We start from the raw sequence: 57,671 nt of genomic DNA on the forward strand, positions 1-57,671 counted from the left end.
AAATCAAAAAGGGCAAGGACCTAGTCACACTGCTTACCTGTACACCCTATATGGTCAATTCCCATCGTTTGATCGTGACAGGCGAAAGGACCGCCTTCTCTGAAGACAAACGTCAGCAGCTGACTGCGCTGAAGCAAAGACAAAAACGGTTGATTTGGATCGCTGCTCTTTGCGGCGTTGGCTTGCTTTTTGGGATCGTATATGTTTTTTGGAAAAGAATAAAAAAACACATTATTTTTAATCGCTATTACCGCATTTTCATTCCTGAAATCGGAGATGGTCCTTATATTTTGTATACCAAGAAGAAAAAAGCAGTCCTGGCAGATCAAAAGAATGCTATAGAAATCCACGCAGATAAAGAAGGGAATCTGGTATACCAGCCTTTAAGAGGAGGGCGCTATTATTTGAAGAATCAGGCAGGAAAACAATATTATTTGTGGGTAAAGAAAATTTATAATGATTGTTTCTCATATAAAACAGTCAATTATTAAAATAAAAAAACATGAACCCTGTATTTTTGTGTATACTATTCTTGTAGGAGCAGGGGAGGTTTTTCTATCAAAATCAAAGTGGATATTATTGATCAAGGCGAGGAAGAACTGATCTTAAAAGTCCGGTCCTTGGATGAAGAAATGATACGTTTGATCAATTCCTTGCGGGTAAAAGATGATTCATTATGGGTGAACAAAGAGGGACAATTACATAAAGTAAATTTATGTGACGTGTATTATTTTGAAGCAGTAGAAAAAAAGGTCTTTTTGTATACCAAAGATCAAGTGTTTGAGGTCAAAGAAAAGCTGTATCAGTTAGAGGAAAAGTATCAAGGCACCCACTACATCCGCGTGTCTAAATCTGTCATTTTGAACATCGAAAAAATCGAGCTGATCACCCCTACCTTTAATGGCCGATTAATTGTAAAATTGAAAAATAGCGAAAAGATATCGATTTCTCGCAACTATGTACGCAATTTGAAGATTCAGTTAGGGGTGGATGATTAATGATGAGATATGTGACGATTGTACGTGAACTGCTTGTTATCTTTTCTTTTGTTTTCACCTGGAGCGTCCTTGCTGCTTTGGTAACAGGCGCGCACCTGACGAATGAGACTGTCTTTTCTATACTGATCTTTACCTTGGTTTCGGTGAGCGGTTGTCTGCTTTTTTACTTAGATCGATTGGTGGACTTTCTGGGCCCGATGGTTGTTCAGCTGGTTTACATCGCTTATCTGTGTGTATGTTTTCTAGTCTGCAACTACCTATTTTCCTGGAATACACCTCTGCTGGTGATGGGGATCCTGTTGGGTTTCATCCTGCTGGGCTACCTGATCGGCAAATGGATCCTATTTAGCATCAGTGTACAAATGACAAATAAAATGAATGAACAGCTGAAGAAAAAATTTCAATCAAGATCAGACAAAGAGTAACAATCAAAACACCAAAAAAGAAGGTGAAGAAATGGTATCTGTATTGCTGTTGACGAAAAATATTTTGGTTGAACAAAAGCTGCAAGCCAGACTCCAAAAACTGAATTACGAAGTTTTCTGTTCTTCAGGCGTTTTTGAGCTGTTGAACAGGGGAGCTGAAGCGCTGCAAATACCAAGCTACTTTCAATATATCATTCTTAGTGAAACGATTTCTGAGCGAGAGTTGACCGCCGTTTTGCCGACGCTGCAACAAGATACGTCGGTGATTCTAAGAAAGGTCGAAAAACTTCCAATCGCCGAAGAGCAAAAGAAAGAAGGTGTCTCACAAGGGATTCACGACTGGATCAGTGATGAGCAGACTACAGAAGAAGTGCGAGAAAAACTCTTTCAACTGACGAAGCATTTAAAGCTGAAGAGTCCTTCTGTTTCTTGGACAAGTGGAAAATATGTGATGGAAAAGAAACGGTTGCTGGGGGCCCTCTCCTTGTCAAAACTTGAGCGGAGAACGCTGGACAAGCTTTACGATGCTCGAGGAGAAATCACCTCCAGAGAAGAGTTGTGCAACTATCTTTGGAACGAAGCGACGACGAAATCGCATTTGGTTCAATTATCGATGGTCATGAAAAGAATTCGCGAAGCCTTCAAAAAGGATGGGCTGGCAGAAGAAGCGATCCAAACCTCATGGGGCGAAGGGTATACGTTAACAGATGCGGTATATCGAAATTATGCCTATGAAAATAGAAAGGTAGAGCAGCTGACGATCTAAAAAACGATCTGCGGAACAAGACCGCAGATCGTTTTTTCGTGGTTAAGATGTTTTCTTTTTGTTCAAGAAAAGAGCTGAGAAGAGCAGCAGGCAAAGACTGCCCACGACCGCTAAAGCAGAAGAGGACTGCTCGTTTGTTTGCGGCAGGCTCGTTTGGGTCGTCGGAAGCGCTGCGGTGTTGATGATGTTTACTTCCTCTTTTTTAACAGGAGCAGCTAAATTCACTACCTTGCTTTCCTGTTTTGGCTGCGGCACTTCGATCGGTTCCGCGATTACTTCATTTGGCTGCGGCTCTTCGATTGGTTCCTCCGGATCAATGGACGGCGGTGTCTCTTCAATCACTACGGGAGCCTGGTACGTATAGTTAAAAACAGCACCTGTTTCATAATCTTGATTGTAACGAATATCAAAGTTTGAAATATTTTTATAGGTATAGGTCAGCCAATTTTCAATATCTCTATCTGTAGAATGGCGACCGCTAATATCGCCAATTTTGATATACCCTGCATAGGTCTTGTAGTAAAGGATGTTTCCTTCTGCTACAAAAAAGTTCTGCACGTTATTGTTGTCAAAAACATCAATGCTTTGTTTCAAATCAATATCCGTAAAATTGAAGAATCCCGAAACAGTCGCTGCATTGCCTGTCAAGTTATCTAGAAAGGAATAACCTAACTGCACATCCTTGATTCCAGACATCGTGATACCGTTGCTTTTATGGATAGAAAGGGATTGACCATAAAGACTTCCACTTGAAAAAGGAGTCCAATTTTTAACTGTAATTTTCATGTCAATGACTTTCCCTTTGTATGAACCGACATTTTTAAAGGTCACTGTGATTTCATTTGGATTCGCAGTACGCAAGTCAAATTTGAAGGCTCTTGAATCCTCGGTAAATGTAGCGGATCCAGCATTTACTACAAAATCATCATCATCCAAATCATCAAATTTTGGCATGAAATTATAGTCAGAGGAAATGGTCGCATCCTCATCGGTGATTGCTTTGTCGTGATCAGCAATCTTTCCGTCATGGTCATCTGTCAGGGTGGTTGGTGCAGGTGCGGCTAAGGGTGCGGCAACCGTCATTTGGTTCTCTGTGTCAGTCAGTGCCTGCTCGCTTTGTACGGTTTCTTCCTCAGGAACCTGCGCTTCGACAACTGTTGGTTCTGCAGTTTCTGGTGCTGAGTCTGCAAAAGGTACACTCTCATTCTCGACTGCAGAAGGGACATTCTCACTCTCGGCTACAGAAACTTGGGTGTTGTCAGAACTTTCAACAAATTCTGTAGTAACTACGGGCGCTGGAGTTTCCAGCGCTTCATCCGCAAAGGCAGACAAGGGAGAAAGAGACAGCCCCAACAATGCTGCCGAAAACAAATAAACACTTTTCTTAAACATTCAAAAACCTCCATTTTTTATAAAATTTTCTATTTTATTGTATCATAAAATAATTGTTATGTGGAGATTTATATAGAATGATGAGATTTTTAAACAGATGGAAATTATGTATACAAACCTTTATTTTGGAGTGTTTTATAGGAAGTGAAAATCAAAATTAAGGAGAATTAAACATAATTTTAAATGATTTAAAAATAACGAATATTTGATGTGGGAAAGGCAGTGGAATAAATGATACATTTGATATGCTTCCAAAGCGAAACCTATTTTTCGTTCTGACAAAAAAACTGGAAAGCGGTCAGCTTTCCAGCATTTCTTCGTCTTGTTTCAGTCTAAAGTCTTCGTAAATGGCTTGAATCTGGGTTCGTTTCTTGATATCCAATTTGATAAAAATATTGTGGACATGGGTTTTGACCGTACCGACAGACAAGAAAAGCTCATCAGCGATTTCTTGGTTGGGTTTGTGCTCCAATAATAATTGAAATATTTCCATTTCCCGCTGAGTAAACTGATGTACCTGACAAAATTGCAGGAAATAAAGCTCTCGATTTTCCTCCTCTGTTTGCAAGAGCTGTTCTTCACGGACAGCATGATCGCGTAAAAAGTAATAGATCACCATCAAACTGACTAAAATGGAAAAAATATCTTCACAAATGTTTCGATTGTAGATTTTGATAGTCAAGGAGGTGTACTGGTCAATATTGAAAATCACGAAGGTATCCTCTAAGATGATCGCGATACTAAAGATAAGTGCAATAATGGATGCCCATTTTAAATATTTGCGGGTTGTCTCTGATATTTTAGTGTTTTTACGAAATTGACGCCAGGCGTAACAGCCAAGATAAAATAAAAAGAGTTGATTCGGCAGATAATACAGCCAAACCTTGAATGCTGAATTCGGCAGGAGCGGCGTTGACAGCATCCAAACCGCCAGCAAAATGAGCATGCCTGTTTGGAAGGGCCGAATCTTGTCCTTGGACAACGCTACGACGATCCACAAGGAACAAAAGGCATTGACAATGAAGATGATGGTCTTCACTGCGGGAACACTCATGAAGGCTTGGTTGTAATTACTAGCGAAGCTGTTGAAAAATTCAGTCATGTAAATAATGACATTGTCTAAAATGAAAAAGGCCAAATAGAAAGTTATCGCTAGGAAAATTTTTCGTTTTTCCTTCGCGTAATAGGTTAGGGCGATAGACATGGTGATCGTGTATAAAACGATCAAAAGGATATTATAGATGAAAATAGCCACCATATAGGTAACCCCTTTCAGGTGTTTTATTTTTATTTGTGAAATAAACCTTTTAATAAAACCTATTATACCATTAAAAGCTAATGAAACGCTTAAACTTTTAGCTAAACCTTTCTAAACTTGCATAAAATCAAGGGTTTAGATGGCCAAATAAATCTTATGAAATCAAGGGTTTATCCATTGTAAGCGTTTACTACTATAAGATTATCGTAAACCCTTACATTTTTTTGCTATGGTGTGAATGCAAAAGCAAATAAGAAAATTTATTAGGAGGAATCAACATGGCAAAACGCGATTTTATTACTACGGAAAATTATACGAAGGAGGAAATTTTATACATCGTTGATTTATCATTAAAAATTAAAAAAGCAATTAAAAATGGATTTTATCCACCTCTATTGAAAGACAAAACCTTGGGAATGATCTTCCAACAATCTTCTACTAGAACACGCGTATCCTTTGAAACAGCGATGACTCAATTAGGCGGACATGCTCAATATCTGGCACCAGGACAAATTCAGTTGGGCGGACACGAAACAATTGAAGACACAAGTCGAGTATTGTCTCGCTTAGTAGATATCTTGATGGCACGGGTAGAACGTCATCATAGTGTAAACGATTTAGCTACCCACGCAACGATTCCAGTAATTAACGGAATGTCTGACTACAACCACCCAACGCAAGAAGTTGGCGATTTGACGACAATGGTCGAACATTTACCAGAAGGTAAGAAATTAGAAGACTGCAAAGTAGCCTTCATCGGTGATGCAACCCAAGTATGTTTCTCATTAGGATTAGTAACAACTAAGATCGGTATGGACTTCGTACAATTCGGCCCAGAAGGCTTCCAGTTAAACGATGACCACAAAGCAAAATTAGAAGCCAACTGCAAAGTGTCAGGCGGAACTTATACCGTAACGGATGATATTGAAGCAATCGTTGGTGCTGATTTCGTTTACACAGATGTATGGTATGGCTTATATGAAGCAGAATTATCAGAAGAAGAACGAATGAATGTCTTCTATCCTAAATACCAAGTAAATGAAGAGTTAATGAACAAAGCCGGCAAGAACGCGAAATTCATGCACTGTCTGCCAGCTACTCGCGGTGAAGAAGTAACCGATGAAGTCATGGACGGACCAAACTCCATCTGTTTCGATGAAGCTGAAAACCGGTTGACTTCGATTCGTGGACTATTGGTTTACTTAATGAACGATTACGCAGAAAAGAATCCAATTGATGAAGCTGTCACAGCCGAAGCAAAAGCAGACCTAGAAGTTTTCTTAAAAAAACCACTGTAAAAACAGCGTAGGAATGGAAATAACTCTGCTTTTCGCTAAGGACTTATTTCCATCAGATGGTTGAGGCTGAGGCCTCAACCATTCCTTCCATAATAGAGAGGAAGAGAAAAATGGAACAAAAGAAAAAATTTAGCTTGATGAGTGCCATTCTTTCCGTTATCTGCGTGGTATTCGTAGCGGAAGCTGCAGCGCCGGTTGCCGCAATCGGAAATTCCCAATTTTTCTGGTGGATTTTCCTATTGGTAGCATTCTTACTACCTTATGGTCTGATTTCATCTGAATTAGGAACCACCTATATTGGCGACGGCGGAATTTACGATTGGGTAACCAAAGCCTTTGGTCATCGCTGGGGTTCACGGGTTTCTTGGTATTATTGGATCAATTTCCCCTTATGGTTAGCTTCACTGGCCGTTATGTGTCCGGAACTGTTAACGACCATCACGGGGATTGAATTTCCGACGATTCCTTCCATCATTATCCAGTTGGCCTTTACTTGGATCATTGTTTGGATCAGTTTTTACCCAGTCAGCGACAGTGTATGGATCTTAAACGGTGCAGCAGTCATTAAAATGATTTTGGCCGTATTAATCGGTGGTTTAGGTCTATATGTAGCCTTTACTAGAGGGATGGCAAACGAGTTTACGGTTCAATCCATGCTGCCATCTTTCGATTTGAACAGTCTTTCCTTTATTTCAGTTATCATTTTCAATTTATTAGGTTTTGAGGTTATCTGCACATTTGCAGATGACATGGAAAATCCTAAAAAACAAATTCCGCAAGCGATTGTGGCTGCTGGAATCGTAATTGCTGCGATTTATATCTTCTCCGCTTTTGGTATCGGGGTAGCAATCCCGACCGATCAAATCAGCACCGGCAGCGGAATGATGGACAGCTTCAAGCTCTTGACTGGTTCAACAGGCGGCTGGTTCATTATCTTGATGGCCTTCTTCTTCCTGTTAACCTTGTTTGGGAATATGATCTCTTGGTCACTAGGAGTAAACAACACAGCTTGTTATGCTGCTGAAAATGGAGACATGCCAAAATTCTTTGCGAAACGCAGCCAAAAGAACGAAATGCCGATCGGGGCTGCTTTGATGAACGGGTTCGTTGCAACCGTCGTAATCGTGATTGCACCGATTTTGCCAAACCAAGACTTGTTCTGGGCGTTCTTCTCATTGAATTTAGTTATGTTCCTATTGTCTTATGTACCTGTGTTCCCGGCATTCTACAAATTAAGACAGATTGATCCTGATACACCTCGACCATTTAAAGTTGGCGGTGGAAATGGTGTCTTGAAACTGTTAGTCATTGCACCAATGCTGATGATCATTATTTCCTTGATTTTTACTGCAATCCCATTGCAGTTCGATGCAGCCACCTTAACAGAGCAGCTACCGATCACCATTGGAGCAATCATATTTATCTTATTTGGCGAAGCGATTATTGTATTCAAAAAAATTACTAAAGAAGGAGCCGATAACCATGGCGAAGAGAATCGAAGCGACAACACCGAAACAAGACGGGTTTAGAATGCCCGCAGAGTACGCACCACAGGAAAAAGTATGGATGATTTGGCCAGAGCGTCCAGATAACTGGCGTGATGGTGGTAAACCTGTGCAAGAAGCTTTTACTGAAGTAGCGAAAGCGATCAGCAAGTTTACACCAATGAATGTGGTTGTGTCTCAGCAGCAATTCCAAAACTGTCGACGTCAATTACCACCAGAAATTACTGTTTACGAAATGTCTAACAACGATGCGTGGATCCGTGACTGCGGACCGACCTTCTTAATCAATGACAAAGGTGATTTACGAGCAGCTGACTGGGAATTCAATGCTTGGGGCGGATTAGTTGACGGCTTGTACTTCCCATGGGATCAAGACGATTTGGTAGCTCAAAAGGTTTGTGAAATTGAACATGTGGATTCTTACCGTACGACAGGCTTTGTATTAGAAGGCGGCTCGTTCCATGTGGATGGCGAAGGGACCGTGTTAACTACTGAAATGTGTCTGTTAAGCGAAGGCCGCAACCCGCACATGTCCAAAGAAGAAATCGAAAAAATGCTTTGTGACTACTTAAATGTAGAAAAAGTATTATGGTTAGGCGACGGAATTGACCCTGAAGAAACCAACGGACATGTGGACGATGTGGCTTGCTTTGTGGCACCAGGTGAAGTGGCTTGTATCTATACCGAAGATGAAAAGAGCCCATTCTATGAAGCGGCTCAAGATGCTTACAAACGTTTGTCTGAAATGACAGATGCCAAAGGCCGCAAGCTGAAAGTGCATAAATTATGCTGCCCAGTTGAAACAGTAACCATCGACGGCAACTTCAAGATTGATTATGTAGAAGGCACGATGCCACGTGAAGATGGCGACATCTGTATCGCTTCTTACATGAACTTCTTGATTACAAACGACGGTGTCATCGTACCGCAATATGGCGACGAAAACGATGCATTGGCCTTGGAACAAGTCAAAGAAATGTTCCCAGACAAAGAAATCGTTGGCGTGAACACTGTTGAAGTCGTATATGGCGGCGGAAATATTCATTGTATCACTCAGCAACAACCAAAACGTTAGAGAAAATAAGCTGTGTTCGAGTGTCTGAACAGATACTCGAACAAAAGAGAAAATAGGAACCTCCTGATAGGGGTTCATTAAAGAAATGAGGGTTCACATGTCAAAAATCGTTATTGCTTTAGGAGGCAATGCTTTAGGGAATTCGGCGAATGAACAATTAACGAAGGCCGAGCTTGCGGCGAAATCAATCGCAGACTTGATCATTGCTGGGCACCATGTTGTGATCGCTCACGGAAACGGGCCGCAAGTGGGGCAGATTCGCTTGGCTTTTGAAAATTTCGGCAGCGATGATCCAGAAAAGATCATGCCTTTTCCAGAGTGTACGGCAATGAGTCAAGGCTACATCGGCTATCATTTGCAGCAAGCGATCGATGAAGAACTGGTGGCACGCGGATTGAACGATGTACCCGTAGTATCCATGCTGACGCAAGTCGTTGTCGATCCGAAAGACCCAGCCTTCGAAAATCCGACAAAACCGATCGGCGGGTATTATGATGAGGCAGCAGCCAAAAAAATTATGGACGAGACCGGCGATGTCTATAAAGAGGATGCTGGACGTGGGTGGCGTCGAGTGGTTCCTTCACCAAAACCCGTTGATATTTATGAAAAAGTGAGTTTGAAAACGTTAGTTGACGCAGGACAAGTCGTGATCGCCTGCGGAGGGGGAGGCATTCCGATCGTTTACCATGGCGACCACTATGAAGGGGTCGATGCGGTAATCGATAAAGATTTTGCCGCTGCTAAAATGGCGGCTTTGATCGAAGCAGATATCTTTATTATTTTAACAGCTGTAGACCATGTATTCGTGAACTTCGGCAAAGAAAACCAGGAAGCTTTAGTGGATACAACAGTGAGCAAAATGAACGAGTATATCGCAGAGGATCAATTTGCTCCAGGCAGCATGCTGCCGAAAGTCGAAGCAGCGATTGATTTTGCGGAATCCAAAGCAGGAAGAAAAGCCATCATTGCCTCTTTGGAAAAAGCATCAGATGCTGTAGTAGGAAAGAGCGGCACCATTGTACAAGTTTAAAAATACGAAAAGATGTCAGAGGTTTGACCACCCTCTGGCATTTTTTTGTGTGAAGAAAAACGTTTAAAAAGCATTTTTTTTCGACATATAGTAGACTCTAATTGAACGGAGAAAGAAGGAGATTTTATGCCGAAAAGCAGAATAGAAGCCTTTACCGATGCGGTCATCGCGATCGTAATGACGTTGCTGGTTTTAGAGCTGCACGAACCAAAGGGCGATACCTTTTTCGCTTTTGAAGGGACTGCCCATCAATTTATTATTTATTTGATCAGCTTTGTTTCCTTAGCGATCTACTGGAACAACCACCATCATATTTTTCAATTGGTTCATAAGGTTGACGGTCGTGTCCTGTGGGCCAACAATCTTTTGATCTTGACCATGACCTTGTTTCCTTATGCCACTGTTTGGGTGACCGACTACCCCTTATCATTGGCTCCTCAAATGATGTACGGCTTAGTGATCTTTGGCGCGGATCTTTCCTTCTGCCTACTGGGAATTTCCTTAACCAGAGCCAATGGCAAAGATTCTTCAGTCGGATTGCTCTTTCAAGACTATAAAAAAATGCGGGCTACCCTAGTCCTAAACGTTCTGGCGTTGATCGTTGGCTGGCTGATCCATCCGCTTTTGATCCTGATCGTCAACAGCATCATGCTGACATTATGGGTCGTACCAGAGAAAAAAGTCGAAAAAATTGCAAAATAAATCAACAATTTCTAATGTCTTAACGAGTCCTAAGCGTTTTATTTTGAAAATCAAGGGTTATCCTCTATGCTTGATTTATAAAGAAAAGAGGAGGATTCATAATGGAAATTGAAAACTTAGTAGACAAAAACATGAAAAAAGAAGTTACTGAAAGCGTGAAGGAAGCACACAAGGACGCTGGCGGAGATGCATCTAAAATCAAGAATGAAGCAACAAAAGGGCAAGAAGAACAAGGCAAGCAAGCCAAAGAAAAGACCAATGATTACCGTAATGACAAAGACAACGGAGTCAAAGAAACAGATCAGAAAAAAGCAGAATCTGACAAACCCCAATCATCTCACGATAAGAATGCGGACAGCCAAGAAGCTTCAGAGAGCAAAGTCAACAAAGAAGACATCGAAAATATCCGCGGAAACGTCGAATACGATGATTCAGTAATCAAGAAAATCATCGCTGTTGCCTTAGATAGTGTGGATGGCTTATTGACTGTAGACGGCGGATTTTTCTCAAATGCTGCCAAGAAAATCAGCAACGATGCAGATGAAACTGCCGGTATCGAAACAGAAGTCGGCAAAAAGCAAGTCGCTGTCGATATGGACGTTGTGGTTGAATACGGCAAGGACATCCAAGAAATCTTTACTCAATTGAAGCAAGTCATTGCCAAAGAAGTCAAACAAATGACGAATCTTGACGTGATCGAAGTAAACTTGAAGGTCGTAGACATCAAGACCAAAGAAGAACACGAGCAAGATAAAGAAACTTTGCAAGACAAAGCTTCTGAAAAAGCTGATGAGGCGAAAGAATATGTAAACGAAAAAAGAGACGAAGCAGAAGAAAAATCTGAGGAAGACCCGTCAGAAACATCTGAAGATGGAAAAGACGAAGAGAAAAAACGAGTAGAATAAAGCAATGAGTGAGGAACAGGCGTCCTCACTCATTTTTTTTGTGTGGAGAATCGTTACATCGTGTAATGATTCGGATTGGTTTTGGTTGTTCCGATATTGTCTCTGATTTTCTTGATCGATTCAATGTTTCGATCATAGTCATGGTGCATGACGTTGGTATAAAGGATATCCATGATTGACAAATAGCAAATCCGTGACGAAAGCGATTCGGTACGGAAAAGACTTTCCTCTGTAACAACAATGATTGATTCATCCGAAAGACTGGCCAATTCTGATCCGCTATTGCCGGTCAGTGTGATGATTTTAGCAGGTGTTTTTTTGATTTGCCGTGCCAGATTGATCGATTCAATCGTCTGTCCAGAGTGAGAGAAAATAAACACGCAATCCTCACTGGTCAATTTTGTCGCAAAGCTTAGTTGAATATGGTAGTCAAATACGTAATTGCAGCGATATTTTGTCCGGATGAACTTGTGAAAGCTGTCAAAAGCTACGATCGTTGATCCGCCCTGACCAAAAAAGTGCAGTGTCTTCGCCGGGTAGATCAAGGCTAATGCATTATCCAGCAGTTCTTGGGTTAAGAATTGCGTCGAGCTGGTAAGCGACTGTAAATTTGCCTGCAGTACTTTTTTTGCAATGTCGATACTCGAATCTTCGGCGGTGATATCATCAACGCCATTCATGTAATCGACGGTCTGGTAATGTGGCTGAAAATTGGAATGCCGTGCAATGTCGATCTTAAAATCTTGAAACCCGCTGTAACCGATTTTTTTGACAAATTGGTATACAGAAGATTGTGAGACACCGATTTCAGTTGACAATTCCTCTAAGGTTTTATGAGCCAATGTTTCCTCAGAGTGTACGATGTAATCGGAAATTTTTTGTTCTGTATCGCTGAGATTCGGTCGTTTGATTCTGATTCGCTGGTCCAAATAATGGTTTTTCATGAGATCCTCCTAAAACGGTTCTTTTATCTATTAAAATCTGTCAATGACGCAAAACACGTGTACATAGTCTCTTCATCTTTGAATCCCCTTTCAATTGATTGAGCAGGTATTCAGTCAAAGCTTAGGTGTATTATAGAAAATCGGTTGCTAAAAAACAATTCGATTTACTGAATTTTGCTCATATTTAAAATTATTTTTGTATTCTCCCCTTTAAAAAAATAAATAATCTTTTTTAGAATCAGGCAACTCTTTAATTAAATAGCACCCAACAGTAACTGGAAAAATGGAGATGAATGATTGCAAAATCACGCTTTTAACCGCTAAATTGTAACTACTCAGTTATCTAAAAGAAAGCGCTTTAAATAGGGCCGTTCTCTTCAAAAGACAAGGAGATGGGATTCTAGCGGTAAGGGTGTTTTCTTTCGTTGCACCATGAGTAAATCCCTAAAGCTCATGGGAAATCAAGACTTTGGTTATCTTTTATCCTGCAGCATCAAGAAAATCAGCAGAAGCGCTCCTTCTTATATATGCCAAAATTCAAAATAGGATAACAGTATTCAAATCATTGAATTAAAATAAATATCCGAGAAATAAAAAATTTTTTTTAATTAACGAAAGAGTTTACATATTTTTTTTTATAGGGTACTATTTTAGTATAGCAGAAAGGCAGGTGGAAAAAAATATGCAGATCGGTTTTATTGGCTTGGGCAAAATGGGCTTGAACATGGCACGAAATGTTGCTGATCAAAATTGGCAGGTGATCGGTTTAGATGCGAATCAGGAAGCAAGAAAAACAGCAGCATCGTTTGGAATTGAGACTGTGGATTCAGTAGATAAACTTTTGTTAACGCTCTCAGGCAGACGGATGATTTTCTTAAGCACCCCTGCCGGAAAGATCACGAACGGGCTGGTCGAAGAGCTGGTTTCTAAGCTGGACGAGGGGGATATCCTGATCGACAGCGGCAACTCGAATTTTCATGACAGCCAGAAAAATTATCAGCTTGCCAAGGCGCATGGGGTGTCCTTCATTGATTGCGGAACATCCGGTGGGATGCAGGGCGCACGTAACGGTGCCTGTCTGATGATCGGAGGAGATAAAGCCGCATTTAAAATCGCCGAACCCTTCTTTAGGGATTTAGCTTGCGAGCAAGGGTATCTTTACGCTGGTAAAGCTGGCTCGGGACATTATTTGAAGATGGTTCACAACGGAATCGAGTATGCCATGATGCAAGCGATCGGAGAGGGATTTCATCTCTTGGAAAAGGCCGATTATTCTTTTGACTTGAAGGAGGTCGCGAAAGTTTGGAATCACGGATCGATCATCGAAGCCAGATTAATGGCATTAGCAGAGGAGGCCTTTGCAGCTGATCCGCATCTCGAAACGATCAAGGGAGAGGTGGATGCCAGCGGCGAAGCCAAATGGACAGTCGAGGAAGCCTTAAAGCACGATATTCCTGTTCCGACCATTGCTTTATCGTTATTCGTTCGAGAGGAAAGCAAGATTCCAGATAGTTTTTCAAACAAAGTCGTCTCATCATTGCGCCACGGTTTTGGGGGACATGCCATGGTCAAAAGCAATTAAAGGAGTTTACAAACATGTCAAAGTACAGGATCGCAATCGTTAATTCAAGTAGTTTTGGAAAAATTTTCCCTGAGCATATCGCTCGGTTGGAAGCCATCGGAGAAGTCGAACAGTTTACCGTGGATGGTGAGATCGGCGGCAAGGAGTTAGCCGAGACCCTTCATGGGTACAATATTGTTATTGCAAGTGTTACCCCGTTTTTTACGCAGGAATTTTTTGATCACAAGGATGAACTTATTTTAATTACCCGACATGGGATCGGTTTTAACAATGTTGATGTTGAAGCGGCAAAACGACATGATACAGTGGTGACGATCATTCCTGCTTTAGTAGAACGCGACGCGGTAGCCGAAAATAATGTGACCAACTTGATGGCTCTTTTACGCCGAACCGTGGAAGCCCACGAACGAGTGAAAGCAGATCATTGGGAAGACCGGGCCCAATTTGTTGGCAGAACGCTGTTCAACAAAACAGTTGGGGTCATCGGTGTCGGCAATACCGGAAGCTGTGTTGTAGAAATTTTGCGCAATGGTTTTCGCTGCAATGTTCTGGCTTACGACCCTTATAAATCAGAACTGCATATTCAAAGCTTCGGAGCAAAAAAAGTCGAGCTTGACGAATTACTGACCTCATCGGACATCATCTGCCTATGTGCCAATCTGACGGAAGACAATTACCATATGATCTCTGCGGATGAGATCGCAAAGATGAAGGATCATGTCTATATTTCCAACAGTGCACGTGGAGCGTTGATCGACGAAGCATCGCTTGTAAACGGGTTAACGTCTGGTAAAATCGCTGGATTTGCGACCGATGTGCTGGAAGAGGAGCCTGGACGTGCGGACCATCCTTACTTAGCGTTTGAAAATGTGATTATGACACCGCACACCTCTGCCTATACTATGGAATGTTTAGAAGAGATGGGAAAAAAGTGTGTTCGTGATGTGGAGGATATATCGCAAGGCAAACTGCCAGAGCGGGCAGTGCAGCCCTACAGCAAGCATTTGCCGCAGGAGATAGGGAGTAAATAAAGATGCTGAATGATTTAAAAGTGAAAGTGGGCCCGCAGTTTTACCGGTACCACATTGACGCATTGGATTTTGTGCCGGATGTTTTAGAAGAATACGCGGCAAAAAACATATTGATCGTCCATGGAACGGTTTCGTGGGAGAAAGCAAAACCAAAACTGGCTTTTTTGAACGATGATCGCTATCAGTTTACGTTTCATCCATACACTGGAGAATGCAGCTATTACGGAGCGGACCTGATCGTTGAGTTGGTAAAGAAAAACAAGATTGATTTTATCATTGGAGTTGGCGGCGGAAAGTTAACTGATTTAGTCGGTTATGCCGCTCACGTGTCAAATACCAACTTTGGTGTGATCCCCACGCTAGCCAGCAATTGTGCACCTTGGACTCCGCTTTCTGTTATGTACAAAGAAAGTGGCGAATCCGAAGGAAAGACCGAGCATTTTTTAAGACAGGCCAGTTTTTTGATCACCGATCCTGAGTTGGTTCTGGATTCGCCGGTTGACTATTTCATTGCCGGGTTGGCTGATACATTGGCCAAGTGGTATGAATCGGATGCTATCTTGCAGCAGGAGCACCTAAAAGAAGAACCGTTCTTGCGGATGGCAGGCTTTACAAGTGAATTATGCAAAGAGGCGATCACTAAGGATTCGGCCAAGGCCATCCAAGACATGAAAAACGGCAAGTTGTCAGAGGAATTTGTTCGCTTGTCCGAAATCGTCTTTGCGGTCGCAGGACTGGTAGGTGGGCTTGGCGACAAATATGCTCGAAATGCTGCCGCTCATGCGATGCATGATGCACTGAGTAAATATATTCCAGCGTGTCATGAGTATTTACATGGTGAGAAAGTCGCTTACGGAATTTTTTATCAGTTGGCAATCGAAAAAAAATGGACGATGATCGATCAGCTTTTGCCTTTTTATCAAGAGCTGGGATTGCCGATGTCACTGCAGCAGATGAATTGTTTTCCAACTGATCAGTCAGTGATCGATCACATCGTGGCGTTTATCGATTCAAAAGAAAAAGTGCACTTGATTCCCCTGCCGATCACAAAAGAGTTATTGAAGGATTCAATTTTTGAATTAGAAAATTATATAAATGGAAAGCGTTAAAAAGGAGGACATATGGAAACTTTAAGTGTAATGCAGAGCTTGTTGATCGCTCTATGGGTTGCGGCTGTTATGTCAAGATGGCTAGGAGGAGGCGCAACATTAACATTGCGGTTCTCTCCACTAATGACAGGATTTATCGTTGGAGTAGTGATGGGTGATATTGCACAGGCAATGATCGTTACTGCCGCTTTGCAAATGATCTACATGGGTGTGTTCTCACCCGGAGGATCAATGCCAGCAGAGCCTTCAATCGCAGCTGCGATTGCGGTGCCCGTTGCATTGTTAGGAAATTTGAAGCCGGAAGCAGCAATTGCGGTGGCAGTGCCAGTAGGACTTTTAGGTAGTTATTTGTACCAATTCAGATTCTTCATCAATACCTTCTTAGGGAAGTATACCGATAAAGCGGTGGAGGACATGAATCCAAAAGCAATTACCCGTTCCATTATTTTATATCCAACCATTGCTTCATTCGTATTATTTGTGCCATTGGTATTTATTGCTCTTTATTTAGGAGCACCTGTTATTGCGGATGTCATTACTGCCCTAGAAGGAACAGTCGTTATTCACGTGTTAGAAGTTGTCGGCGGCGGCCTTGCAGCGATTGGAATCGCCACGACAGTGTATGTCATTGGACGAAAAGATTATATGGTCTTTTTCTTCCTTGCCTACTTCATGAGCGTCGTTTTGAAATCATTAGAGATCACGATGGTCACTTACGCAATCTTTGGTGTATTGATCGCCTTGATCTTCGTGCAATCACAAAAGGGCAAGCTTGCTCCTGCTGCGAGTTCCAGTGCAGACAGCCCAAGCACCCCATTTGACGACGACGATGACTATGATGACGGGTTCTAATCTAAACGAGGAGGGAAAAAGATGACTGAAATGACAAAAACAACGAATTTAGCACCAGAAGAAATTACCACAAAAGATGTAACGAAAGCGTATCTTAGATGGCATTTTGCCAATGAGATCCCCCATTCCTTTGAACGGTATTTGGCACCATCACTGCTGTATGCAATGCTGCCAATTTTGAAAAAACTGTACAAAGACGATGACAAATTGAAAGCTGCTTATAAACGCCAATTGTTGTTCTTCAACACACAGCTTAGCTGGGGCGGCGGCGTCATCACTGGTCTGATGTCTTCGATGGAGCAGCAAAGAGCTGAAGAAGAATATGAAAACAAAGAGATCATGATGCAAGATGATCTAATGTACAATACCAAAGCTGGTTTGATGGGTGCATTGGCCGGGATTGGGGATGCGATTGACTCGGGAACGGTTCAATATATCTTTATCGCCATGGCTGTGCCGTGGGCGCAAGAAGGCAGCCCGATGGGGGCGTTGTTCCCATTTGTATGTTTTGCCTTGTACCAAGTAATCTTGGGGACCTTTTTTGCAAAACAAGCCTTTTCGATGGGGCGCAATGCAACAGGGTTGATGCAAAGTGCCGGAGTACAAACGGCGATCGAAACCCTGTCCGTACTTGGATTGTTCATGATGGGGATCTTAGCCGGAAACTATGTCAAAGTGAGTTCAGCCCTGCAGTTTAAAATCTCAGGCCGAGAATTTATCGTTCAGGACATTTTGGACCAAATCGTTCCAGGAATTTTACCGCTGGCAGTGGTAATGGGCGTATACTGGTTCTATACGAAGAAAGGTCTGAAGGTGACACAAGCATTGCTGTGGCTGACCGGGATCTTGATCGTATTAGCTGCTGTAGGAATCTTATAATTTATCAAAGGAAGTGATCTGTAATGGGAGTAGTAAATCTAGCACGGGTGGATGAGCGTCTGATCCACGGACAAGTGATGATGACCTTATCACAAAAAAGCGGAGTCAATTCAATTTTTGTTGTAGACGAAGTGGTAGCCAAAGACAAATTCATGCGTGATCTGTACAAGAGCGCTGGGAGTCGTACTGGACAAAAAACCATCGTTATCACACCAGAAAAGGCCAAATACTATTGGGACGAATTTAATTTCAAAGAGTACAATTGTATTTTGATCACCAAAACAGTCAGTGTAATTTATGACCTGGTCAAACATGGGGTTCCAATGAAGGAATTAAATATCGGCGGTATTGCGCAAAAGGACCCTGACAAAGACTTGTTGGTGACCAAATCTGTGTATTTAAACAAGGAAGACGCAGAACGCTTGAAAGACATGAATGAAAATTACGGGGTAGAAAATATTTATTTCCAAGCAACGCCTTCTGCACCTAAATCAAGTCTGAAAGAAGTGCTGGGACAATTCGGATTGTAGAATGATCCCGTCGGAAAAGGGTCAAACGGCGCTTTTCCGACGGGTACTCTAATGACCAAAATCAACAGAAAGTGGTTAGATCATATGGAACAAAGTGAAAAAATCAACGATTGGTTGTTTCGATACCAATATGTGTATCGTGTAAGACGCACAGAAAAGCAAAAACGTCGATTCTTAAGCGCACTTGTAGCAGATCTTGCAGAAATGCGCGAAGATGTACGCGTGATCGAATACAATCAAGGAAAAAAATACAGCTCAAACAATGTCTATGTGGGCAATATCAAAAAGGCCGATCGAATCATTTGTACCTATTATGACACACCACCGAAGCATTTTGGCAGTTACCCTTTCTTTGACCGAAAGCAGCAAAGCAAACACACGACCAATTTTATTATGGCGACTTCAGCGATCACCTTGCTGATCGGACTACTCGCTACATTGATTTATATGAAGGTGTCACCAACATCCTTCCAACTGACTTCACCGAGCACGATCGCGGCAATCATCTGTTTTGGACTTTATTTCTTCGGCTTAAGCAGAGTGGCAAAAGGTCTTTCTGAACGACATACCTTGGTTCGTAATACGTCTTCGCTGCTGGCCATTATGGAGATGATCAGCAGAAAGCATGATCAGAAAACAGCCTTTGCTTTCGTAGATGAAGGAACATTTGGGGAAAATGGGATCGAAGCGATGAAACGTTCGTGTAAAGCATCAGCGAAGATTTATGTTCTGGATTCGATCGGATCAGATGACCCATTGTATTTCTCGGGTACCGGAATTTCCAAAGACAAATTGAACCAAGCAAAAATTCAGCAGACAGAACCAAAAAGTGAGCTCAATTATTTCTTTAGCGGAAAAGAGTCTTTAGACAAGAAGGGTGACTTTTTTCTGGACCAAGCAGCTTTAAAACAAAAACAGAGCAGTCAGACAAACTGCGAAGCGATTATAGAAGTATTACAATGACTTTTCAAAAAAAGGGAGGAACGACAGATGTTAGGTATCGTAATTGCGACCCACGGAAAATTAAGCGACGGGTTGAAGGATTCTGCCGAAGTGATCATCGGAGCCACTAATAATATTGCGACAGTCAACCTGAATCAAGGGGATGATGTTCAAGCGTTAGGCAGCAAAATCCAACAGGCAATCGAGGAAGTGAACCAAGAAGAAGGCGTGATCGTATTGGTGGATTTGGTGAGTGCGAGTCCATACAATCAGTCAGTGCTTATCACCAATCAATTAGAAGAATCACTGAAAGAGTCCATCTATATTATCGGTGGTGTCAATCTGCCAATGTTGTTAGAAACCATCAATCATCAGATCTTGGGCACCGCTGTTGCTGAGACGGCGCAAGCTGTACTGGCACAAGGCTCAGAAAGCTTAAGCAGCTGGCATGTATCAATGGTCGAAGACGACGAGGAAGACGAAGACGATTTTTAAAGTGTTCGCAAAAAAACAGCAAAGGATGATTCAATATGAAATGGGGATTCAGATGGTATGGAGAGAAAGGCGACTCCATTCCTTTAAAAAATGTGAGGCAGATTCCAGGAATGAACGGCGTCATCGGTACATTGCTGAATAAATTACCTGGAGATGTTTGGGAAGTCCATGAAATCCAGGAGCTAAAAGCATCGATCGAGAAGGAAAACCTGGAATTGCTGGGTATCGAAAGTGTCGCGATTCACGATGCGATCAAAGCAGGCTCCTCTGAACGTGATCAGTATATCGATCATTATATCCAAACGATTCGCAATTTGTCTGACTGTGGCGTTCACATGATCTGCTACAGCTTCAAGCCGATTTTCGGTTGGGCCAAAACTACCTTGAATTACGAGAACGAAGATGGCAGTTTTTCATTGGTCTATGATCAGGCTGTCGTTGACGATATGGAACCGAGCGATATGTACAAACTGATCCACAGTCAGTCCAAAGGCTTCAGCTTGCCCGGCTGGGAAGAAGAACGCTTGAAAAAATTTAGCGGATTGGTGGAAATGTACGACGGCGTCACAGATGAAGATCTTTTTGAGAATTTAAGGTATTTCCTAGAACGCATTATCCCAGTCTGTGAAGAAACAGATGTTAAAATGGCGATCCATCCAGACGATCCGCCATGGGAAATCTTTGGTTTTCCACGCATTACGAAAAACTTGGCTGATTTGAAAAAAATCCTCAGCATTGTCGATTCACCGTATAATGGGATCACATTTTGTACAGGGTCCCTTGGTGCAGATCCTTCCAATGATTTAGTTGACATGGTTCGTGAAATTGGTCACAGAATTAATTTTGTTCATTTCCGTAATGTGGAGTTTTTAGGCGAACGCAAATTTAAAGAAACCGCCCACTTAAGTACGGAAGGGTCTTTGGACATGTATGCTATTATGGAAGCATTGATCGAGGCTGGATTTGATGGTCCGATCCGTCCTGACCATGGACGAACTGTCTGGGGCGAAGTAGCCATGCCTGGGTATGGCTTGTACGATCGGGCTATGGGTATTTCTTATATGCAAGGGCTGCATGAGGCAATTCTCAAAGCCAAGGGTCAAAATTAGGGTTAAAAAGGAATGTGAGACAAATTATGTTAGCAAATATGGAGCACGACTTGTACAAAAAAATCGAAGAGGTCAAGCTATTGCCACTGTATACGGCAACCGATTTAACACTTTTGGATCGATTGGAAGAAATATTGATCAAAAATGAAGTGCGCTTCATCGAAGTCACTTTCCGCAGCAAATTAGCGGCACCAGCAATAAAAAAACTGTCTGCTTCAGGGGAATTGATCGTCGGAGCTGGCACGGTACGAACCTTAGAGGAAGCGAAGATTGCAGTCGAAAACGGCGCCCAATTTATCGTTTCTCCCGCGGTCGTCCCAGAAGTGATCGAGTATTGTATTCAACAAGAACTTCCGGTGTTTCCTGGAACCGCAACGCCAGGAGATATCCAGCGGGCCACGGAATATGGGATTAAAGTCGTGAAGTTCTTCCCGGCGGACATCTACGGTGGATTGAAAGCTATCAAAGCGTTGAGCGGCCCCTTTTATGATGTCAAATTCTTGCCGACTGGCGGGATCAGCCAAGAGAATTTTACCGACTATCTTCAAAATGATTCGATCATTGCAGTCGGCGGGTCATTCATTCTATCTGAAGACATGTTTAGAGAAGATGAAGGCAAACCAGCAGACGAAAATCTGAGGCAGCTGGTATCACAAATCAAGAATAGTTAAATTTGCGGAACTTGATCGAAAGGTCAGGTTCCTTTTTTGTGCAAAAAGAATCTATTCTTCGCTAAAAGAATAGATTCTTTTGAGTCAGTTCAAGTCGTACGGCCTTGGATCAATTTGACCGGCAGCACATAATGTTTTTCCATTTGCTTGTCAGGCGCGGTGATTCGTTGGATCAATAGATCGACAAGTAAATCAGCGAAGTCTGAAATAGGCTGCGCGATGGTTGAGAGTTGCGGGAAATAGTTCTGTATAAATTTGGTTCCGTCATAACCGATCAGCTTCAAGTCTTCAGGAATTGAAATTTGCATTTCCTGACAAATGTTGTATACCAGCATAGCGGTTAAGTCATCGGTACAAAAGAGACTATCCAACTCTTCCTTTTCTAAAATCCGTTTAATTTCCAAGGTTTTCAGAGCCATTGAACTGGCCCGAGAATCGATGGTGAAAATACGCGGCTCCAAGCCTTTTTCCTGCAGCAGCTTTTCATAGCCCTCTAACCGTCCATTAGTAGGGGAGTCGGATTTAAGACTGCCTGTTAAAATGCCGATTTTGCGACAGCCTCGCAGGTACAAGTTTTCGGTTGCGAGATACCCGCCGCGAAAGTTGTCGCTGCCGATAATTGGAATATTTTCTGACAGATAACGGTCAAAGGAAACAATCGGCAGAGCGATATTTTCGTATTCCTTGATTCCAAGATTATGGGCACCGGCGATAATGCCATCTACGCGATTGGCTGCCAGCATATTAATATAGGCCCGTTCCTTTTCTTTGTTGTTGGCGCTGTTGCAAAGAATCGTTTTGTAGCCTTGTTCAAACAAGGTGGTTTCTAATTTATCCACTAATTCGCCAAAAAAAGGATTGGAAACCGTAGGGAAAATAACCCCAATCAGCTGGGTGTTTTTCCCTTGCAAGGAACGGGCGAGAGAATTGGGCTGATAGTTTAGTTCCTCCATAGCTGCATGGACTTTATCAATGGTTTTTTGGCTTAATGACCCGTAATTATTGATGACGCGGGAAACCGTGGTAGGGGAGACACCGGCTTTCTTAGCAACATCGGTTAATTTGATTGCCATTGCTTGTACTCCTTAGTCGTTTTTCATTTTGCGCAAACGCCAGAAATCACCTGCATAAGAACCTGTTCCTTCAATCAATAGTCTATCTGCCCCTTCATCGGGAAAGAGACGAGCAGTTACAACCTGTTGGCCTTCGTTGATAAATAGTTCGCAAACGGATTGATCCACGAAGAGCTGCAGAGTGAGGGGTTGATTTTTTTCGATCGAAACAGAACGGGTGGTTCCGTATTCTTGAGCAAAAGGACTGCCTGCGTTTGTGCGATCCATCTTAATCATACCATTTTTTGTATCAAAATCGATAACCAATGAGTGAGTCAATTTTTGATCGGCAAATACGTGCAGCTTGCCTTGACTGTCAGCTGGGAATTCTAAAATCATTTCGTAGCAATTGTTCGTTTCTTCCATTAAAGTTGTAGGCTGCGACGTTAAGTCACCTGTAAGCAGGGTATGCTCTTGGCGTAATTCAGCTTGTTCCTTGACTGGTGTTTGATACAATTTCTCGTTTTTCAACTTCAATTCTTTAACGATACTGAGACAATGAGCCCAGCCTTCATGGTCACTTGGGTAGGCAATCTCGGGTACGCCAATCCAGCTGACAGATAAAGCTCGTCCGTCAGGTGCATTGAAGGCTTGGGTTGCATAGACGTCAAAGCCTTCGTCCAGGTTTTTCAGTGCAGTTGGTTGAGTCAGAGTTAGTTTATCCGTGTCAAAGTTTTCAGCAACAATATAAGTATTCGGGTAAATATTTTGGTAATCCGTAATTTCTTTGTCTAGGCCTTGAGGGCAGAAAAGAAAGACAGGTGTTTCTTCAATAAAGACCAGATTGGGACATTCAACCATAAAGCCCATGGAATGATCAGCAAATCGCAGCTCGCCGCGAAATTCAAGACTTTCTAAGCTGTCACCAGAATAAGCTAAGACTTTTCCTTCAAGCTCATCCGTTTGGGCTCCAATCAGCAGCCAGTATTGATCTTGATACTTAAATACCTGCGGATCGCGAAACTCATGAGTATAACCCTTTGGCGGTGCAGGGATCAAGGGTTCCTCCGCTTTTATGATTTCCCCTTGTGTATTCATTGCTGCCAGCATTTGATAGGATTTCCGCTGCCAATTTTGATCCCGAACATTTCCGGTGTAAGTCAGTATCAGCTCATCATCAACTACAATTCCAGAACCGGAGTATACGCCGTGGCTGTCATAAGCCATATCAGGCAACAGGGCCAGCCCTTTAGACTGCCAATCTACCAGATTATTTGAAGTGACATGGTACCAAGACTTCACCCCATGGACAGGTCCCATTGGATAGGCTTGATAAAAAAGATGCCATTGGCCATTAAAATAGGAGAAGCCGTTGGGGTCATTCAAAAGACCGCTCTCCGGTTGAATATGGTAGTGCTGCCGCCAGCGAGAGTGATTGACTGTTTCAGTCAACAGCTGCTGATAGTTTTTGTCCCATTGATCATAAGGTTGATAACGTAGCGCATCGGTCCAGTTTTTAATTAATTCCATAAGTAAGCTCCCCTCTTAGAAAACGTATTCCTTCGCTATTAAGATACTTCATTCAAACTAAATTGTCAAACGTATATCATTATTAAAAGCAAACTTTTTGTTGGTTTCAAGCCGTTTATAGATTTTTATAAAAATATTTTTGATAAACGTTTGACATTTTGCTGATAACTTTGTATGATAAGAATGAAAAAAGCGATTACATGGGAAGGAGCTTAAATATGAATCATCAAAAGGTAGCACAGGAAGTAAACAAAGCAGTCGGGGAGGGGAACATTCAAGCCGCCGCCCACTGCGCCACTCGTTTACGTTTAGTTTTAAAAGACCCTAGCAAGGTTGATCATGCAGCATTAGATAATAACGAGGACGTTAAAGGAACCTTTGAAGCCAATGGACAATTTCAAATCATCATTGGTCCTGGGGATGTAAACAAGGTTTATGCTGAATTAGTTAAGCTGACGAATGTCAAGGAAGCATCTACAGAGGATTTGAAAGCTGTAGCGGCTGAAGGGAAAAAGACCAATCCAGTGATGGCCTTCATCAAGGTATTATCCGATATTTTTGTTCCAATTGTACCGGCTTTGGTTGCTGGCGGTTTGTTAATGGCGATCAACAATGTCTTAACGTCTCCTAATTTATTTGGCCCTCAATCAGTTGTTGAAATGTTTCCGAACATTCAGGATGTTGCCAGTATCATTAATCTGTTGTCTTCGGCACCATTCGCCTTCTTGCCAATTCTAGTTGGTTTCTCGGCGACAAAACGCTTTGGCGGGAATGGTTACCTTGGTGCTGCGATGGGGATGGTCATGGTTATGCCCGATCTAATCAATGGATATGGGGTTGCGAATGCGATTGCAGAAGGCACCATGCCTTATTGGAACATTTTTGGTTTAGAGGTTGCTCAAGCAGGGTATCAAGGCTCTGTGTTGCCAGTCCTGGCTGTTTCTTGGATTTTAGCAACCTTAGAGAAATTCTTCCATAAAAAAATCTCCGCAGCTTTTGATTATACCTTTACACCGATGTTAGCAATTATTATCACTGGATTCTTAACCTTTATTATCGTTGGACCAATCATGCGTACTGTTTCTGACGGTTTAACAGATGGACTGGTTTGGTTGTATGAAACAACCGGGGCAGTTGGCTTGGGGGTCTTTGGTTTATTCTATTCACCAATTGTTATTACTGGTTTGCACCAAAGCTTCCCGGCAATTGAAACCACTTTGCTGGCAGATGTTGCTCGAACTGGCGGATCGTTTATCTTCCCAGTTGCTTCCATGGCAAACATTGCACAAGGTGCTGCAACGTTAGCGATCTTTATTTTAACGAAAAATGAAAAACAAAAGAGCTTGGCATCTTCAGCAAGTATCTCCGCTTTACTAGGTATTACTGAACCAGCCATTTTCGGGATTAATTTGAAGCTGAAATTCCCATTCATTTGTGCCATGATTGCTTCAGGGATTGCCAGTGTATCTCTTGGTCTTTTCCATGTATTATCTGTAGCGATGGGACCAGCCAGTGTGATCGGATTTATCTCTATTGCACCAAAATCGATTCCTTTCTTCATGATTAGTGTAGTCATCAGCTTCGTACTAGGCTTTGGCTTGACCTTTGTTTATGGGAAGAAGAAAATGGACGTTCCAGTAACAGAAACGACGGACGGGGAAGCCGCAGTGGCAATCAATGAGAATCCAGATCAAGCAGTTGTCCTGCAAGATGAAGTATTGGCCACCGCAGTTGCTGGAAAAGTGATTCCTTTGAAAAAGGTCAATGACCCAGTGTTTTCAACTGAAATGATGGGCAAAGGTGTCGCAGTGCTTCCAGAAGACAATCAGGTTTTCGCACCAGCCGATGGGGTATTGACTGTGATGTATGATTCAAAACATGCGTATGGTATTCAATCAGACAGCGGAGCTGAGGTGTTGATCCATATTGGAATTGATACAGTGAATCTGGCAGGAAAATTCTTTACCACCAATAAAAAACGTGGTGAACGAGTGAAGAAAGGCGAATTGCTGGGAACCTTTGATCGTGATGCGATTAAGGAAGCTGGCTACGATGACACGGTCATGCTATTGGTGACCAATACGGCTGCCTATGGTGAAGTAGCTGTCTTAGATAAGACACAGATTGCTGCTGGTGAGGATTTAGTGGCAGTGAGCGAAGCCCATGCGTAATCCTTGGTGGCAGGAAGCCGTGATCTATCAAATATATCCTCGCAGTTTCCAAGACAGTAACCAAGATGGAATTGGTGACTTGAAGGGAATCACCCAAAGGCTAGATTATCTAGCCTTTTTGGGGATTGATGCTCTTTGGTTGAGCCCAGTTTATCGCTCGCCGAATGATGACAATGGCTACGATATTAGTGATTATGAAGCGATTGGTCCTGAATATGGCACGATGGAAGATATGGATCAATTGATCGAAGAGGCTGGAAAGCGTGGCATCAAGCTGGTGATGGATTTGGTGGTGAACCATACCTCTGATGAACATCCGTGGTTTCAAGAAGCCTTAAAAGGTCCGGAAAATCCTTACTATAATTTTTATGTTTGGCGAAGGGGCGTCAATGGCGGTCCACCAAATGAGTTGCAATCGAATTTCACCAGCTCGGCCTGGACCTATGTTCCTCATTTAGGTCACTATTATCTGCATCTGCATTCTAAAAAGCAGCCCGATCTCAATTGGGAAAATCCGCAAATGAAGCAGGCGATTTGGGACATGATGAACTATTGGTTAGCCAAAGGCATTGGCGGGTTTCGTTTAGATGTCATCGATTTGATTGGTAAGGATCCGGATAAAGCCATCACCAAAAATGGACCGAAGCTGCATGAGCTGTTGCAGGAAATGAACCAGCAAACCTTTGGCAACTATGATGTATTGACGGTTGGTGAGACCTGGGGAGCAACTCCAGAGATTGCGGAATTGTATTCGGGTCCTGATCGCCAGGAACTGTCAATGGTTTTCCAATTTGAACACATTAATTTGGATAAACAGTCGGGTAAACGCAAATGGGATTTGAAGGCTTTAGACCCGCAGGAGCTGCATGACGTATTTTCTAAATGGCAAGTTCAGCTGGATCAAAAGGGCTGGAACTCGCTGTTTTGGAATAACCATGATTTGCCGCGGACTATTTCTCGCTGGGGGGATGATTCGCCAGAGTTCCGGGAATTGAGCGGTAAGATGCTGGCCATCTATCTGCATTTCATGAAGGGGACTCCTTATATTTATCAAGGGGAAGAAATCGGCATGGTCAACTATCCGATTCAGTCGATTGAAGAGGTGGATGATATTGAAAGTATCCGTACCTACAACCATCGAATGGAGGAAGGGTATCCAGTCGAGGAGATCATTGCTTCGATTAATGCGAAGGGGCGGGACAACGCTCGCCATCCTATGCAATGGAATCAAGAAAAGAATGCTGGCTTTAGTGAAGCAGAGCCTTGGCTGCCAGTTCATTCCAATTATCCGACGATTAATGTTGAAGCTGCTTTGGCGGATAAGAACTCTCTTTTTTATACGTATCAGAAACTGATTCACCTTAGAAAAACGCACAAGGTTATTGTGTCTGGCGGCTATCAAGTAGTGGAGACCAATAATCCTGAGGTATTGGCTTATCGGCGCTTAGATGACAAGGAAGAGATTCTGACAGTGGTTAACTTTTCTAAGGCAAGCCAAAGCTATTCATTGGAACAGACTTGGCCAGAGGGAGAAGCATTGATTCATAACTACGCTGAAAGTCCTCAGCAATGGACGCAATTGAAGCCTTACGAGGCATATGCAATAAAGCGTAATAAATAAAAAGACTCCCTTGCAGCGATTGAAATCACTGCAAGGGAATCTTTGGGTTAACATTTTTTCCAGTGGAACAGCAGGGTAGCAAAGTCTTCCTTGATTCGGGGAATCGCAATGCCGGCATGATTCAATTCGGCACCAGAGATTTGCTGGCCGGTTTCCAGGTCTTCATAAAGGGCTTGCTCCTCTAAATAGTGCGTCTTCAAATACGTAACGGGTACAGCCGGGCGAGCTAAGCCATTGAAGTAGATAACTGCAGCTTCGTCCTCGCTGACAATCAGCCAGGCAGTAGCGAAGAAATCATTAGCTGGCTGCAATCGATAGAAGCGGCCAAATTGGAATAGGGTACGATGCTTCTTATAAAAAGTGATTTGCTGCGCAATTTCTTCCAGTTCATTGGCAGGTAAAGCTGTGAGATCCAGCTCATAGCCAAAATTTCCGCTCATGGCAATTAAGCCGCGGGTATGCAGATTGGTGCTTCGCCCTACCTGATGATTCGGCACAGGTGAAACGTGTGCTCCCATCATGATTGGTGGATACAAATAGCTATAGCCATACTGGATTTGACTGCGGCAAAGGGCATCGGTATTATCACTGGTCCAGGTTTGAGGCATGTAATGCATCATGCCTGGATCAAAACGACCACCGCCGCTGGAGCAGTTTTCGAATAGACACTCGGGATACTTGCTGGTGATTGCCTCCAGCACGCGGTAAAGACCTAATACGTACCGATGAGTAATTTCTTTTTGCTGGGCAGCAGGGAAGGCTAGACTGCCAACCTCAGTCAAATGACGATTCATATCCCATTTAATGTAGTCGATTTTACCAGTGGACAAATAGCTGCTAAGCATATCAATCAGGAAATCCTGAACAGCTGTCTGGCTTAAGTCTAAGACATATTGTCGGCGGCCCTCGGTCAATGGATATTGGGGAACCTGCAGTGCCCAGTCGGGATGTTCTTCAAACAACTGACTGTTTTTTGAGATCATTTCTGGTTCAAACCATAGGCCAAACTGCAGGCCCTTTTGTTGGATTTTATCTGCCAGACCCGCAATCCCTTGAGGCAGTTTTTCCTGATTTTCATGCCAGTCGCCTAAAGAGGAAGCATCGTCGTTACGTTGACCAAACCAGCCATCGTCTAGAACAAATAGTTCAATCCCGGTTTCCTTGGCTAGATCAGCCTGCTTTAGCAGATCAGCTTCATGGAAATCGAAATAATTTGCTTCCCAGGTATTCAGCAGAATTGGTCGTTCCTTGTTTTGCCAGCTGCTAGGAATTAAGTGCTGCTGATAAAGGTCGTGAAAGGTTTGCGACATTCCATTGAAGCCAGTTGTTGAATAATTCAGTACCACTTCCGGTGTTTGGAAGGCTTGTTTAGGTTCTAAGCACCATTCGAAGGTTTCCGACTGAATGCCCATTTGCACTCGGCTGGAGCCGTATTGTTCAACCTCAACCTGAGCTGTGAAGTTGCCGCTGTAGATAAAGTGAAAGGCATACACTTCTCCTTGAAATTCGGTGGTGCTGGGATCTGCCAGGGCCAAGAAGGGCTGATGCTGAGGACTGCTGGTTCCTCGGGAGCTTTCAATTTTTTGAATCCCTGCGTGCAAGGCTTGTCGAGAAAGATTCGCTTCATTCGTATGGGCCCCATTTAAGGTAATCAAATCAAAATGAGTAGTTGGCAAATCCAGCATCATAGAGCCGGCATTTTCTAAAACGACTGTTTCAGTTCCCTGATTATGGAAACGAACGCTGCGAGTGATAACTGGCTGATCTTCGTAAAGAGAATAAACCAGCACCATTTCCAAATCTTGGACAGCATCGTATAAAGTTATTTCTAAGGTAGTGGCTTCTTTGCTTCGCAGGCTAGGCAGACCGTCTAAGGCTGGTTTGACGGAAGAAATTTTATGGCTGCGGTAAAAGAAATTGGTTATGTTAGAACCATTCGCTGAACGAATTTGATAGTTGCTGATACGGTGGTCTCCGGTTCCTTGGGTACTTGTTTCCATCGGCAAGGCATTTAACGAAAAGGTACGATCGCTTTCATCGGGATTGGTAGCAAAACCGCGGTCAATCCGCTGCAGGGCGTTGCTGCCAGTATAAAAAGGCAATGCTTGGCCAAAGTAACGATGGGTAAGGTAGCGCTCCTTTTCAATCCCAATGACGTAACTAATCTGGGCATTGGATAGGTGAAATACTTGTTTTTTAGAATCGAATAAAATGGGCATGAAATCTGCTCCCTTCTTCTGTATACTGTAAGCATAAGCAATCCATCAGCGACAAACAAGAAGAAATAATTGTAGGTATGAGGTAAAAAATTGCAAAACTATTTTTCGCATAACTATTACTATTTGGATCATTATTCGTTGCCGTATTTACAGGGGATCGGCTACGGACATGGCAGTGAAAGTTATTACTGGGACAGCCGAAAAAGAAAAGATAATCTGATTGTTCTGCAGTATACATTGGCGGGAACAGGGATCTTTGAAATGTCTGATCAGAGGATTCAGCAGCAGGCGGGCAGTTTTTTTCTGACGGAGGTTCCGGGAGAGTGCCGCTATTACGGGCAAGAAGACTGGCAGTTTTTGTTCTTTGAGTTTTCTAAAGAGATGATTCCCTGGTTTTATCCAGTCAATCAAAGCCATCATAACTGCTCCGCGCATTTTCAGCAGTATTTATTAACCCTGACAGAGCAGCTAAGAGCGCTTTCTGAGCTGGACTTTTTTGTTAATACGCAGGCAGCGTATCAATTAATTATTGAGCTGAAAAAAGAATTGCTGACGAGGAAAACGGAGGAACATCCAGTTGCTGAGCAAATAAAAAGTTATTTGGAACAGCATTATCAGGAATCCATCGGACTAACGGAGATTGAAGAAGTGCTTCAGCTGTCCAAGTACAAAAGTATTCGCTTGTTTGAACAGGCTTTTGACAGTTCACCCATGGCGTATTTGAAGCGGTATCGCTTGATGCGGGCGTTGCCTTTGTTGCTGGAGGGCCAGCGTACGGTTGATGAAGTTGCCCAGCAGGTGGGTTTTTCTAATGGGAATTATTTTGCTAAAGTGTTTAAGATAGAACTGGGAATGACACCTAGCGACTATCAAAAAAATAAACAATTATTTACAGAGCCCAGCTCCACTGAGTAGGAGGGGCAATGAATGAAAAAACTGAGGAGTGACAACATGGTATACGGATCAATTGAAGCAGGTGGCACAAAGTTTGTTTGTGCGATCGGTGACAGCGACTTAAACATTACAAAACGGGTGAGTTTCCCTACCACTACCCCTGAGGAAACCATGAAGCTGGTGGTTGATTTCTTTAAAGATTATCAGGTGGAATTGGAAAGTATCGGGATTGGTTCCTTTGGTCCGATCGATATTCATCGGGATTCACCAACTTATGGGTATATTACTTCAACCCCTAAACTGGCATGGCAGAACTTTGATTTTGTCGGTACGTTGAAAAAAGAATTCAATATTCCGATGGCATGGACCACTGACGTAAATGCGGCATGTTATGGCGAGTATATCGCTGGAGAAGGCCAAGGCTATTCTAGTGTCGTTTATTATACAGTTGGAACCGGTGTTGGCGGAGGTGCGCTGCAAGACGGTGTTTTCGTGGAAGGCTTCAGTCATCCGGAAATGGGGCATATGCTGGTACGCAACCATCCGGAAGATTCTTTTGAAGGCAATTGCCCGTTCCACAAAACTTGTTTGGAAGGCATGGCAGCTGGACCAGCGATGGAAAAACGATCTGGTCAAAAAGGTCAGGATTTAGCAGCGGATGATCCAAACTGGGATATTGAAGCGTATTATCTGGCACAGTGTGCCTACAATACTACGTTGATGCTGTCACCAGACAAGATTATTTTTGGTGGCGGAATCATGAAGCAGAAGCAATTAATGCCTAAGATCTACAAAGCCTTTGACGAATTAATGCAAGGCTATGTTAAAACACCGAAGCTAGAGGACTATATTGTGACACCAGAATTAGGCGATAATGCAGGAACCGTTGGCTGTTTAGCTTTAGCTAGAGACAGCAAGCTGCATTCATAAAAAGGGGTCAGCCAAATGGATAAACAACAAGTGATTCAAGATGAACAAGAAGTAGTTTTTACTGAATTTACCCATGAGCTGGGTTTTAAAATTGCACAGCGAATCGTTGAAAAGGTCAAAGAGCGTCAGCTAAAAAGTGTCGGCGTCCGTATTCTTTTAGATGATCTGCTGGTTTTTCAATATTTAATGGATGGCAAAACGGAAGACAATTGGCTGAAGCGCAAAGAAAAGACGGTTTTAGACAGTGGACACTCTTCGCTGTATATTTTTTTCCACCAGGATGAGTACAATGATTGGGTTAACGATGAGCAGTATGCTGTTTGTGGTGGCGGTTTTCCAATTATTATTAAAGGTGAAGTTCGGGGTGTGATCGGAGTTTCAGGATTGAAGCATGATGAAGACCATGTGCTATTAACAGAGACGGTTCGGGAGTTTATTTAAGAATTGGAGAAATGGAACAGGAGGGAATGCTGATAAAGCAGCTTTTTTGTTTCATTTTTATTCAGGCAACCAACAGTTGCGTGCCTCTGCACTAGGATTTGGTACACTGATAGTAGGAGGTGGCCAACATGCAAATTAATCAATTACTAAAAATGCGACGCCTAGAAGCCAACTGGACTCAGCAGGAATTAGCTGATCAATTATACTTATCCAGACAGGCAGTGGCCAAATGGGAGAACGGCGAGGCAGTACCAAGTATTGATAATCTGATTCTATTAAGTGATTTGTACAATGTTTCGTTGGACGAGTTGGTTCAAGGAAGTCCTTTTTTTAAAAAGCCTTATGTCGTAGGCAAAGGAATGTTTCGGATAAGCTATGGAAAAATCTGGTTTTTCTGGCTGATGTTTTTCGTGCTGGTTCCGCTTTTGGGCTTCTCACTGGTGATCTCGCTCGTGATAATCGCTTTGATTATACTGATCACTTTAGCCAACCTGCCGATGCTAGTTGACGATTACTGGGTCATTCACCAGCAAGCAATTACTGTTGAACGATTTGCCAGCAATCCCTTTAAATTGGCTTTGCAAATAATCAGAAAAAGAAGCGATCAAGCGAGCTTAACCTATGAAATGATCGAATCGTTTGAGATCATCTATATCATTCGGAAACGCTTTTCACCGATCGATCTAAACAAAGACCCCTTTTACTTATTGGTAAAAACCAAAGAACAAGGATCGTTTTCGCTGGATTTACCTGCCGATGCCAGGGAGTTTTTGCCGCAGTTTGCTGCTTTTATGGAAAGAAAAGGCATTCCGGTGAAAGACCCTGATGTCCTTCTGCCAGAGCTGATCCAAGGGCATTCGCTTTATGAGTATATGCATCAAAAAGAAGCGGGTTCGCATTAAGCGAATCTGCTTCTTTTTTGTCTACGTTCCAAGCGTTGATAAATCCAACTAGCTAGGCCGCCGAATAGCAATGGTCCAATGATCAAGGTGAAGAAATTCAGATAATTTCCAACTTTTAGTGGTTCATAAATCTGAAAGGCAATCGCCAGAAAGATACAAGCACAAACACTCAAGGAAAGACTATAATTAATGGACTTTCGATGAATTAACAGCTCGCAAGGTTGAACGATGCCCTTTTGGAGGAAGAAAGGAAAGCTCATCGCGACGATAAAGTAAGGTAGTGCCCGCGAAACATTAGTCATATAGGTCAGCTGATTAAACAAATCACCAACAAAAGAATGATTCAATGATAATGCAACAATACATAAAGCCAATAACAGCGACTGGAACCACAAGGCTTTCGCCGGCATTTGCTGCTTGTTTAAGCGTACCAGTTTCTGCGGCCAAAGCTCCTTTGGAGTGCCTTGGATCAAGCTTTTCAGTGGACCGTAAGTGATTGACGACAATAAGCTGAGGTAAGACACAAACATTGTAAGAGCTGTGTAACGAATGTACACTTGATAGAGCAGCTGACCTTGACTGCTGTTTAAATCTAAAACCTTGCTTAAAGAATGAGCCGTACTTCCAACCAGGCCGTACATCAAGTTCCCTAAATGCATCTGATTACCGCCGCGCAACTGCTCTAGATTTGTCGCACCACTCCACAAGATAATCCCGCTAAAGTACAGCAAGAGGATCAATCCGGCACTATAAACAACCGCTTTAGGAAAACGGGTTTGACTTTCTTTCGTACGATCGGCTAAACTGGCAACGGTATCCAAACCGCCAAAGGCCGTAATGGAAAAAATGAAAAAGGGCAGCTGAGATAGAAAGTGTTCGTTAGTATCAGTAAAAAAATTAGGGGCATGTAAACTTTCAGCGATGTTGGCAGCAACCTGCTCTGGCTGATGCAAGATAATCGCCAGATTACTTAGTAAAGATAGCAGAAGCAAACCGATCATGGCATAGCCACTAAGCTTCAAAAAAGATACGATCGTTTGAAAACCGCGATTGATCAAGCCTGTCAAAAGGAAGACCGCAAAAATCGAAAAACAAACCAACCAAACCTGGGGGGGCAGCCCCAGCCAGTGAATTTTTCCGGTCAGATCCTGCCCAAATAACAGAACCGATAACGGAATCAGCAGCTTCATAAACAAACTGATCATCCAGATAAAGTAGCTGCAATACCACAAAAAGGCTGTTACAAAGGCCGTTTTAGGCGATAAAGAATCCTTTAGCCAATCGTAAATTGATCCGGAAAGGCGGGCATATTTTTTTGTATATTGTGCTACGATGATCGCATATGGAATGAAGTAACAGCCTGCACTTATGAAAAACCAAATCAGAGAACGACTGCCCATCATAAAAAAGGCGGTCGTCATACTAGAAAAAGAGAATACGGTTGTAGTGATGATCAATACTAAATTTGGCAAGGAGAGATTCTTGCGCATTTTTTCACGCACCTTCCACTGAACTTCTGGTATGATGATACTGAATCATTGTCTACTAATAGTAGTGAAACACATAACAAACTTCAAGAGGTCAATAAATAATTAGGGAATTGGAGTAATCGAAGATGGAATCGATAGAGAAATGGTTAAAAGACCATCAGGAAAAGTGGGCCTGCGATTTTTTAGGGATTGCTATGGATGCAGCACCGGAAAATGCTCCAAAAGAAATTCGTTGGCTTCATGTAGTAGGAAATCAAAGTGAAGCCTATAAAAATATCCGTTTACAAGTTGGGCGGGGAATTGCTGGAATGGTTTGGAAAACAGCACGCAAGCAATTGGATGAACGAATTTTTGATCAGCCAGATAAATTAATTGAATACCCGATTGCACGTCTTGAAAAGCTGCATACTGCTTTAGCTGTGCCTGTCATGAGTCAACAGGTAGTATTTGCAGTGTTAATGAGCGGGTACCGTGACGACCATCCATTCACTTCTGAAGAACAAGCAGAAGTGGAGTCAGCAGCCGTGGAACTCAACCAACTATTAGAGGAGTGAAATCCGTTTGCTTCAGTTAGATAATTCATTGTTTCAAACTATTCAGGAACCGATATGGGTGATTGATCAAAAAGGTCAACAAATTGCTAAAACACACATGGCAGAAGAGATTGAAACCAACTATCGGTTTAAGCTGCAAGCTGTCTTAGATATCAGCCGCGGAAAAGGCTGTGCGCTGCATAGTACGAAAGAAGAGTGTCTCAATTGTCCTTTGGAAGGGAACCTGTCTCCATCAGGCTTTCCGTTCGTTTTGTTGTCAAAAGAAGAAAGGCCTGAAGAATTTTGGGGACGTGTCGATGAAAACAGGGACCAACTAATATTGCAGATTCGAAACAAGACGAATGTGGATAGCCAGGATTCTTTGTTTGAGTATTTAAACAATGTTCGAGAATTGGAACGGAAAAAAATTGCGCAGGATTTACATGATGGCATTGCACAGAGTGTTTATGGTCTGATGCTAGAGACTCGTGGGTTAAAATGGGTCTCTGAAGCGCAAAGAGCAAGGAAAATGCAGCTGATCGATCAACATTTTACAGAAGTATTGAAGGAGATCAAAGATTTAGCAGGAGAATTACGTCCGATGGCAATTGACGAGTTTGGTCTTGTTCAAGCACTGGAGCAATTCATTGAAAGGACCAGAGAAATGACTGGCTTTGAGATTGATTTGATTGTTTTAGGGGTGAAGCAGCCTCTAACAGAAGCAGTCCGTATCTCTATTTACCGAATTGTTCAAGAGGCGGCTTCGAATGCGATGAAATATTCAGGGGAGAATAGTCTTGAACTGATTTTAGATTTTAAAGATGAAGCCTTGCTGGTTCGCATTCGGGATCAAGGAAAGGGCTTCGATCTGATCCAGCATGAAAGTGGCTTTGGCTTAGTAAATATGAAAGAACGTGCCCACTCGATCGGCAGTCACTTGACAGTGGATTCAAAGCGTGGACAAGGAACCGTGGTCCAAATGCAGATTCCTTTAAAGGAGGGACAAACTGAGAATGAACATTCTGATAGCAGATGACCATGTGATGATCAGAAATGCATTGGCTTTTTTGATCAACGCTCAAGCCGATATGCAAGTGGTAGCAGATGCGGCTGATGGTCATGAGGTTTTCATAACTGTAGAAAACAATACTATTGATATTGTTTTGATCGATATCAGTATGCCTCCAGGGGAAAATGGATTGTTGACAACGAAGCGTTTAAAGGAATCCTTTCCTGAGGTGAAAGTCATCATTTTAACGATGCATGATGAACGGTCTTATGTTCGTGAAGCATTGGAGGCACAAGCAGATGGCTTTTTATTAAAAACAGCCAACGATGAGACTTTAATTGAAGCGATTCGCAGAGTGTATCAGGGCGAACGTTTCTATGATGGATACACAGAGCATACGTTAAGCGAAATCGCATTGGAAAAAGAAGATCCTTTGTATGCCAGTCTATCCAAACGTGAGAAAGAAATTTTGCCGCTGATTGCACTGGGATATAACAATAAACAAATTGCAGAACGGTTATTTATATCAGTCAAAACGGTTGAAGTCCATAAAGCCAACGTACGGAAAAAACTTAAATTAGAAAGCTATGCCAGCCTGCTGCAATACAGCTTGAAGCATCATCTGATCGATTTTTAGGAGGAGAAGCAGTGAAAGGAATCATTTTTGTTTTGCATGGCCGAAAAAACAAAATCTCAACAGCAAATTTATCTGTCATTAATAAAATAGCATCCAAATTAGAGGAGCCGTATGAAATCGGTCTTTTAGAGGGGGAACATCAAACGCTGGAAGATGCGGTGAAAGCATTGCTGAATAAACAGGTGGAAGAAATCATTTTTCTGCCGATTCTGTTATTTCCAGCTACGCATGCGAAGGAGGAGCTGCCGGAGCGAGCGGAAGGAATGCTGCAGAATAAAATCCCTTATCAAGTGCTGAACACTTTGGGTACTACTCAGGCAATTAAGGAGTACGTCATTGATCAAATTGAACAGCATAGTGCAGCGGAGCAAGATGTCTTGTTGATTGCCCACGGAACGCCGCACTATGAAGAGCCTTATCTGCAACTAAAGCAATTAGCAAATGAGGTAGCCGATGCGACAGGCAAGCAGGTTTACCCTGCGCATTATCACGGAGAACACCTTTACCAAGAAATATTAGCGAAGCACCCTGAGCCATTGATCATTCAACCTTTATTCTTAACTTCGGGGTATTTAGCTAAGAAAATTAAGAATGAAATCTGTGAAAAAAGAGGAGCGATTGATGAACTGCTGCCTACCTTACAGAATCAGCCAGCTTTAGAAGAAGCCATCATCGAACGACTGAAAGACGTACATTCGTATTGAACTTAGTTAAAAGAACTGAAGGACGACCGAAAGCCATGCAGCTTCCGGTCTTTTTGTTACCAAAAACACCTGTTTTTGTAAAATATTTTGAGCTTTTCTGAAAACAAATAGGGGATTCCCTAATATAAATCATTCACCATTTCCTTTATTGTGATGTTATGAACAAACAATAAGCTGGTTGAGGTGGAAATGAATGAAAGAACGTTTAGTTGTCATTGGCAATGGGATGGCAGGTGTGCGTACAGTAGAAGAAATTCTGGAGCGTGATCCTGACCGTTACGAAATTACGATTATTGGCAATGAAGAATACCCAAATTACAATCGCATTATGCTGTCAAATGTTTTGCAAAAGAAAATGACGGTGGATGAGATCATCACAAATCCCTTGGATTGGTACGAAGAAAATCAGATTTTCTTAATTAACAACAATCCAGCGGTGGGTGTGGATACAGAATTGAAAACTGTTACCACCGAATCAGGGGAATCCGTTCCTTATGACAAATTGATTATGGCTACTGGCTCACATCCATTTATCCTGCCGATTCCTGGTGCGGATAAAGAGGGCGTTGTGGCGTTTCGGACCATCGATGATACGGCTGAAATGCTGGCGGCTTCTGTCAAATATAAAAAAGCAGTGGTTATTGGCGGCGGACTTCTAGGTTTAGAAGCAGCTAAGGGGTTGCAGGAGCAAGGCATGGACGTCACCGTTGTTCATTTGGCGAAATGGTTGATGGAAACTCAATTGGATGAAAAAGCCGGCAAACTGCTGCAGGCTGAGCTGGAGGATCAAGGTTTGAAGTTCTTGATGGAATACAGCACCCAAGAAATTTTAGGGGATCAACGAGTTACTGGCATGCGGTTTTCTAATGAAACGGAAATTGAAACAGATTTAATCGTAATGTCGATTGGGATTCGTCCGGCCGTTGAGCTTGCGCGCGAAATCGGCTTAGCAGTCAATCGCGGCATCGTAGTGGATGACTACATGGCTACCAGCCTGCCAGATATTTATGGTGTTGGTGAATGTGTGGAGCATAACGGGATTTGCTACGGGTTAGTTGCGCCATTGTTTGAACAAGGCAAGATTTTGGCGGATGTTTTAACTGGTCAAGCTGAAGTGAAGGCTTACCAAGGGTCTAAGACCTTTACCTCACTGAAAGTATCGGGAGCAGACCTGTATTCAGCTGGCAACATCTTAAACACTGAAGGCATGGACAGTATCGAAGCCTTTGACAGCGCATCTCGGAAATACAAAAAAATATTTCTAAAAGACGGCAAAATTCAAGGGATCGTGCTGTACGGCGATACGGATGACGGCAGCCGTTACTACAACATGATGAAAAAAGGCCAAACGATTGAAGATCTGCAGTCAATCGCAGTCTTACAGGCAATCGGTGAAGGTGCTGGTATGGGTCAAGATGTCATTGAATGGGATGACGACGAAACAGTCTGCGGCTGTAACGGTGTTGAAAAGGGTAAAATCCTGCAATCTATTCGAGAAAAAGGCCTAACGAGTGTCTCAGAAGTTGGTAAAGTAACCAAAGCTGGAACCTCCTGCGGAAAATGTAAGCCGCAGGTTCAAACCTTACTGGAGTATGAATTAGGGGATGCAGTAACGACTGCCACCGGCATTTGTCCTTGTACCGATCTGAATCGTGATCAAGTAGTGACCCAAATTTATGCGAAGCATTTAACCAGCACGCAAGCAGTTTTTGACGCGTTAGAATGGCGCAATGCTGAAGGCTGTTCGAAATGCCGTCCAGCAGTTAACTTCTACTTAAATGTCGCTTGGCCAGAGGAGCATGAAGATGAAAGAGACTCACGGGTTGCCAATGAACGGATGCATGCCAACATTCAAAAGGACGGCACCTTCTCGGTAGTTCCAAGAATGCGTGGCGGCCAAACCTCTCCTCAGCAGTTAATGAAATTAGCGCAAGTCGCTGAACGCTACAATGTGCCATTAGTTAAAGTGACCGGCTCACAACGAATCGGGTTATATGGGGTCAAAAAAGAAGACTTGCCGAAAATATGGGAAGAGCTGGATATGATAGCTGCCCAAGCTTACGGTAAAGTGTTCCGTTCAGTGAAAACCTGTGTCGGTCAAAGCTTCTGCCGCTTTGGTACTCAAAAAACGATGGAGCTGGGTGTGCGCATCGAAGAAAATTTCGAATACATTGATACTCCGCATAAATTCAAGGTCGGTGTTTCTGGCTGCCCACGAAGCTGCGTCGAATCAGCAGTCAAGGACTTCGGAATTATCGGTGTTGAAAATGGCTTCCAAATCATGATCGGCGGAAACGGCGGGACTGAATTGGTAGAAGCACAGCACTTGATAACCGCTGAAACAGAAGATGAAGTAGTTGATCTTTGCGGTGCGATGCTGCAATACTACCGCGAAACGGGCATCTACGGCGAACGAACAGCACCATGGGTAGAACGCATGGGCTTTGAAAACGTAAAAACTGTCTTACTAGATGCTGATAAACGCAAAGAGTTGTGGGAAGGTTTGAATAAAGCCATTGCAGCGAAAGGGCGTAACGACGCATGGGGACCAATCACAAAAGACGTTGATTTGCGTGAGAAAATGTACACCATCGAAAAACCAGAATTAGTAGGAGTAGGTGAATAATATGCGCGTATTAGCAACTAAAAAATCGAAACTTATTCCTCGTATCGGCCGCCCAGTCGTCCTTGAGGATCAAAAAATTGCGATTTTCCAAGTCAGCGATGGCCGCATTTTTGCTATTGAAGACTACTGCCCATTAACGAACGCACCTGTTTTAGAAGGCATCGTTTCTGGCGAATATTTATACGAACCCATGCGGGAATACAAGATATCTCTGGTTGACGGTGTGATTCAAGAGCCGGATGAGGGCCAGCTGAAGGTTTATCCAGTTGAAGTGATTGACGACGACATTTTTGTAGAGGTGTAGCGATGATTTCATTTGTCGGAGCTGGACCTGGGGATATCGAATTGTTAACTGTCAAAGGTCAACGTCTATTGCAGGAAGCAGATGCAGTGATTTATGATCGTCTCGTCAATCCCTTGCTGTTGTTTCATTGCCAGAAGACTTGCCAATTCATTTATGTGGGAAAAACACCGTATCAAGAAACTATGAAACAGGAAGCAATCAACCAGCTTTTGATTGACACACACCAAAAACATTTCCGGATTGTCCGCTTAAAAGGCGGCGATCCGGTGATCTTTGGTCGTTTAACTGAAGAGCTGGAAACTGTATCAGCTGCTGAAATTCCTTTTGAAGTAGTCCCAGGCATAACGTCAGCCAGCGCAACGGCTGCTTACAACGGCATTTCCTTGACTGAGCGTGGTAAAGCGCGCTCGGTAATCTTTATGACTGGGCATTTAAAGGACAATGATCAGCAAACTTTTCCCGTGTTGGGCCAAAAGCAAACGATTTGTTTATATATGGGCATGGAGGCTTTGCCGAAATTTATTACTCATTTGCAGGAACAAGGCTTTACGAGGAATACTGATATTGCGGTGATCAGCTGGGGAACTTATGGCCGCCAGCAAAAAGTAGTGGGTGATTTTACTGACATTGAGGCGAAAATCAAGCGGGCTGGAATTAAGAACCCAGCCATGACGTTTATCGGTGAAGCTGTTCAAGCTGAAGCATCATTTAGCTGGTTTGACCAGTTGCCAAAATTCGGTGAATACATCTTACTGGTCGCTTCAAAAGCACCAACCATGGAGGAATTGAGAACCTTCACCAGTCAAGGCGCCGATATTTGGTGGCACCAGGTGGGTGAACATCGGGATACACGCTTTGATGAAGTCAGTGAACGCTTTTTGTCAGAGCATTCCTTTTATCAAGTCTTGTTCATGGATGAACAAGCCAAAAAAGCGTACGAAGATTGATGAAAGAGTTAGATGGAAAAGAAAAGACGCCAGTTATTCTTTCCCCAGTAATCCATTTAACGGAAATAGAAAGAACAAGGCCAATAAACTTAGCGGAATGGTATGCGGCCTGAGAATCAGACTAATTTTCCCAAGAAAAATTAGTACCAAAATAGGAAGAAGAGGTGTTTCATAATGTCTTTATCACCAAAAGAGTTAGTTGACGAAGCGATTGCCCGAGGCAAGGCGAAAGCGAATTACAGCGTGTTAACCACGGCTGTTTTAGGAATTATGGCAGGGGTGTTTATTGGTTTGGCCGGAGTAGCAATGATCCGAACCATGGGATCTATGCCTAAAGAATGGGGAACCTTAGTAAATCTGACCGGTGCCTTGATGTTCCCATTTGGACTTATTTGTTTATTACTAGTGGGGGGCGAGTTGGTTACCGGTAATATGCTGGCCGTCAGCATGGCTCTCTATGCCAAAGAGATTACCTTGAAGCAATGGGCGCGCAATATGTTTTTGGTTACGCTGTTTAATTTAGTTGGCGCGGTAGCAGTGGCTGTTTTCTTCGGTTACTTTTCTAACACTCTGCAGGGAGCTTTTGTGGAACGAACGATTGCGGTGGCGCAAGGGCGGACTGCGGATGCACCGCTGCAAGCTTTCCTATCAGGAGTAGCCTGTAATATTTTGGTTTGTACTGGGGTATACATGAATATGGCTGCTCGCGATTTTGTCGGAAAAATTTTAGGGACTTTCCTGCCGGTTGCTGGCTTTGTCATTGCAGGTTATCAGCACGTGGTAGCGAACATGTTTCTAATTGCCGCAGGTATCTTAGCCGGCGGAGCAACCATTGGGGAGTTTATCCAAAACATGGTTTTTGTTTGGACTGGAAATTTAGTAGGCGGCGGCGTCATTTTAGCTGGTATGTATTTCTTAGCTTTTAAAGTAGGTATGAAGCCAGCTTCAAAAGAGTTGGAAAAGCCGGACAGCTCATCTATAATCGTAGAAGAATAATTCGGATAGAGGGAAATGAATGAACACCTTAAGAGTAGGCACACGGAAAAGTCCGTTAGCGATTCGCCAAACGCAGCTGGTCGTTGATCAACTGAAAAAAATCAATCCTTCGCTGGAGATTGAAATTGTAGGTCTTTCTACCAAAGGAGACCGACTGCAGCAAGCACCCTTAACCCAAATTGGCGGAAAAGGTGTCTTTGTGAAGGAAGTTGAATATCAGCTGCAAGAAAAAGCAATTGATTTTGCGGTCCACAGCTTAAAGGATCTGCCTGCGCGTCTGCCCGAGGATCTTGTGTTAGCTGCTACGCCAAAACGGGCGATGCCGTATGACTGCTTGATTTTAAAGGAAGCCAAACTCCTATCTGCGGACCAAAACATAGTCATTGGGACTAGCAGCATTCGACGAGCGAAACAAATCCTTCGACTTTATCCGAATGCTGAAATCGTGCCTATTCGCGGAAAAATTGAAACGCGGCTCAATAAAATGGTCAAAGAGAATATGGACGGCACGATATTGGCTTGTGCCGGATTAGAAAGAATGAACTATTTTTCTCAGCTGTCTGCATTTCGCATTTTGACGCCTGAAGAATGTGTTCCTGCAGTAGGGCAAGGTATTTTAGGTGTTGAATGCCGTAGAGAGGATAGTGCGCTTCAACAATTGCTTGCTCAGTTGACCGATTCAGAAACGCAGGCGGCCGCAGAGGCTGAACGGTATTTTTTGCATCAAATGGACGGCAATTGTGACATACCAGTCGGTGCTTTTGCAAAGAGGTTCAATGAAGCTTGGGAATTTTATGGGTTTTTGGCAGAAACTGTAGAAGCTGAAGGGAAGCAAATTCGACTAACCGGGAAAGATCCATTGTCGTTGGCAAAAGACGCACTTAAACAACTGATGCCCAACAGACAGTATTGCTGATCAAGATAGTTGAATTTTATAGTAATAGAAGAAATTTATGATGGAAACTCAACATAAATATTGAGACTAGATTAGACTTTGGATAAAACATTGATCCAAAGTCTTTTTTTGTTATTAGCAGAAATTAGAAAAGTGTGGATAGGTGTAAAAAGGTTGATTTCATGCAAAAGCTTACTTATGCGATCTATCCAAAAAATTGTCAAATCATTCAGTATATGGGTTGGAAAGAGTTGGAATTGGATACTTCGTGAAATCTTGTTTCTAAAATAAGTAAAAAATAATTTTTTTATAATCCATTTGCAACTATGATATAATAACGTAAAGGAATATACGTTAAATGAATAATATTCTTTGATTTACAAAATACTTTAACAAATTGAAAGATTCGGATTTTCAAATGTTCATAATATTATTAAATATTTTTGAATAAAGTTCGTCGAATGACTGATGTAAAATAGATAGAAGACTAAAAATTAGAATAGAGACTTGGACGCTTTTTCTTTGTCTTTAAAACTATTTTATTAAGAAAAATCCCAATTTGCCTAAGTGCAAATATTCTTATGGCTATTTCATATGTTAGGAGGAAATTTGATGAAAAAAAGTACATGGGGGCTTTGTGTGGCTGCCTTCAGTATTTTAACTGTTCACAGTTTGTATGGAGAAAAACTTAAAGCCGATGATTCTGCAGCAGGTGCCCCGGTAGAGGTGGCTGGAGAAGCGGAGGCTCCGAATTCAACAGGAGAATCGGTCAATCAAATCGAAGTTCCGATCGTTACTCCAGAACCAGCTCCGGCACCAGAACCTGCACCAGCAGTCCCGCCGGTCGCAGTACCAGAATCAAGTACAATTGTAGAAACGCCGCCCAACAAGGAACCGACTTCTTCATCAGAAGATCCAGGAGAAAGTCAAACCAGCGCTACACAGAGCTCTAGCAGTACGTCTTCTACGAGTAGCAACTCAAGCTCCAGTGCAACACGGCCAACATCGTCGAGTTCGTCTGGTACATCAAGTACCTCTAATTCAGGGTCATCGTCGAGTTCAAGTTCGTCAACAGGGTCTTCTTCAACTTCGACTAGCAAACCTGGGACTGCATCGAGCGATTCTAAAGGGCAGACTAATCAGAGCTCAAGTGGTTCTAACAGTCAAATCAAACCAAGCAACCCACCCTCTGTAAATGTGAACTCGTCATTGCCGACGTTCTCAAATCCGAGGAATTCCGCACTGCCAGATGTGAATGATGTTGAATTAGATGAATCATTTTTAGTCAGTGAAGTCGCAGAATCTGATTTGAACAGCTTTGAACTGCCGCTGCTGCAATCCTTCGAGGATAAAAATCGAGCATTGCTGATTTATGAAGGAATCAAGCAGGTTGGCGCAGAGAAGGTACTGGATAAGGAAAGTGATGAAAAGGAAAAGCAAGACATCACAAATGTAGAAGAGCTGATCGACTACTTAACGTATCAGCTGTTCGACCAAAGCTATGATCAGGTCAAACAGCAAGAGGTTGCTTTTGAAGAGAAGCAGCCAGGGGACTTGTTGTATCAAGAAGGTAAATTGATCGGTATGTACTTAGGTGATGAGTACTACTTGAACGTGGAAGAACAACAGGTGTTTGTAGAGGATTTCTCAGAGCTCAAGGAAGAAAAACTTTCTGCCAAGCAGATGACCGATTTGACACCGACCGATTATGGAAAAACGGTTGAAAAAGCTTATCCTGCTTCCATGGACTACCGCGCAAATGAACAGACACAAGCCTTCATTGACAAGATATCAGATCAGGCACAGGAACTTGGTTTGAAATATGATGTATTTGCTTCGGTGATGATCGCGCAAGCAATCTTGGAGAGCGCCTCAGGAACTAGCGGTTTATCTGTAGCACCGCATTACAATTTATTTGGAATCAAAGGTAGTTTCCAAGGAAGCTCAGTCAGTATGTCGACCCAAGAGGATCGTGGATCAGGCGACATGTACACGACCACCTCGGCTTTCAGAAGCTATCCTAGCTACGGAGAATCATTAGGAGATTACGTGACCTTGCTGCGTGGGGGCGTTCAGGGCAATGATGACTTCTATACTGGAGCATGGCGCTCAAAAGCAAAAAACTATTTGAGAGCCGCAGATTTCTTGACTGGAAAATATGCTACAGACAGCTCATATAATCGGAAATTGAGTTCTTTGATCGCCGTTTATCATTTAACGGAATACGATATTCCAAGAAGTGTTACCGGTACAGGAACTGAAACAAGCGCGATTTTACAAGGAAAAGAAAATATCCCAGAAGTATATCGCAAAGCGATGAAGTATCCTGATTACAATGGTAAGAATTACAACACATCTGGTTCTTATCCAGTTGGGCAATGCACTTGGTATGCTTTCAACCGAGTTGCACAGCTTGGAAAACGAGTAGATGATTTCATGGGCAATGGTGGTGAATGGGGAACTAAAGGTAGAAGTCTCGGCTACAAGGTAAGCAGTACACCAAAAGCTGGATGGCTGATCTCCTTCTCTCCAGGAACTGCGGGCTCAGATCCTCGCTATGGACATGTGGCTTTTGTTGAAGCGGTTGGGCCAGATGGCATTCTGATCTCGGAAGGGAACGTGGTTGGGGGAACTACGATTTCATACCGGGTGATCGGGAATGAGTTGGCAAAATCAAACTTAGTCTCTTATATTGAGCCTAAGTAGGAGTTTGTATGCAAATGGACCAAGATACTTCAATAGACAAATGGATCAAACGATTTTCCTGGGGATTTCTTCTATTAGCAGTTCTTCTTGGGGGGATCGTCATTCGTACACGTTTTATGGTCCATCCGATTTCGGGAACATCGATGGAGGAAAGTTTACATGATGGGGACCACGTACTGATCGACAAGCAAGGGCGAATCGTTCGCTATGAGACCATTGCTTTTGCGGTCGAGGGGGAAGAAGACATGTTCGTCAAGCGTGTCATTGGGGTTCCTGGAGATGCGATCATCATTCAAAACGAAACGATGATCATCGATCTGGGAGAAGAAGACAATTTCAAGGCAACGATACGTGTCGAGCTGACCCCTGAAACAGCCGAGACGCTCGCAGGACAAACCGTGATTCCAAAGGACCAGTATTTTGTCATTGGGGATAATACGGATGTTTCCGTAGACAGTCGTTCTTTTGGCTTCGTTGATAAAGCAGAAATAGAAGGGGTCTATCAACTACGTGTGTGGTAAAAAAAGATGAGAAACTAGAGGTGAAGAATAGTGTTTGTCCTGAATGTTGTGAATGCCGTGATTTTGGCCGTGGTTTTAGGAATTGTGATTTATCGCTTGATCATCCAATTTCAAGTGAGCCGAGTGGAAAAAACGGAGTATTCTGATTCAAAGTTCCAAAAAAAGCTTCATGTGTTTAAACAAATCACCAGTCAAAAGCATGTCGCTTTTTTATTGGGATTATGCCTGGCAATAGGGGTCAGTCTACTGTTGGTAACAGTCAACCTCTTTCAGCTAAATCAAACAGTGGATTCAATGAAAGAGCAGACCAGTCTTTTAGATGAAGAAATACAACGTTTGAGCAATCAGCAAGAAGAGTTGATCACAAAGATCCCGATCAAGGATTATCCAAAAGAAGGAATCGATCTGAAGAAGTACGAATGGGATAAGGTTTTTGGAGAAGAACGGCAAGAAGAGCTTCAATTGAAGATCGAGACGGAAATCTCCCAAAAACTCGCTCCTTATTTTGGATTGTCTCAAGTGATCGTTTCAGTGGATGTACCTACTCAGTCATTGAGTATGTCGCTGACTGGAAGTACGACGGATATTGAAGGAAAAGAAAAAATCAAAAAAAATGTAGAAGCTTTTGTTAAAGAGGCGAAGGTCATTCCGCGTTTGACACAAGTTCATGTACAAGTCACTTCCGCAGTTGATAAAAAGAATGAGACCTTGTATGAAGGCATCTACTTAAGAGAAAAAGATAAAGACGCTTTTAAACGTCAAGAAGAGTCGAAAAAGACGGACAAGGAGGATGAGGATTAGTGGCAAAAAAAAGAGAAGGTTGGTTTTTTACGAAAAACATGATGAAAGAAATCGATGGGATTCCTGATGAGATGCTGGATTCAGAGGAGCGAACTGCCCCTGAAGTCCAAGAAAGTGTCTCTGACAACACGGAAGAACTAGAACAGTTGAAAAAGCAGCTGGAAGAAGCGCAAAAAGGCATGGAAGAAAAACAATCCTCAGCAGAGGAAGCGGCGTTGAAGGAACAGATCAAAAAGCTGGAAGAGGAGCGGGAAGAACTAAAGAGACATTTAGAATCCGTTTATGTCAGCAAAAATTATACTTCAAAATTGGAAACAAAATTGCAAGAGCTGGAAGATCAAAAGCAGGAGAATACAGAAACGATCCAAACCCTGCAGAGAGAACTTGAACAGCTGAAAAGCACGACTGTATCTGAACTGACAGAAGAGACGCTGAAAAAGAATGCAGCGCTTCAACAGCAACTGGATGAACAGGCTGCAAAATTAGCAGAGTACATGGACCAAAGTAAAAAATATGAAGAGATCGAGGCTGAATTCGAATCCTTCAGAGAAGCCATGGACAAAGCAGCTGAGGAACACAAAGCGGCACTGGAAAAACTTGAGCAAGAAAAAGCAGACTTATTAAAAAATGTCGAAGGTGAAAAAGACGAGGCCTTGGAAAAGGCCCAAAGACAAAAACTGCAGGCTGCTCAGACAGCAAGCAACCTGAAAAAGAGAGTAGAAGAGCTTCAAGATCAGATTAATGAGCTTCCTACCTTGGAAGAGGTTCAGGCGATGCGCTTAAGCAACGAGAGTCTGCAAAAGCAATTGGATGAGCAAACGACTCTTTTAGAGGATTATCCGAAACAAAAAGATGCTGCGGTCAACTATGCAGAGGAATGTAAAAACCTGAAAGTACGGCTCACAGAGTCTCTTGAAAAGAACGAAGCAGGAGATCAGTTTAAAGAAGAGGCGGAACGAACGATTAACCGATTGGAAAACCAAATTAATAAGCTGCAGGAAGCGGCTAAGGCATCCGAATCTGATTTGCAACAATTGAATGAGGATCTTCAAAATCAGGTGACAGATTTAACCGCGCAATATGAAGCAACAAAGGAACAAAAAGAGAACCTAAAAAATACTTTGGTAGACTACCAAATACTGAAAGAGGAACATGGACAATTGACTGAAGAAAATAATGAATTGACGACTGAAGCAAGACAATTGAAGAAAAACGTACAGCAACTTGAAAAACAACTAGCAACTTCTGAAGCCAAACAAGAAGAGTTGACAACGGCGCTTGAAAATGCAAAAGAAGAAAAAGACGAAATCGTTGAAAAAATGCGCAAAGTAAAAGCGGAATTAAAGGAAAAATCAGATGAACTGATTGTCTTTACAAGAGAAAATCAAGACTTGTTCAAGACCAAACGTGAGATGGAAGCTATTCGCAACGAAAATGAAGCGTTGAAAAAGGAAATCGTCGAAGCCAAACAAGACATCGGCGAAGTATTGATCATTGCCAGAAGACAAGCGAAAAGCATGGTCGAAACTGCCCAAAAAGAAGCCGAGCATTTAATCAGTACAGCCGAGCTGGAAATGGCTACGATCGGTGAAAAAGCACAAACGATCTTGTCCGATGTGGATGAATTGAACCGATCGGTAAAAAATGTGTATGGCAACTGGATCAAGGCAGTAGAACAGCCAGCCGTTGAATGCCCTGCAGAGGAAGAAGTAGAACAAAAATAAACAAAAAGAGGATCTTTTCCTATCAGAAGCTGTTTCTGATAAGAAAGGATCCTCTTTTTGGGGATTCAGCTGAATAGGGTCTTCATTTTCACCAGCAGCGGTGCTAGACTAAAGAAAAACAAGGAGGATCAGCATGAACGTAATCGTTGTAGGGCCAAAAGGAAAAATGGGAAGGGCGATCACACGAATTGCAGAGGAACGATCAGATATGACACTACTTGCAGGTGTCGGACCAAAAGGTAGAGCGTACATCGGTCAGGATATTGGGGAAGTGGCTATGTTAGGAAAATCACTGGGAAAGCCGATCGTGGATGATTTAGAAGCAGTGATCGAGGATTGTGATGTCATCATTGATTTTTCAACGAAAGAGACCGCTCTGCAGGTGTTAGCATTGGCGAAACAATACCGTACAGCTGTAGTTTGCGGCACCACTGGATTTTCCGAAGAAGAGATGCAGCAGTTCAAAAAGGCTGGCGAACACATTCCAGTACTCTATGCGGCGAATACCTCCAAATTGGTCAATTTGATGAATCAGCTTTTAAAACTGGCGGCTAATACTATCGGAGACCAAACAGATATTGAAATCGTTGAAATGCATGATCGAACGAAAAAGGATGCACCGAGCGGCACCTCAAAGGAAATGGGCGAAATCATAGCCGAAGAGCTGGGGAAAAAGCTCAAAAATCTTGCCGTTTACGGGCGTGAAGGCCGCGGCGAAAGAGAAGAAGGAACGATCGGGTATCATTCGATGCGTTTAGGAGATACGCCTAGTAGTCATACTGTTTATTTTGGCGGTGTCGGCGAACGACTGGAAATCAGCCATCATGCGACGGACTTTAGCTGCTTTGCTTCTGGAGCGTGTGATGCGGCGGTCTATCTAGCTAAACAACAACCAGGTTTTTATTCTATGGCAGATGTTGTATCTGGAAATTATTAAAGCATTTAACGTAAAAAGGACATTAGATGATTTCGACCTCATAGACAAGAGGGAAATCATCTAATGTCTTTCTTACTGATTAGCCATAAATGATCGTCTCGATAGTACTTTTCGACAAGCCCTTTAGTACTTGAATCAGCATCTCTCGAGCAGCCTCAAAATCTGCGATACTGAACATGGTTTGATGGGTGTGGATGTAACGACCGCAAACTCCGATAACACTGCTGGGAATCCCTTCATTGGCTGTGTGGGCCGCCCCCGCATCTGTCCCGCCTCTAGAAACAAAGTATTGATAAGGGATGTGGTGTGTTTGCGCTGTGTCCAATAGATATTCTTTTAATCGCGGCAGCAAGATCAATCCAGGGTCTTGAATGCGCAGCAGTGTTCCTTCCCCTAAGTGACCAAAGGTTCCGCTTTTAGTGAGTAGATCGTCCGCAGCTGAGCAATCAACGGCAAAGAATAAATCTGGTTTAAACTTTGTGACCGCTGGTTTTGATCCTCGCAGCCCAACTTCCTCCTGGACGTTTGCACCTGCAATCAAGGTGTATTCTAAAGTTTCTTCTTTCAACGCCTCTAATGCTTCTAAAACGACGGTACAGCCATAGCGATTATCCCAAGCCTTGCTGATAATGTTTTTTCCATTGGCGGTTTTGACAGTTTCGACTTGGGGAACGATGGTATCTCCTGGACAAACACCAAACGCAACTGCTTCTTCTAGAGAATCGAAGCCTGCATCAAACAAAAGATCAGTCACTTTCACTGCACTCTGTCCATCTGTGCCGCGAAGCAAATGCGGCGGTACAGAGGAAGAAATGCAGGGATAATTACCTTTGCCCGTTTTTAGAGTAAAGCGTTGTGCAGAAACCACATAAGGATTCCACCCTCCGAGGGGCACGACCTTAAACAAACCGCGCGGAGTGATCTCTGTCAGCATAAAACCGACCTCATCCATATGGGCAGCTACCATCACACGCGGAGCTTCCTCAGAGGTCTTTTTGATCCCAAAGATCCCGCCTAGCCCATCCTGAGCGACTTCATCTACAAGGGGCGTCATTTTTGCACGCATATACTCCCTGACATCATCTTCAAAGCCGCTGGTCCCCTGCAATTCGGTCAATTCTTTTATTCTTAAAAATGTTTCTTCTTTCATCTGCTTCACCTCTTTAATGTAGTCACAAAGGTATTATAACCCTTTTTTAGCAGGTTGTAATGCTTGTGAGCTAATCATTGGCGATCGCACTGAAAAGGCGTTAAAGTAAAATACGAGTCTCATAACGTTAAGAAAGAAGGAATGCTGCTATGTATACAGATTTAAAAAATCGAACCGCGATCATCACCGGGGGATCAAAGGGGATCGGCACCGCCATCTCGAAACGCTTTGGTGAAGAAAAGATGAATGTTGTAGTCAATTACCATTCAGATGAAGCTGGAGCGCAGGAAGCGGTGGCACAGATCCAGCAGGCTGGTGGAAAAGCGATTGCCGTTCAGGCGGACGTAGGGACAGAAGAAGGCGTTCAAACATTATTGGATGCGGCTGTTCAAACATTTGGCGGAATGGATGTTTGGGTAAACAATGCCGGGATGGAAAATCAAATGCCGACGCATCAGCTTCCGCTTGAGGATTGGAAAAAAGTGGTAGAAGTTAATTTAACAGGTGTGTTCTTAGGAACCAAAACAGCATTGAATTATTTTCTTTCACAAGAAAAAAAGGGGAACATTATCAACATGTCTTCTGTCCATGAACAGATCCCTTGGCCAACATTCGCGCATTACGCGGCTTCAAAGGGAGGCGTTAAGTTATTTTCTGAAACGACTGCCATGGAATATGCCGCTCGAAATATCCGCATCAACAGCATTGGACCAGGGGCGATCAATACGCCGATCAATGCCCAAAAATTTGCTGATCCGGAAAAGCTGGAAACGACAAGAGGGATGGTTCCGATGAAGCGCATCGGTGAGCCAAGTGAGGTGGCTGCAGCTGCTGCATGGCTGGCCTCTGACGAATCTAGTTATGTGACCGGAATCACTTTGTTTGTGGATGGCGGTATGACCTTATATCCTGCTTTTCAGGATGGGAAAGGCTAGAAAGAGGTGTAAGAGATGAATATATTAATTGCATTGCTGCCAGCGATCGGCTGGGGGATTCAGCCGCTGATTCTGAAAAAAATCGGAGGGCGGCCAACCAATGAGATTTTAGGAACAGGAATCGGCACATTGCTAGTAGGATTGATCGTCTATTTCTTTTTCTCCGATCAATCTTTGTCCTTTGGCACATTTATGATCGCTCTGGCCTCTGGAGCCTTTTGGGTTATTGGCCAGACGGGGCAGTTCACTGCGTTTAACCTGTTGGGAGTTTCACGGACGATGCCGATCTCAACGGGTCTGCAGCTGATCGGCACTTCCCTGATCGGTGTGTTTGCTTTCGGTGAATGGGCTGGAACGACCTCGCGCATAATTGGATTCGGCGCCATCGTATTAGTGGTTATCGGAGCTGCATTGACAGCTGTGACTGAAGGGGCTGACTCAAGAGGCGGAACGATGAAGGGCTTGTTGGTCCTACTGGGGACCAGTGTCGGATACTGGGTCTACAGTGCGCTGCCAAAATTGGTCGATGCTTCTGGTGACGCCATTTTCTTCCCGCAAATGTTAGGTATCTTTATCGCTGCTGCGATCTATGTTATTCTTAAACAACCGACAGCTTTCGCCAGCGACAAGAGCTGGAAAGCAGTCATTGTTGGGGTGATCTTCAGTATTTCAGCCTTTGCGTACATTTTTTCAGCTCAGGCCAATGGAGTAGCGACCGCTTATGTAATCACTCAACTGAATGTCGTCATTTCAACACTGGGCGGTATGTTTATTTTGAAAGAAGAAAAAACACCAAAGGAATTTCGCTTCACACTGATTGGATTAGCATTGATCGTTGTGGGTAGTGTGATTACGACATTTCTTTAAAAGAAAGAGGCATGTATGAGTTATCAAGGAATGAAAAATTTGTTTCGGGTGATCTTGGTCGCCGGTTGTGGCTGGGGCTTGTTTCTGATCTTGGGAATCGCAGAAGGAACATTTAACCTGACGCAGCTGATTTTTTACACGATCCAAAGTAATTTGCTGGTATTTCTGATTTATGGGTACTTGGTCGTGAAAAGTGGTGCCTACAGTTTTAGAAAAAGACGGATGGTCAGTGTGGATCTTCCGGCCAACATCATGGGAGCAGTTACGTTGATCATTGTTATTACTGGGTTGATTTATAACTTTATTTTGGTTCCTACGATACCGGACACTTCAGACTACGCAGTCAACAATTTATCTGATCTGCTGGTTCACACGTTTACACCGTTAATGGTCTTTTTCGATTGGGTCGTGTTTGCAGACACGCACGAGACCAAAACGATCAAACCGCTGACATGGACCGTTTTGCCGATTATGTATTGGCTATTCACCATCGTGCGTGCCCAACTTGCTGGCCCAATCCCAGGGTTTGACAGCGACTATCCATATTTCTTTATCGATGCCGATCATTTAGGCTGGCCGCAGGTTTTTTTGAATGTTGCTCTGTTAGTTTTGTTTTTCGTGGCCTTTGGGTATCTGATGAAGCTGCTGGCTTGGCTTTCAAACCGGTTCAAATCCCCAAAACTCAATTGAACTGATTTTCTTGATCGAGGGGCACCAAAAGAAGTTCGTAGCGAACTGATTGTTCGTTACGGGCTTCTTTTTTTGCATCAAACAATTGATGGAGTCGAGCCTCCAACAGCTCCTGCGGCCACTCATCCTGAAAATAAGCCTGGAAAAAGTCGGATTTAACTGTTTCGGTGGAGGAGAATGAGAAGACCTTTGTTTGATAGGTCACTTTTTCTTCGTCCAAATACGTCCGATACTCATTCAGCGGATTTGGTTCGTCGACTTTTTCCTCAAAAGGCGAAAATAAGCTGTCTTCTTGTGAAACTAGACGTAGAAAAAGCCCCCACTTTCTTCCGTGGCTTAATAAAGAGAAAAAGTCATTTTTGGTTTGGATGGACGGTGTCATGGCGGCAAACACGATATCGTAGACTTTGTTTTGCTTTTCAAGGAATTGCGATTGTTCTTGATGAATCAGATTGACTCGGTCAGATAGAATTTTTGTTTTCGCAATCGCCAGCATAGCGGAAGATAGATCCACTAAATCGTAATCCGCCACGGCTTGCTGAAAAATCTCCATATAGCGTCCAGTCCCTCCCGCCATATCCAAAAAGGATTTGCAAGGGAGGATTTGTTGTTCGATTAAAAACTCGTATAGATGCATAGCGATCGGAAACCTAGATTCTTGTTGGATCGTCTCATATTCTTTTGCAAATGCATCCCAAAATGATTCAACTTCGCTTTTTTTCATGCGGTGCTCCTTACTAGAGATTCAACAAAGTGTATCATGAGTAATAGAGGACTGACAATAAAATGGTATACTAAAAGAAAAAGGGGGAACCACATGAGATTAGAGCATGTAGCAATGTATGTCCGTGATTTGGAAAAAATGCGAGAATTTTTTGAGACTTATTTTGAAGCAACTAGCAATGAACGCTACCACAACACTAAAACAGGTCTAATGACTTATTTTTTAACGTTTGGTGATGGTGCGCGGTTGGAATTGATGACTCGTCCGGAAGTAGGACAGTCAGAGCCCGACCTTTATCAAGCAGGATTGATCCATATTGCCTTTAGTGTCGGGTCGAAGGAAAAGGTAGACGCGCTGACCGAGCAGTTGATCAGCGATGGCTATCACGTTTTGTCTGGACCAAGGACTACCGGAGATGGCTATTATGAGAGTGCTGTAAGAATCGCTGAAGGGATTCAAATCGAGATCACTGAATAGAGAATGAGCCTGAAAAAGCGGAACAGGATGCCCTGTTCCGCTTTGCTATCGGTATGATTGACAAAAAAATTAAAATTTGAGCTGATGACATTTTTCCAACAAATCCAATAAATCTTGGTGCGAAAAATTCCCATTATTCAACTGGAAATGCGGCGTTTCTGTAAAATGCGGCAAATCTGGTTGATGGATGTTGAAAATCATAAGGTCGTAAAAATCGTGCTTGTTCTGTTCATGAATTATTTGGCATTTCACAAACGGCAGACGATTGCAATAACTTAGCGTTTCATGGAGCAAGAAGTAATTCGGGTCGGGGAAAATACCCACCCATACAAAGTCTGATCGATCTTCTCTTTTGACATAAGGAAGCAGCAGACTAGTACACACATCCAACGCGTATTTATGGCAATCCTTGTGCCATTGAAGTCCCTGCAGTTGATGGACCTGATGCAGCAGGTCGTTGATCGCTAAATACAAATCCTTATGCGGGCCATTGCTGAATGAGATTTTTCTTTCTTCAAAAATATGCGGAGCCGGAATGGGGACCTTGTTCCACACACGGACCTTTAAAAACGTATTGTACAGGTTCATTTTTAACAGCTGCATTTTCCCCTGCGGTGTTTCTTCATGAACGACTTCTCCAATAAATTGATCAAAAACTCCCAGCATCAATTCCTCTAGGTGGTTTTGTTCAATATTTTTACGAACGAAATTCAGCCGAAGATCCTCTTTTTCAAAATAAACCGGCCAATAGATCAAATAGAAGTAGAAAAAATGGATTTCCTTTTCTTGAATCTCTGGGTCCGGATGCCATTCTCTGACTAATCGTTGGATGATCGGACTAGGCTCTGGAAAATAAAAACCGGTCAAGTCCAAGTCGTCTAACACAAAGCATTGCTGCAGCCGCAGCTGGTTGATGACTAAAAGCAATTTGGACTCTCGAATACTGAGGTTTGAAAGCCAAGGAATCATTCTCTGCTGGAAAGCGAGCAGTGTTGGTCGAACCTGTTCCAATTGCAGGAGGTCTTCTCCTGCATTGATCCGCCAGCACAGATTGAAAAACATGCCACGAATAAACGCCTCTGGGCCAGCGATCTCCATCTTCGCAATATTGATGGTAATGCGATACTCCGATAGAAAGGCTTTGATAGGCTGCAATTTTCGATACAACGAAGAATAACTAATAAAGTAAAGTTCGCAAAATTTATAAATGTCATGATCCGGTTTGATCAGGGTCATTAACAAAAATTGATAAATAATGCTTTGCTTTAGCAGAAAGCGCTCGTATTCTCCAATTACGAAAACCTCCGAGTTAAAATGAATTTTTCCCGAGTTCGTCAATAAAGGTGTATTGTATAGAGCCATCATATCCTGATTAATTTCTTCAACCAGTGTTTGGATTTTTGTATAAGAAAATGTACAGCTGGACATCAAAGAGTTCGTAGAAAAATGAGCTTCCCTTTTTTGAATCATCAAACGAAAGATCTGCAATTTTTCTTGAGTCGTTGTATCCAAAAGCAGTTGATTCATACTAAGGCCTCCTTCAACTAGCTAAAAAACCTATTTTTCAATATTAATTAAAGATTATAAAATGATTTTCACTAGATTAGTATATCACTAAGTTTAAATTGAATTATTAACATATGTGTTCTTTTTTTGAAAAAAAAATTCTTTCTATGAAAAAAAAAGAAAATATTGAATTATTGAGAAACAGAAAATAGGTGTAAAATAAGGTATATAGCGGTTTCATTGAAAAAATAGAGAAACTGTTTTTAAAAATAATAAAAAAATTTGTGAAAAATGATTTTATGAATTTTGAATTGTTTTTCTAAATTAAAATAATTATCTTCTTATAATTATGGATAATTTTGTTTTTTCGAAATGAAGTGGACATTGCCAGGTTACTCTTTTTCACTATTGGGATTGCGCTTTTTTTTTTTGCGCTTCTTTTTTTGAAAAGCAGAAGGTTCGATTTGGATAGTTGAATTGTGGCTATCCTTAATGAAATGATGTCTCATTATTCAAGTGATCACAAACAGCTTTCCACTTTTCTTCCTCTTAGCGATCTGATCAATCTATAAGCCTGTGAGGGATTGAAGGATTGCTATCCTATCTCTATAATATCATGAAAATTTATTTTTATTAGAATATTTTTTAAGATAAGAAAGCTAAATTTCTTTATTTTCTAAAAAATAAACCGTAAATAAAATAAGATTACGTTTTATTGGGTCTAATATGAAGCAGGGTTGATATTTTTTCGTTATTTAAGCGTGCGAAAATGTACGAAAACTTATATAAATAAAAAACTGAAATTTGCCGTTTTGGATAATAGCCGATTCTTTCAAAAGAATCTTTAAAATTGTCAATTTTAATAAATGGATTGAAGGATAAAGAAAAAATATCTTTACATGCCGGATAACGTATGTAATAATTTTTTAAATGATATTGAGAATCATTTTCAATTAAAGGAGATGGAAAGTCTTTATGGAAAAAGCAAGTGTGGGGTATTTGTTTAAACTGGCTGGCAAATCGAGTTTTTTGCTTTTGCTGTCGGCCTTGTTCAGTATTATTTCCGGTATTATGGATTTTGTTCCGTTGGCGATGCTTTACCGGGTCTTGCTGTTTTTGTTTGGAGATCAGCCGAATATCGAATTGGCCAAACAATATGCATTGTACGCCGTTATTGCCATTATTGTTAAGTTCGTGACGCTTTTGATCAGTGGTGCATTGTCGCATATCGGAG

The 57,671-nt window shown here is 42.6% G+C and carries 55 protein-coding genes (2 of these 55 running past the window's edge); 45 read left to right on the forward strand and 10 right to left on the reverse strand.

All coding sequences use genetic code 11. The features are described from left to right. From NRIC_RS16165 to NRIC_RS16180, 4 genes are all read left to right on the forward strand, one after another. Positions 1–491, forward strand: partial view of a class C sortase gene (locus NRIC_RS16165; RefSeq protein WP_146623747.1) — the 3' portion only. It extends 607 nt beyond the left edge of the window; the window shows 491 of its 1,098 coding nt (coding positions 608–1,098); the start codon falls outside the window, past its left edge; its stop codon occupies positions 489–491. Between the two features lie 141 nt (positions 492–632). Further along, positions 633–998 carry a LytTR family DNA-binding domain-containing protein gene (locus NRIC_RS16170; RefSeq protein ID WP_227873832.1) on the forward strand — a complete coding sequence of 122 codons (366 nt, stop codon included), beginning with the start codon at positions 633–635 and terminating at the stop codon, positions 996–998. Continuing rightward, positions 998–1,423, forward strand: a complete 426-nt coding sequence (locus tag NRIC_RS16175; protein WP_227873833.1) for a hypothetical protein — start codon at positions 998–1,000, stop codon at positions 1,421–1,423. The genes NRIC_RS16170 and NRIC_RS16175 overlap by 1 nt, the downstream gene beginning before the upstream one ends. Before the next feature lie 31 nt (positions 1,424–1,454). Continuing rightward, positions 1,455–2,189 (forward strand): helix-turn-helix domain-containing protein, encoded by a 735-nt coding sequence (locus tag NRIC_RS16180; RefSeq protein ID WP_146623749.1) that lies wholly within the window; start codon positions 1,455–1,457, stop codon positions 2,187–2,189. A 42-nt stretch (positions 2,190–2,231) separates the two neighbouring features. On the opposite strand, the gene NRIC_RS16185 is transcribed toward NRIC_RS16180, so the two are convergent. Both NRIC_RS16185 and NRIC_RS16190 read right to left on the reverse strand, forming a co-directional pair. Beyond that, positions 2,232–3,581: an LPXTG cell wall anchor domain-containing protein gene (locus NRIC_RS16185; protein WP_146623750.1), complete on the reverse strand. Its 1,350-nt coding sequence runs from the start codon at positions 3,579–3,581 to the stop codon at positions 2,232–2,234. Between the two features lie 298 nt (positions 3,582–3,879). After that, the gene (locus NRIC_RS16190) at positions 3,880–4,839 is read right to left on the reverse strand and encodes a response regulator transcription factor (RefSeq protein ID WP_146623751.1); all 960 of its coding nucleotides are present in this window, start codon (positions 4,837–4,839) and stop codon (positions 3,880–3,882) included. 278 nt (positions 4,840–5,117) lie between these two features. Here NRIC_RS16190 and ptcA point away from each other — a divergent pair, with 278 nt between their 5' ends. The 6 genes from ptcA (at position 5,118) to NRIC_RS16220 (ending at position 11,354) form a co-directional block, all read left to right on the forward strand. Then, positions 5,118–6,137 (forward strand): putrescine carbamoyltransferase, encoded by a 1,020-nt coding sequence (ptcA, locus tag NRIC_RS16195; RefSeq protein ID WP_146623752.1) that lies wholly within the window; start codon positions 5,118–5,120, stop codon positions 6,135–6,137. 110 nt (positions 6,138–6,247) lie between these two features. Beyond that, positions 6,248–7,666 carry an APC family permease gene (locus NRIC_RS16200; protein ID WP_146623753.1) on the forward strand — a complete coding sequence of 473 codons (1,419 nt, stop codon included), beginning with the start codon at positions 6,248–6,250 and terminating at the stop codon, positions 7,664–7,666. Beyond that, entirely contained in the window at positions 7,620–8,717 is a 1,098-nt protein-coding gene (gene aguA, locus NRIC_RS16205; RefSeq protein ID WP_146623754.1) for an agmatine deiminase, read from the forward strand. The genes NRIC_RS16200 and aguA overlap by 47 nt, the downstream gene beginning before the upstream one ends. A 97-nt stretch (positions 8,718–8,814) precedes the next feature. Beyond that, positions 8,815–9,747, forward strand: coding sequence for a carbamate kinase (gene arcC / locus NRIC_RS16210; RefSeq protein ID WP_146623755.1), 933 nt, complete (start codon positions 8,815–8,817; stop codon positions 9,745–9,747). 126 nt (positions 9,748–9,873) lie between these two features. After that, the gene (locus NRIC_RS16215; protein ID WP_146623756.1) at positions 9,874–10,449 is read left to right on the forward strand and encodes a TMEM175 family protein; all 576 of its coding nucleotides are present in this window, start codon (positions 9,874–9,876) and stop codon (positions 10,447–10,449) included. Between the two features lie 101 nt (positions 10,450–10,550). After that, positions 10,551–11,354: an Asp23/Gls24 family envelope stress response protein gene (locus NRIC_RS16220; RefSeq protein WP_146623757.1), complete on the forward strand. Its 804-nt coding sequence runs from the start codon at positions 10,551–10,553 to the stop codon at positions 11,352–11,354. 53 nt (positions 11,355–11,407) lie between these two features. Here the strand turns inward: NRIC_RS16220 and NRIC_RS16225 are convergent, their stop codons facing one another. Further along, on the reverse strand, positions 11,408–12,298 hold the full coding sequence (locus NRIC_RS16225; protein WP_146623758.1) for a MurR/RpiR family transcriptional regulator: 891 nt from the start codon (positions 12,296–12,298) through the stop codon (positions 11,408–11,410). Between the two features lie 682 nt (positions 12,299–12,980). Between NRIC_RS16225 and gnd the strand changes: the two genes are divergently transcribed. The 10 genes from gnd to NRIC_RS16275 all read left to right on the forward strand — a co-directional run bounded on the left by gnd (position 12,981) and on the right by NRIC_RS16275 (position 21,498). Further along, a complete protein-coding gene (gnd, locus tag NRIC_RS16230) occupies positions 12,981–13,880 on the forward strand; it encodes a phosphogluconate dehydrogenase (NAD(+)-dependent, decarboxylating) (RefSeq protein WP_146623759.1) in 900 nt (299 codons plus the stop codon). A 14-nt stretch (positions 13,881–13,894) separates the two neighbouring features. Beyond that, positions 13,895–14,911, forward strand: a complete 1,017-nt coding sequence (locus tag NRIC_RS16235; RefSeq protein ID WP_146623760.1) for a D-isomer specific 2-hydroxyacid dehydrogenase family protein — start codon at positions 13,895–13,897, stop codon at positions 14,909–14,911. A gap of 2 nt (positions 14,912–14,913) precedes the next feature. After that, a complete protein-coding gene (locus tag NRIC_RS16240) occupies positions 14,914–16,020 on the forward strand; it encodes an iron-containing alcohol dehydrogenase family protein (protein ID WP_146623761.1) in 1,107 nt (368 codons plus the stop codon). Positions 16,021–16,032: 12 nt separating this feature from the next. Further along, positions 16,033–16,872, forward strand: a complete 840-nt coding sequence (locus NRIC_RS16245) for a PTS mannose/fructose/sorbose/N-acetylgalactosamine transporter subunit IIC (RefSeq protein WP_146623762.1) — start codon at positions 16,033–16,035, stop codon at positions 16,870–16,872. 21 nt (positions 16,873–16,893) lie between these two features. Continuing rightward, the gene (locus NRIC_RS16250; protein ID WP_146623763.1) at positions 16,894–17,751 is read left to right on the forward strand and encodes a PTS system mannose/fructose/sorbose family transporter subunit IID; all 858 of its coding nucleotides are present in this window, start codon (positions 16,894–16,896) and stop codon (positions 17,749–17,751) included. 23 nt (positions 17,752–17,774) lie between these two features. Then, positions 17,775–18,281, forward strand: a complete 507-nt coding sequence (locus tag NRIC_RS16255) for a PTS sugar transporter subunit IIB (RefSeq protein ID WP_146623764.1) — start codon at positions 17,775–17,777, stop codon at positions 18,279–18,281. 84 nt (positions 18,282–18,365) lie between these two features. Next, complete coding sequence (locus NRIC_RS16260; RefSeq protein WP_146623765.1) at positions 18,366–19,244, forward strand: hypothetical protein; 879 nt, start codon at positions 18,366–18,368, stop codon at positions 19,242–19,244. 27 nt (positions 19,245–19,271) lie between these two features. Then, entirely contained in the window at positions 19,272–19,718 is a 447-nt protein-coding gene (locus NRIC_RS16265; protein WP_146623766.1) for a PTS sugar transporter subunit IIA, read from the forward strand. Between the two features lie 35 nt (positions 19,719–19,753). Next, entirely contained in the window at positions 19,754–20,827 is a 1,074-nt protein-coding gene (gene uxuA, locus NRIC_RS16270) for a mannonate dehydratase (protein WP_146623767.1), read from the forward strand. Positions 20,828–20,853: 26 nt separating this feature from the next. Continuing rightward, positions 20,854–21,498 (forward strand): bifunctional 4-hydroxy-2-oxoglutarate aldolase/2-dehydro-3-deoxy-phosphogluconate aldolase, encoded by a 645-nt coding sequence (locus NRIC_RS16275; RefSeq protein ID WP_146623768.1) that lies wholly within the window; start codon positions 20,854–20,856, stop codon positions 21,496–21,498. An 89-nt stretch (positions 21,499–21,587) separates the two neighbouring features. Here NRIC_RS16275 and NRIC_RS16280 read toward each other — a convergent pair whose 3' ends face one another. Both NRIC_RS16280 and NRIC_RS16285 read right to left on the reverse strand, forming a co-directional pair. Beyond that, positions 21,588–22,571, reverse strand: coding sequence for a LacI family DNA-binding transcriptional regulator (locus NRIC_RS16280; RefSeq protein ID WP_146623769.1), 984 nt, complete (start codon positions 22,569–22,571; stop codon positions 21,588–21,590). Positions 22,572–22,583: 12 nt separating this feature from the next. Further along, complete coding sequence (locus NRIC_RS16285; RefSeq protein ID WP_146623770.1) at positions 22,584–24,080, reverse strand: sucrose-6-phosphate hydrolase; 1,497 nt, start codon at positions 24,078–24,080, stop codon at positions 22,584–22,586. Between the two features lie 218 nt (positions 24,081–24,298). Here NRIC_RS16285 and NRIC_RS16290 point away from each other — a divergent pair, with 218 nt between their 5' ends. Continuing rightward, positions 24,299–26,251: a sucrose-specific PTS transporter subunit IIBC gene (locus NRIC_RS16290; RefSeq protein WP_146623771.1), complete on the forward strand. Its 1,953-nt coding sequence runs from the start codon at positions 24,299–24,301 to the stop codon at positions 26,249–26,251. Beyond that, positions 26,244–27,872 (forward strand): glycoside hydrolase family 13 protein, encoded by a 1,629-nt coding sequence (locus NRIC_RS16295; protein ID WP_146623772.1) that lies wholly within the window; start codon positions 26,244–26,246, stop codon positions 27,870–27,872. The genes NRIC_RS16290 and NRIC_RS16295 overlap by 8 nt, the downstream gene beginning before the upstream one ends. Positions 27,873–27,919: 47 nt before the next feature. On the opposite strand, the gene NRIC_RS16300 is transcribed toward NRIC_RS16295, so the two are convergent. Continuing rightward, complete coding sequence (locus tag NRIC_RS16300) at positions 27,920–30,091, reverse strand: alpha-galactosidase (RefSeq protein ID WP_146623773.1); 2,172 nt, start codon at positions 30,089–30,091, stop codon at positions 27,920–27,922. A 90-nt stretch (positions 30,092–30,181) separates the two neighbouring features. Here NRIC_RS16300 and NRIC_RS16305 point away from each other — a divergent pair, with 90 nt between their 5' ends. From NRIC_RS16305 to NRIC_RS16320, 4 genes are all read left to right on the forward strand, one after another. Further along, a complete protein-coding gene (locus NRIC_RS16305) occupies positions 30,182–31,006 on the forward strand; it encodes an AraC family transcriptional regulator (RefSeq protein WP_146623774.1) in 825 nt (274 codons plus the stop codon). 36 nt (positions 31,007–31,042) lie between these two features. Further along, the gene (gene scrK / locus NRIC_RS16310; protein ID WP_146623807.1) at positions 31,043–31,915 is read left to right on the forward strand and encodes a fructokinase ScrK; all 873 of its coding nucleotides are present in this window, start codon (positions 31,043–31,045) and stop codon (positions 31,913–31,915) included. Between the two features lie 15 nt (positions 31,916–31,930). After that, a complete protein-coding gene (locus tag NRIC_RS16315) occupies positions 31,931–32,356 on the forward strand; it encodes a heme-binding protein (protein ID WP_146623775.1) in 426 nt (141 codons plus the stop codon). Between the two features lie 128 nt (positions 32,357–32,484). After that, positions 32,485–33,258, forward strand: coding sequence for a helix-turn-helix domain-containing protein (locus NRIC_RS16320; RefSeq protein ID WP_146623776.1), 774 nt, complete (start codon positions 32,485–32,487; stop codon positions 33,256–33,258). On the opposite strand, the gene NRIC_RS16325 is transcribed toward NRIC_RS16320, so the two are convergent. After that, positions 33,255–34,748, reverse strand: a complete 1,494-nt coding sequence (locus tag NRIC_RS16325) for an amino acid permease (RefSeq protein ID WP_146623777.1) — start codon at positions 34,746–34,748, stop codon at positions 33,255–33,257. The genes NRIC_RS16320 and NRIC_RS16325 overlap by 4 nt on opposite strands. Before the next feature lie 125 nt (positions 34,749–34,873). Here NRIC_RS16325 and NRIC_RS16330 point away from each other — a divergent pair, with 125 nt between their 5' ends. The 14 genes from NRIC_RS16330 (at position 34,874) to dapB (ending at position 50,088) form a co-directional block, all read left to right on the forward strand. Next, entirely contained in the window at positions 34,874–35,302 is a 429-nt protein-coding gene (locus NRIC_RS16330) for a GAF domain-containing protein (RefSeq protein ID WP_146623778.1), read from the forward strand. Positions 35,303–35,309: 7 nt separating this feature from the next. Next, the gene (locus NRIC_RS16335) at positions 35,310–36,317 is read left to right on the forward strand and encodes a sensor histidine kinase (protein ID WP_146623779.1); all 1,008 of its coding nucleotides are present in this window, start codon (positions 35,310–35,312) and stop codon (positions 36,315–36,317) included. Then, positions 36,295–36,927 (forward strand): response regulator transcription factor, encoded by a 633-nt coding sequence (locus tag NRIC_RS16340; RefSeq protein WP_146623780.1) that lies wholly within the window; start codon positions 36,295–36,297, stop codon positions 36,925–36,927. The genes NRIC_RS16335 and NRIC_RS16340 overlap by 23 nt, the downstream gene beginning before the upstream one ends. Before the next feature lie 11 nt (positions 36,928–36,938). Then, the gene (locus NRIC_RS16345; protein ID WP_146623781.1) at positions 36,939–37,631 is read left to right on the forward strand and encodes a sirohydrochlorin chelatase; all 693 of its coding nucleotides are present in this window, start codon (positions 36,939–36,941) and stop codon (positions 37,629–37,631) included. A 193-nt stretch (positions 37,632–37,824) separates the two neighbouring features. Then, positions 37,825–40,257: a nitrite reductase large subunit NirB gene (gene nirB, locus NRIC_RS16350; protein WP_146623782.1), complete on the forward strand. Its 2,433-nt coding sequence runs from the start codon at positions 37,825–37,827 to the stop codon at positions 40,255–40,257. Between the two features lies 1 nt (position 40,258). Next, positions 40,259–40,561 carry a nitrite reductase (NAD(P)H) small subunit gene (locus NRIC_RS16355; protein ID WP_146623783.1) on the forward strand — a complete coding sequence of 101 codons (303 nt, stop codon included), beginning with the start codon at positions 40,259–40,261 and terminating at the stop codon, positions 40,559–40,561. Between the two features lie 2 nt (positions 40,562–40,563). Next, positions 40,564–41,508, forward strand: coding sequence for a uroporphyrinogen-III C-methyltransferase (gene cobA, locus NRIC_RS16360; protein ID WP_146623784.1), 945 nt, complete (start codon positions 40,564–40,566; stop codon positions 41,506–41,508). A 174-nt stretch (positions 41,509–41,682) separates the two neighbouring features. After that, a complete protein-coding gene (locus NRIC_RS16365; protein WP_146623785.1) occupies positions 41,683–42,504 on the forward strand; it encodes a formate/nitrite transporter family protein in 822 nt (273 codons plus the stop codon). Positions 42,505–42,523: 19 nt separating this feature from the next. Then, entirely contained in the window at positions 42,524–43,420 is an 897-nt protein-coding gene (gene hemC, locus NRIC_RS16370; RefSeq protein WP_146623786.1) for a hydroxymethylbilane synthase, read from the forward strand. Positions 43,421–44,011: 591 nt separating this feature from the next. Further along, positions 44,012–46,105 carry a glucosaminidase domain-containing protein gene (locus NRIC_RS16375; protein ID WP_146623787.1) on the forward strand — a complete coding sequence of 698 codons (2,094 nt, stop codon included), beginning with the start codon at positions 44,012–44,014 and terminating at the stop codon, positions 46,103–46,105. A 14-nt stretch (positions 46,106–46,119) separates the two neighbouring features. Then, positions 46,120–46,626: a signal peptidase I gene (gene lepB, locus NRIC_RS16380; protein WP_146623808.1), complete on the forward strand. Its 507-nt coding sequence runs from the start codon at positions 46,120–46,122 to the stop codon at positions 46,624–46,626. Between the two features lie 30 nt (positions 46,627–46,656). Further along, on the forward strand, positions 46,657–47,427 hold the full coding sequence (locus NRIC_RS16385; RefSeq protein ID WP_146623788.1) for a hypothetical protein: 771 nt from the start codon (positions 46,657–46,659) through the stop codon (positions 47,425–47,427). Next, positions 47,427–49,151, forward strand: coding sequence for a coiled-coil domain-containing protein (locus NRIC_RS16390; protein ID WP_146623789.1), 1,725 nt, complete (start codon positions 47,427–47,429; stop codon positions 49,149–49,151). Before NRIC_RS16385 ends, NRIC_RS16390 begins: the two co-directional genes overlap by 1 nt. A 133-nt stretch (positions 49,152–49,284) precedes the next feature. Continuing rightward, positions 49,285–50,088 (forward strand): 4-hydroxy-tetrahydrodipicolinate reductase, encoded by an 804-nt coding sequence (gene dapB, locus NRIC_RS16395; protein ID WP_146623790.1) that lies wholly within the window; start codon positions 49,285–49,287, stop codon positions 50,086–50,088. 79 nt (positions 50,089–50,167) lie between these two features. On the opposite strand, the gene pepA is transcribed toward dapB, so the two are convergent. Further along, positions 50,168–51,238, reverse strand: a complete 1,071-nt coding sequence (pepA, locus tag NRIC_RS16400; RefSeq protein WP_146623791.1) for a glutamyl aminopeptidase — start codon at positions 51,236–51,238, stop codon at positions 50,168–50,170. Positions 51,239–51,387: 149 nt separating this feature from the next. On the opposite strand from pepA, the gene NRIC_RS16405 reads away from it, so the two are divergent. From NRIC_RS16405 to NRIC_RS16415, 3 genes are read left to right on the forward strand one after another with little or no spacing between them, the layout of a single operon-like run. Continuing rightward, entirely contained in the window at positions 51,388–52,173 is a 786-nt protein-coding gene (locus NRIC_RS16405) for a glucose-1-dehydrogenase (protein WP_146623792.1), read from the forward strand. 15 nt (positions 52,174–52,188) lie between these two features. Continuing rightward, positions 52,189–53,040, forward strand: a complete 852-nt coding sequence (locus NRIC_RS16410) for a GRP family sugar transporter (RefSeq protein WP_146623793.1) — start codon at positions 52,189–52,191, stop codon at positions 53,038–53,040. Between the two features lie 15 nt (positions 53,041–53,055). Beyond that, on the forward strand, positions 53,056–53,730 hold the full coding sequence (locus NRIC_RS16415) for a Pr6Pr family membrane protein (protein ID WP_227873834.1): 675 nt from the start codon (positions 53,056–53,058) through the stop codon (positions 53,728–53,730). On the opposite strand, the gene NRIC_RS16420 is transcribed toward NRIC_RS16415, so the two are convergent. Further along, entirely contained in the window at positions 53,723–54,454 is a 732-nt protein-coding gene (locus NRIC_RS16420) for a methyltransferase domain-containing protein (RefSeq protein WP_146623794.1), read from the reverse strand. The two genes, NRIC_RS16415 and NRIC_RS16420, sit on opposite strands and share 8 nt — an antisense overlap. A gap of 93 nt (positions 54,455–54,547) precedes the next feature. On the opposite strand from NRIC_RS16420, the gene NRIC_RS16425 reads away from it, so the two are divergent. After that, on the forward strand, positions 54,548–54,931 hold the full coding sequence (locus NRIC_RS16425; RefSeq protein WP_146623795.1) for a VOC family protein: 384 nt from the start codon (positions 54,548–54,550) through the stop codon (positions 54,929–54,931). Between the two features lie 69 nt (positions 54,932–55,000). On the opposite strand, the gene NRIC_RS16430 is transcribed toward NRIC_RS16425, so the two are convergent. Beyond that, positions 55,001–56,458: a helix-turn-helix domain-containing protein gene (locus NRIC_RS16430; RefSeq protein ID WP_146623796.1), complete on the reverse strand. Its 1,458-nt coding sequence runs from the start codon at positions 56,456–56,458 to the stop codon at positions 55,001–55,003. A 954-nt stretch (positions 56,459–57,412) separates the two neighbouring features. On the opposite strand from NRIC_RS16430, the gene NRIC_RS16435 reads away from it, so the two are divergent. Beyond that, positions 57,413–57,671 carry the 5' end (the start) of an ABC transporter ATP-binding protein gene (locus NRIC_RS16435; RefSeq protein WP_146623797.1) on the forward strand. The gene runs 1,460 nt beyond the window's last position, so the window shows 259 of its 1,719 coding nt (coding positions 1–259); it begins with the start codon at positions 57,413–57,415; its stop codon lies off the right edge, out of view.

Origin of the sequence: Enterococcus florum (genome assembly GCF_004309355.1) — a bacterium.
Classification (GTDB): domain Bacteria; phylum Bacillota; class Bacilli; order Lactobacillales; family Enterococcaceae; genus Enterococcus_A; species Enterococcus_A florum.

Excerpts from the sequence above, each read along its gene's own strand:
- nirB (WP_146623782.1), top strand. The coding sequence starts at position 37,825 with ATGAAAGAACGTTTAGTTGTCATTGGCAATGGGATGGCAGGTGTGCGT.
- NRIC_RS16280 (WP_146623769.1), bottom strand. The coding sequence starts at position 22,571 with ATGGCAATCAAATTAACCGATGTTGCTAAGAAAGCCGGTGTCTCCCCT.
- NRIC_RS16410 (WP_146623793.1), top strand. The coding sequence starts at position 52,189 with ATGAATATATTAATTGCATTGCTGCCAGCGATCGGCTGGGGGATTCAG.
- NRIC_RS16325 (WP_146623777.1), bottom strand. The coding sequence starts at position 34,748 with ATGCGCAAGAATCTCTCCTTGCCAAATTTAGTATTGATCATCACTACA.
- NRIC_RS16430 (WP_146623796.1), bottom strand. The coding sequence starts at position 56,458 with ATGAATCAACTGCTTTTGGATACAACGACTCAAGAAAAATTGCAGATC.
- NRIC_RS16220 (WP_146623757.1), top strand. The coding sequence starts at position 10,551 with ATGGAAATTGAAAACTTAGTAGACAAAAACATGAAAAAAGAAGTTACT.
- NRIC_RS16290 (WP_146623771.1), top strand. The coding sequence starts at position 24,299 with ATGAATCATCAAAAGGTAGCACAGGAAGTAAACAAAGCAGTCGGGGAG.
- NRIC_RS16285 (WP_146623770.1), bottom strand. The coding sequence starts at position 24,080 with ATGGAATTAATTAAAAACTGGACCGATGCGCTACGTTATCAACCTTAT.
- ptcA (WP_146623752.1), top strand. The coding sequence starts at position 5,118 with ATGGCAAAACGCGATTTTATTACTACGGAAAATTATACGAAGGAGGAA.
- pepA (WP_146623791.1), bottom strand. The coding sequence starts at position 51,238 with ATGAAAGAAGAAACATTTTTAAGAATAAAAGAATTGACCGAATTGCAG.
- NRIC_RS16265 (WP_146623766.1), top strand. The coding sequence starts at position 19,272 with ATGTTAGGTATCGTAATTGCGACCCACGGAAAATTAAGCGACGGGTTG.
- NRIC_RS16330 (WP_146623778.1), top strand. The coding sequence starts at position 34,874 with ATGGAATCGATAGAGAAATGGTTAAAAGACCATCAGGAAAAGTGGGCC.
- NRIC_RS16340 (WP_146623780.1), top strand. The coding sequence starts at position 36,295 with ATGAACATTCTGATAGCAGATGACCATGTGATGATCAGAAATGCATTG.
- aguA (WP_146623754.1), top strand. The coding sequence starts at position 7,620 with ATGGCGAAGAGAATCGAAGCGACAACACCGAAACAAGACGGGTTTAGA.
- gnd (WP_146623759.1), top strand. The coding sequence starts at position 12,981 with ATGCAGATCGGTTTTATTGGCTTGGGCAAAATGGGCTTGAACATGGCA.
- NRIC_RS16245 (WP_146623762.1), top strand. The coding sequence starts at position 16,033 with ATGGAAACTTTAAGTGTAATGCAGAGCTTGTTGATCGCTCTATGGGTT.
- NRIC_RS16215 (WP_146623756.1), top strand. The coding sequence starts at position 9,874 with ATGCCGAAAAGCAGAATAGAAGCCTTTACCGATGCGGTCATCGCGATC.
- NRIC_RS16425 (WP_146623795.1), top strand. The coding sequence starts at position 54,548 with ATGAGATTAGAGCATGTAGCAATGTATGTCCGTGATTTGGAAAAAATG.
- NRIC_RS16420 (WP_146623794.1), bottom strand. The coding sequence starts at position 54,454 with ATGAAAAAAAGCGAAGTTGAATCATTTTGGGATGCATTTGCAAAAGAA.
- NRIC_RS16415 (WP_227873834.1), top strand. The coding sequence starts at position 53,056 with ATGAGTTATCAAGGAATGAAAAATTTGTTTCGGGTGATCTTGGTCGCC.
- NRIC_RS16365 (WP_146623785.1), top strand. The coding sequence starts at position 41,683 with ATGTCTTTATCACCAAAAGAGTTAGTTGACGAAGCGATTGCCCGAGGC.
- NRIC_RS16295 (WP_146623772.1), top strand. The coding sequence starts at position 26,244 with ATGCGTAATCCTTGGTGGCAGGAAGCCGTGATCTATCAAATATATCCT.
- NRIC_RS16300 (WP_146623773.1), bottom strand. The coding sequence starts at position 30,091 with ATGCCCATTTTATTCGATTCTAAAAAACAAGTATTTCACCTATCCAAT.
- NRIC_RS16320 (WP_146623776.1), top strand. The coding sequence starts at position 32,485 with ATGCAAATTAATCAATTACTAAAAATGCGACGCCTAGAAGCCAACTGG.
- NRIC_RS16250 (WP_146623763.1), top strand. The coding sequence starts at position 16,894 with ATGACTGAAATGACAAAAACAACGAATTTAGCACCAGAAGAAATTACC.
- NRIC_RS16185 (WP_146623750.1), bottom strand. The coding sequence starts at position 3,581 with ATGTTTAAGAAAAGTGTTTATTTGTTTTCGGCAGCATTGTTGGGGCTG.
- scrK (WP_146623807.1), top strand. The coding sequence starts at position 31,043 with ATGGTATACGGATCAATTGAAGCAGGTGGCACAAAGTTTGTTTGTGCG.
- NRIC_RS16375 (WP_146623787.1), top strand. The coding sequence starts at position 44,012 with ATGAAAAAAAGTACATGGGGGCTTTGTGTGGCTGCCTTCAGTATTTTA.
- lepB (WP_146623808.1), top strand. The coding sequence starts at position 46,120 with ATGGACCAAGATACTTCAATAGACAAATGGATCAAACGATTTTCCTGG.
- NRIC_RS16260 (WP_146623765.1), top strand. The coding sequence starts at position 18,366 with ATGGAACAAAGTGAAAAAATCAACGATTGGTTGTTTCGATACCAATAT.
- NRIC_RS16200 (WP_146623753.1), top strand. The coding sequence starts at position 6,248 with ATGGAACAAAAGAAAAAATTTAGCTTGATGAGTGCCATTCTTTCCGTT.
- NRIC_RS16315 (WP_146623775.1), top strand. The coding sequence starts at position 31,931 with ATGGATAAACAACAAGTGATTCAAGATGAACAAGAAGTAGTTTTTACT.
- NRIC_RS16255 (WP_146623764.1), top strand. The coding sequence starts at position 17,775 with ATGGGAGTAGTAAATCTAGCACGGGTGGATGAGCGTCTGATCCACGGA.
- NRIC_RS16190 (WP_146623751.1), bottom strand. The coding sequence starts at position 4,839 with ATGGTGGCTATTTTCATCTATAATATCCTTTTGATCGTTTTATACACG.
- NRIC_RS16170 (WP_227873832.1), top strand. The coding sequence starts at position 633 with ATGATACGTTTGATCAATTCCTTGCGGGTAAAAGATGATTCATTATGG.
- hemC (WP_146623786.1), top strand. The coding sequence starts at position 42,524 with ATGAACACCTTAAGAGTAGGCACACGGAAAAGTCCGTTAGCGATTCGC.
- NRIC_RS16355 (WP_146623783.1), top strand. The coding sequence starts at position 40,259 with ATGCGCGTATTAGCAACTAAAAAATCGAAACTTATTCCTCGTATCGGC.
- uxuA (WP_146623767.1), top strand. The coding sequence starts at position 19,754 with ATGAAATGGGGATTCAGATGGTATGGAGAGAAAGGCGACTCCATTCCT.
- NRIC_RS16240 (WP_146623761.1), top strand. The coding sequence starts at position 14,914 with ATGCTGAATGATTTAAAAGTGAAAGTGGGCCCGCAGTTTTACCGGTAC.
- NRIC_RS16180 (WP_146623749.1), top strand. The coding sequence starts at position 1,455 with ATGGTATCTGTATTGCTGTTGACGAAAAATATTTTGGTTGAACAAAAG.
- arcC (WP_146623755.1), top strand. The coding sequence starts at position 8,815 with ATGTCAAAAATCGTTATTGCTTTAGGAGGCAATGCTTTAGGGAATTCG.
- NRIC_RS16275 (WP_146623768.1), top strand. The coding sequence starts at position 20,854 with ATGTTAGCAAATATGGAGCACGACTTGTACAAAAAAATCGAAGAGGTC.
- NRIC_RS16235 (WP_146623760.1), top strand. The coding sequence starts at position 13,895 with ATGTCAAAGTACAGGATCGCAATCGTTAATTCAAGTAGTTTTGGAAAA.
- NRIC_RS16405 (WP_146623792.1), top strand. The coding sequence starts at position 51,388 with ATGTATACAGATTTAAAAAATCGAACCGCGATCATCACCGGGGGATCA.
- NRIC_RS16225 (WP_146623758.1), bottom strand. The coding sequence starts at position 12,298 with ATGAAAAACCATTATTTGGACCAGCGAATCAGAATCAAACGACCGAAT.
- NRIC_RS16175 (WP_227873833.1), top strand. The coding sequence starts at position 998 with ATGATGAGATATGTGACGATTGTACGTGAACTGCTTGTTATCTTTTCT.
- cobA (WP_146623784.1), top strand. The coding sequence starts at position 40,564 with ATGATTTCATTTGTCGGAGCTGGACCTGGGGATATCGAATTGTTAACT.
- dapB (WP_146623790.1), top strand. The coding sequence starts at position 49,285 with ATGAACGTAATCGTTGTAGGGCCAAAAGGAAAAATGGGAAGGGCGATC.